This is a genomic window from Weissella bombi, from assembly GCF_900094835.1.
GTDB classification, from domain to species: Bacteria; Bacillota; Bacilli; order Lactobacillales; family Lactobacillaceae; genus Weissella; species Weissella bombi.
This window is the reverse complement of sequence record NZ_FMAO01000001.1, coordinates 230686-272044: the sequence shown is the minus strand read 5'-3', so window position 1 is coordinate 272044 and position 41359 is coordinate 230686. Positions and strand designations below refer to the sequence as shown.

The window sequence follows — 41359 nt, the reverse complement described above, 5'->3', positions numbered from 1 at the left end:
GCAGCAAATGTACTAGGAAATAAAAGTGAAGCAGTAAGTGCGGTACCAGTAGCAGCATCGAACAGTATTAATAATAGCGGTGTAAAAGAATCGGATGTCAGAAACAATTCAGAAATTAAACTGTCTTATCGTGATATTACAAAGAAATTAGCAACTGCAGATCAAAAATATACCAATGTAACGAAAGATAATTTCCTCGATTTTTTTGTTCTTAATAGAGATGCCAGTTATGATAAAGATTCTGGTATTGTAACTCTAACGCAAAATAAACCTAATCAAGTTGGTAATTTTACACTTAAAAATAAAATTAATGTAGATTATGATTTTACATTATCCGGATCTATTAATTTAGGAACTAATTCGCATGGGGCTGATGGTATCGGGATTGCTTTCCATAATGGTAAGACAAGTGATGTGGGTGTTTCTGGAGGTAATTTAGGAATAGCTGGTTTGAAAAATGCTGTTGGGTTTAAATTAGATCCATGGTATAACAAAAGAGCCGCACCAAATCCTAACGCAGCAACGGAGTCTAATCGTTTTGGCTGGGCTCAAGATCCTATTAATGCACCTTTTGGGGATTTTGTGACAACTTCATATAAAACACCTCAAGGTGGTAATCATAATGTTTGGTGGGCAGAAACGGAACAGCATGAAGGGCAAGATGGTTATCAAGTATTAGATCGTAGCATTTATGATGGTAGATTTCATGATTTTTCTATTTATTATACTGGTAGTTCTCACATAATGACTATCAAATTAAATCAAAATGGTAATGATTTAATTTGGGAAAAAAAGATTAATGTTAATGACTTAAATAATCAATTGGCTGCTTTTATGATGTCAGGTTCTACAGGTGCTGTAACTAATTTGCAGCAATTTAAAATTAAAGAATTTAATTACATAGCAGGTCAAACGGCACATGTCTATTATATTGATAAAACAACAGGTAGTGAATTATCTGCTGATGAAGTAACAGGACAATCTGGCAGTCCTATTGAATATTCAACAGCTAAACAAATAGCTAATTATGAAAATAAAGGTTATGTTTTAAACAGTGATGAATTTATACCAGGTTCAATGTTTGATAATGATATTAGTGTTGACCAAAACTATAATGTTTATTTCGTGCATGGTGTAACGCCAGTTAATCCGGATCAGCCACAAGAACCAGGAACGCCGATTAATCCAAATGATCCAGATGGGCCAAAATGGCCAACGGGGACAGATGCCGCATCCTTACAGGCTGAAGTAGATCAAACAATTCATTATCAATACGCTGATGGCACAACGGCAGCTGCAAATAAAACAGATAGTGTTCACTTTATTCATCAAATTGAAGTGGATAAAGTCACGGGGGCAATAGTTAAGGATGATGGTTGGCAAGCAGTTAATAGCGATGATACTTTCGATAGTAAGGAATCACCAGTAATTACGGGTTACACACCAAATCAAGCACAGAGTGAAGTAGTAAGCGGTCTAGTACATGATAGTCCTAATAATGAGCAAACGATTATCTATACAGCTAATCCAGAAAAAGCGCAGGTGACGTATTTTGATGACACAACAGGTCAGATATTAAGTGAAACAGACTTGACGGGACAATATGGTGGTACGGATAACTATCGGACAAGCGGACAAATCAATGCTTACGAAAAGCAAGGATATCAGTTAATTAGTGATGACTATCCAACAAATGGTGTCGTGTATGATCAAGATGGTGTGGTAAAACAATATAACGTGCACTTCGTGCATGGTGTAACGCCAGTTAATCCGGATCAGCCACAAGAACCAGGAACGCCGATTAATCCAAATAGACCAAATAAATTAAAAGTAACAAAAGTTCCAGAAAATCTATCGCCAACAGAAAGTAAGATATTACCTCACGATAAAAGTCCGAAAATAATAGCAGCAGTTAAAGATTCTGACCAGTTAGAACTTCCACAAACAGGTATAAAGGATAGACAAGATAATACCAAGAAAAAAAATATATCATTTTTAACAGTGTTAAGTATATTATTAGGTTTATTAGGCTTTGGTAAAAAGAAAAATTTTGATGATAGAAATAATTAAAATTTTAAATTGGTAATTGAGGAAATCCCCGAAAGTTAAAGCAAAAAATTTAACTTTCGGGGTATTTTTATGAATAAAATTTCAAAACAAACGAAGCGCAAAGAAATCTATGACTATTTACACGGCATTTGTAGTATAAAGAAAATTTGTCATAAATATCATGTTGATAATAAGGAATTTCGAATGATCTTAGCTACCTATTGTACACATGGTACAGATGCCTTATTTAATCTACCAACTGTTACACCAGAATTTCGTGTTTAAGTTGCCTGATGGGCAATAAGAAATAATGCAACAATAACGGAAGTAGCAGCACATTTTGGCTGTACAGGTATTAAACAAATCGTGCATTGGAAGCAAATCTATTCACAACGGGGTCCAATGGCTTATTGGCTATACAAAAAGGAAGACTAACTAATATGCCTAGAAATCCTAAGAAGCAACTTAATGAATCTGACAATCGTTTACGACTCGAGGCACTAATTCAGATTAGTTGATATATTGAAAGTATTACCAATTTCTGAAGCAACTTATCATTATTGGAAACGACGTTTCAATCGGGCAGATAAAATCAAGCACTGAGAACAGTTATTCAGACTATCTGACAAGATAATCCATATTATGGTGTTCGTCGCGTTTATCTAATTTTAAGGAATACGGATCAGTTTTAAAAAGAATAGTCATAAGAAAGTACAACGTTTAATGCATGAAATGCACCTGGAAGGTGACGGATACCGTCGTGTATCACGGCGACATGGTTCATTAAAAGGGTCCCCAAAGGAAAGCGTGTGAAAAAGTGCTTGCATCGTAAATTTAAAATGGATTGTCAAATCAAAAGTTAGTTAGTGATGTCACTAAATTCAAGGTACCTGGTATAGGTGAAAATGTTTATTTAGAACCAATTACGGAATTGATGAAAAACGACTTCAGATTTTTAAGCCTTAATGTAGTATAATTTGCGAGTCATATCAAGTTATAGTCAAAAATGGCGTGATTTATGTCATTCAATGCTTTACTAGTTTTATTTTTGATGTTTCGTTAGCATATATTTTTAAATATAAATAGCTTATAATCACTCAAAATAATGAATAAAAAGATTTTGTAAGTGGAATAAGCGTTAGAAGAATGTGAGTAATAGGTGATTTATATTAAATAATAGCTTAGTAGTTGAAAATTTTTTTAGCTAAATAAGGGGAAATTTATGGTAGTATAAATTTGGTATAATTATGGATAATTTATACGTACTATGAAAAATAAAGGAAATGTAAAATGCCAGTATTTATTTCTAAAATTATAAATGATCGTACTTTATGGGTGACATCATTTATATTGGTGATTATGCTTTTTTTTGGATCAGTGCAATTGCAGGACATTGACTTTCAAACAATTGGTGCATTATTATCATTGATGATTTTAATAGGCTTATTTGAAAAAGAAGGATTGTTAAAATATATTGCCATAATCATTATAAAAAAATGTCAAACGACACGGCAAGTACGGCTAACAGTTTTTTTACTAGTATTTTTTGGGGCAATGCTTTTAACAAATGATGTTGCTATTCTAACGTTTATTCCAATATTTGTGGTTATTGCTCAGAAAATAAATATAAAACCCGTATTACCAATTATTTTATTAACGGTATTTGCTAACCTTGGCAGTTCGGTCACACCGTTTGGTAACCCACAAAATATTTTTCTGGCAAATTATTATCATTTGGGTGCTACACAATTTTTAAAGATGTCATTACCTTTAGGATTGATTAGTTTAATTTGTTTACTTTTAAGTGGCTACTTCTTTAAATCGGATCCATTGGAAGATTTAACTCTAACGGTGCCTGATATTCGTGTTAAGCAAACGACTTTGTTGTTAATTGGTAGTGTTATTGTACTAGCAGGTTTGCTACATTTATTACCAATTATTGTATCGTTGATTACTAGTATCATATTAACGTGTATTATTAATTATAAAAATTTTGCAACTGTCGATTACGGCATTATTATTTTGTTTATTGAATTGTTCTTAATAGTTGGTGGCTTGGGTAGAATCCCGATGGTTGTCTCATTGTTTAAAAAATTGACGATGACAGATATGGGGTCGTTTACGTCAGGTGTTGTTTTAAGCCAAATTATCAGTAATGTACCGGCTGCTGTATTGTTAAGTGCCTTTACTAATCATATGTACGCCATTTATTTAGGTGTATCCGTTGGTGGTTTAGGGACAATAATTGCTTCGTTGGCGAATTTGTTAGCTTGGCGTCAGTATCAGCAGCAGACAGATCACCAGTCATTGGCGTTCCCACTTAAGTTAATGGCTGTTAACTTAATTTTCCTGGTGATTTTTGTTTTGTTTGGTGTCGGATTATTAATGATTGCCCATTAACTAAAAAATATCCTCCGCAAATTATATGCGGGGGATATTTTTTTAGTTATTTTCTATTTAGCCGTTCGTTACAATAAAGCGTGATTGCTTGTGGCTAGGTGTAATGATTTCATCCACAATTGCCTTTGCCATTGTGTCACCAGTTGTTTGTGAGTTACCATCTTTATCGAATAACATATCATCTTCACCATAAAGAATGTTATCAGCGAGTTCGCCGGGAACGAATAGTTGACCAGGTGACATACCAACCCAGTTGACGTTCTTAACATCTTTAAGGAAGTTAAATTCGTATAATTGGTTCTCTGGGATAGCTTGCCATGATGCATTAGCAGGATCTGCCTTAATGTCGTCATAAGCATAGTGACGGTCATCACCAGTCCCAGCAAATGTACTACCAGCTCCTAAGATAAATATAACACGTGGTGCATCAGTTTCACGTAATTCAGCAACTAGGTGAGCTGCCAAGTCAGTGTGAAGATATGCTTGTTGTGGTGCCGTCGCAAAAGCGTTTACGATAACATCAAATTGTTGTAGGTCAGCCTTTGTTAGATCAAAAGCGTCCTTCTCAATTACTGCGATATCTGAACCAAGCGTCTCTTTAGCTTTGTCTGCGCTACGAACAATAGCTGTAACATCCAAACCAGCAGCGGTTGCAGCTTTGAAAGTTGCTGAACCAGCCATACCTGTTGCACCAATAATACCAACTTTAGTCATAAAAATACCTCCTGTGGGTGTTTAATTTATTTAATTACATTTTATAAGTAAATCAATAAAAAAGCAATCTTCTGAAAAAATATTAGGCAAACCATATTTAAAGGGCTAAAATGGTATATATGTAGCTAACAATTGTATTTCAAAGTTCCATAATGGCGAACAAATACGTAAAAATTAAAGAATAAGTGAGAAAAATATGCGAGCATATTTCAATTTAGATGCGCAAGAGTTTCCAGTAACAGTTGAGCATATTGGCGCAGAGTGGCATCAAGATCAAATTATTAGATACCAAGGCTTTCCACATTTTCATTGGTTACAAACGCAACGTGGTGCTGGTAATTTTTGGGTAGGCAATCAGCACTTTGTTTTACAGCCAGGTGCAGGTATTTTGGTATCACCAGGTGTACCACACAGGTATGAACCATTAAATAAAAATGAAGATTGGCAAGTTGTTTTTGTCACGTTTCAAGGCAAATTTGCAGAAGATTTTAATCAGCAAATGATGAATCGAGAGTATGTTTATATCGCACCGGAAAGAGGGGCAATATTTACGCAACAAGTTGAAGAAATCATCAAAAACTTAGATACAGAATCGGTTGATAAAGAATGGGTGTCAGCGTTGTCGTATTATTTACTACTTTCACTTGGGCATGAAGAGGCACATCAGGTTAATATTAATCATCCAGATTTTAAACAATATGTGAAGCCTGCAATGGACTATATGAATGATAATTTCACAGGTCATTTAACGATTACGGCAGTTGCTAGGTATGTAAATGTGACGCCACAATATTTAGACAGATTATTTCAAAAAATACTTAATTTAAGTCCAAAAGAATATTTACTCCAAATTAGAATTAATCATGCCAAAAAGTTACTTGTGTCACAAAAACACCTACGAGTTGTTGCAGTAGCTAGTGAGAGTGGTTTTCGTGATGCGGCATATTTTAGTCGTGTATTTAAAAGAAAGACAGGGGTGACACCGTTGAATTTTAGAAAATGGCAAACGTGATAGTTTATAAAAAAAGGGCTAATAGTCATCGAAAGTTTCGTTTTATCCTTTTTTTTGGTTAAAATTGCCCAAATATAAACTTGGAAGCGCTTTATCATTATTAATGTAAGAAATGCACGTTTATGTGCTTGGAGGAATTTTTTTATGAAACAGACAAAACAGTACTTGTCTTATGCGGCAGGAGCTTTTGGTCATGATGCATTTTACGCAACATTGAGTACATACTTTATGATGTTTGTAACAAGTCAATTATTCAATACGTCAAATGCGGGATTTAACGACAAAATGATTGGCTGGGTAACAGGTTTGATTGTTACACTTCGAATTGTTGAAATTATTTTTGATCCGGTTATCGGTGGAATCGTGGATAATACGCGTACCCGTTGGGGTAAGTTTAAACCATGGTTGGTAGTTGCAGGTTTGGTTAGTTCAGTGCTATTAATAGCAATCTTTACTGACTTTGGTGGTTTAAATGTTAGCCATCCGGTATTGTACATTGTCCTATTCGGAATTGTATTTATTACTTTGGATGCTTTTTATTCATTTAAAGACGTCGCTTTCTGGTCAATGTTACCGGCTTTGTCATTGGATAGCCGTAAGCGTGAGAAGTTTGGAACAATTGCACGTTTTGGTTCAACATTAGGACAACAAGGTGTACAAATTGTTGTTATTCCATTAGTAACATTCTTCTCATTGGCTTTTGTGGGTTCACATGCTGAAACAAAAACTGGTTGGTTCTGGTTTGCGGTTGTTATTGCTGTTATTGCTTACCTTGGTGCTTTGTTGACTGTTTGGGGAACGAAAGAAGAAGATAACATTGTTCGTCAAAACACAGAAAAAGCTGGTATTAAGGAAATCTTTACGGCCGTTGCCAAGAATGATCAATTAATGTGGCAAGCTTTGTCATATTTCTTGTTTGCATTAGCATATGTTTCAACAAACTCAATGTTATTGTATTACTTCAAGTACGTTATGGGTGCAGGTGATAAGTTCTACTTAGTTGGTATTTTTACCGCTATTGAAGGAATTGTTGCGGTGGCAATTTTCCCAACACTTTCAAAGTTCTTTTCACGTCGTACAATTTTCTTATCAGGATCAATTATTATGCTAATTGGTTACGCATTATTCCTGGTTGCGTCAAATAGTTTGCCATTAGTATTAGTTGCTATTACTTTGTTCTTCTCACCATATCCAATTTTGTTCTTGGTTGTTTTGATGACCATCACGGATTCAGTTGAATATGGACAGTGGAAGCTAGGTATTCGTAACGAATCAGTTACTTTGTCACTACGTCCCTTGATTGATAAGTTAGCCGGAGCCTTTGCAAATGGTATCGTTGGTATCGCTGCTGTTGCTGCTGGTATGACTGGTGCAGCTAAGCCCGAAGATATTACAGCTTCTGGTATGCAATCATTTAACTTATTTATGTTCTACATTCCAATTGTTTTGATTGTTATTTCAGTTATTATATACTGGTTTAAAGTAACTTTAACTGAAAAGAAACATGCTCAAATTGTCGTTGAGCTTGAACAACGTTTACATGAAGAAGAGGCGCATAAAAATTAATTAATAAATTTAGGAGTTTAAGATTATGACACTTACAAAAGAATTAGGCGAATCATTCCAACGTCGTTTTGGACACCCAGCAGAACATTTCTTCTTTTCACCAGGCCGTGTTAATTTGATTGGTGAGCACACTGACTATAATGGTGGTCATGTATTTCCAGCTGCAATTAGTGTTGGAACGTATGCCGCTGTTTCTTTACGTGATGATGATGAAATCCATGCATTCTCAGCTAACTTTAAAGACGCTGGGGTAGTAACTTTCGCAAAGGATGATTTAGATTTACGTGCATACGATAGTTGGGTTAAGTATGTTCGTGGTGTTATTAGTGAATTAGGTAAGTTAGGACATGAAGTACCTCGCGGCTTTAATTTGGCAATTGTTGGTGATATGCCTACTGCTTCTGGTTTGTCTTCATCAGCCTCATTAGAGTTGCTAATTGGTGTGATGTTAAACGATTTGTTTGATTATGGTATGGATACATTATCATTAGTAAAGCTTGGTCAAGCAGTTGAAAATGATTACTTAGGTCTTCAAACAGGAATCATGGATCAATTCGCCATTGCTTTTGGTCAAGAAAAGCAAGCTATTTTCTTAGATACAAATTCTATGGAATATGAGATGGTACCAGCGGACTTTGGTGACTACGATCTTGTTATTATGACGACTAATAAAAAGCGTGAACTCGTTGATTCAAAGTACAATGAACGTCGTGCTGAAACGCAAAAAGCCTTGGAAGAATTACAAGCTGTTACTGATATTAAAGCATTGGGTGAGTTAACTTCTGAAGAGTTTGAAAAGATTGTTGATCATATTAGCAGTCCAGTAAATCAGCGTCGTGCACGTCATGCTGTTACTGAAAATGAGCGAACAGTCTTGGCTAAGGCTGCTTTGTCAGATCACGATATGGTTCGTTTTGGTGAATTATTGACATCATCACACAATTCATTGCGTGATGATTATGAAGTGACTGGTATTGAATTAGATACATTGGTTGATGCTGCTTTGGCACAACCTGGTGTATTAGGTGCTCGTATGACCGGTGCTGGTTTTGGTGGTAGTGCTTTGGCATTAGTAGCAAAATCAGAATCAGAAAACTTTGTTGCAGCAGTTGATAAAATCTATAATGAAAAAATTGGTTACCAAGCATCATTCTTGGTTGCTGACATTGTAGATGGTACTCATGCCTTGTAGGAGGCTCAATAGTATATGAAGTCATTGAATGAAGAACAGAGCCAAGTAGTTGTAGACTTTGTTGCATGGGGCTTAGCCATGCATGCTTATTCTGAAAGAGAATTAGTATATCGGACTAATTTAGTGTTGGCACAAATTGGTGCTAATAGTTTGGTACAAGGTTTAGTTGGTAATACAGATACTAATTTAAGTGACCTTACTGATAAGTTGGTTGCTATCCAAGATGTTTCATTTGAAATGGGTTGGCAAAAAGATATTAATCGAACGCAATTATTAAATATTGTGACACCAACTCCGGATGTACTAGCTGATGAATTTGAGCGTTTGTATGCTGTTGATCCAGAACAGGCAGTTAAGTATTATTACTTTATTAGTGAATCCGTTGAAAACGTAAAAGTTAAAGATATTGCTCGTAATATTGCATTTACTCATAACTCAAAATATGGTGATATTGAAATTACGATTAACTTATCAAAACCTGAAAAAACAACAGCTGAGATTAAAGCAGCAGCTAGTGCACCTAAGTCAAGTTATCCGCCAACAGCCTTGGATTATACGAATGAAGGTTATCTAGGAACTGTAACGGCAGCGCCAAGACTAACACATCGCTTTATTCGTGATGATTTTAGTGGTGAGACTTGGGGTTGGCATTATTCACCATATGCATATTTTGAAGAACATGCTATCTTTGTTAATTTCAAACGACAAGCAATGGAGATGGGACAGCGTACGTTTACACGCTTAATGCAAATCGTCACACGTTACCCAATGTATATGGTTGGCTCAAATGCTGATTTACCAATTGTTGGTGGTTCAATTTTGTCACAGGAACATTATCAGGGAGGACGTCATGAATTCCCAATGATGAAGGCAGATGTTAAACAAACGGTGCAATTGCCTGAATATGAAGATGTGACCGTTTCTGTTTTGAATTGGCCGATGACGGCATTTAAGATTTCTTCAGAGTATGCTGCAGAAGTTGTTGCCGCTGCAGAATTCTTGCGCCGCACTTGGGAAAATTATTCTGATGAATCATTGATGATTCATGCTACAAGCGCTGAGGGTGATCGTCAACATACGGTAACACCAATTGCGCAATTTAAAGATGGGCAATATGAGTTGTACTTAGTATTGCGTGATAACGGTACTTCTTCAGAGTATCCAATGGGTATTTTCCATCCCCATGCTGATGTTCAACATATCAAACAAGAAAACATTGGTTTGATTGAGGTTATGGGGCTAGCGATTTTGCCAGCGCGTTTATTAAACGAATTGGAAAAAGTAGAAGACTACTTAGTAGATCGTGCGCCACTTGAAGAAGTAGCTGAGAGCCATCGTGATTGGGCACAAACAATTAAGAATACTCGTCAAGCAAGTCCAGCTAATGTTCATGAAATGGTTCATGAAGAAGTTGGTAAGGTGTTTGTTCATGTTCTTGAAGATGCGGGTGTTTATAAGTCTGATGAAGCAGGTCAAGCAGGATTGAATCGTTTTATCGACTATCTAACTAGCGCTAAGTAATTTTACAACATATAAATTTATGAATAAGCAGCTCGTGAAACTGACTAAAGAGTCAGATTTTCACGAGCTGTTTTATTTCACAATGACACTTTATAGCTGTAATATTTATTGCATAGAGTGGGGTTAAAGGAGGTAATATGTTTAAAAATGATGAAAAACAAAGGTTATTAAATTTTTTAGCAAAGCATCCGATGATGAACGAACAGGAAAAATCAATTATCACTAGTACAGTCAATCAGATGACTAATCAAAATCAAGACATAGAAATATTATCCTTGATCAAAACATTGCGTCAGTTATCAAGCAAGCACGGTTTATCAGATGATGGTCGCACGTTACTTACAAAATTACACCGTCGTCAATGGATTTGGGGTGTAATTGGTGTGTTGCCCTTCTTTTAATATAAAATATGAATTTGAGGGTTACTCTTATTTTTTTGAACAAAACAAGTTAAAATAAAGATATGAGACAACGAGATGAAAACAAAATAACAGCATTATCAAATGCTGCTTTAGATTTAGTCGCAGAACAAGGTATTGTTAATTTAAGTATTAATAAGATGGCAAAACGTGCCGGCGTTTCAGTTGCAACGGCTTATGTTTATTATGATAATAAAGCTGACCTATTAGGAAAGTTATTCCAACAAGTTCAAAATTTATTAATCAACGATATGATTATGCCAGATGAAGGCTTATCACTTGAAGAACAATTTGCACAAGTGTTGCAGCAGTACGCAGACCGTTTTAGAAATAATGTTAGGGAGGTTGAATTTTTAGCAGCAATGCTAGCTAATCCGCAATTTTTGCCAGCAGAATTACAAAATAGTGGGTCATTATTAAATAGTGAATTACTATCAATAATCACGCAGGCTTATCGGCAGAATAAGTTAGTGACAGGTAGTGTTGATTTAATTGTGGCACAGACAATTCAACCGATGCAGTGGTTATTACAATCACGTATCCAAAATCAATTAACGGTTTCGGATGAAGAAGTGGCTGATTTCATTATGATGGCAAAACGTGCTATTTTTAAGTAAATAATAATAAATTTAAGTTAAAGTGTATGCATTGTTAGTATTTTTCTTATATACTAGACGTAGTTGTTGATATAAGAGATAACAACACATTGAGAATTTTCGAACAGTTCCACGGGAGGAAGAAACAAAATGGCAGCATATGATTATGATGTATTATATATCGGTAGTGGACATGGTACTTTTGATGGTGCCGCTCCACTAGCAGCTAAAGGAAAGAAAGTAGCTGTTGTTGAACAAGACTTAATTGGTGGTACTTGCCCTAATCGCGGCTGCAACGCTAAAATTGTCTTAGACTCACCAGTTGCTTTGAAGCGTCATTTAGAAGAAGTACATGGAATTATTACTGGGGATGTTGATATTAACTGGGCAGCTAACCAAGAACACAAGCATGAAGTAATTGCTGGTTTGCCAGATTTTATTCAAGGTTTGTTGGATTCATCTAATGTCGATATTTTGTTTGGACGTGGCACATTAGTAGATAACCACACTGTTAAGGTAAACGGTGAGGAAAAGACTGCTGAAAATATTGTAATTTCAACTGGTTTGCAATCAAACCGTTTGGATATTCCTGGATCTGATTTAGCTCATGATTCAGAAGAATTTATGAATTTGAGTGAAATGCCTGCACGAGTAACTGTTATTGGTGCTGGTTATATTGCAATGGAATTTGCTACAATGGCTAGCGCTGCTGGTTCAGAAGTAACTGTTATTACGCACGGTGATCAAGCATTGCGTGCATACCACCAACCATATGTTGAATTGGTTATCAGTGACTTAGAATCAAAGGGTGTTAAGTTTGTTCGTGGCGTAGAAGTTGAAGCCATTGTTGGTGGTGCTAACGGACTTGTTGTACGTGGTGCTGATTTGAACATTGATACTGATTGGGTGTTGGATGCTACAGGTCGTAACCCTAATGTAGCTGACTTAGGTTTGGAAGAAGTTGGCGTTAAGTTTAACGAGAATGGTATTGAAGTTGATGATCACTTGCGCACATCAGTTGAGAATATCTACGCATCTGGTGATGTTATTGACAAGAAGGAACCAAAGTTGACACCAACTGCTATCTTTGAGTCAACGTACTTGATGCATACTTTTGCTGGTGAAACAACCGATGCAATTGACTATCCAGTTATCCCATCAGTTGTCTTTACATCACCACGTATTGCCAAGGCAGGTATTACAGTTGCAGAAGCACAAGCTAACCCAGATAAGTATACAGTAGTTGAGAACGATTTGTCTGGTGACTGGTACCGTCAAGTTGATAAGGAAACTATTGGTAAGAATACCTTGATTTTTGATCAAGATCACAAGTTAGTTGGGGCAACTGAAGTTTCAAATAAGGCTGAAGACGTTATCAACGCATTACTACCAGCTATGGAGTTCAAGTTTGGTCCTGCTGAACTGGAGCGTATGGTTTACTTGTTCCCATCAATTGCATCACAAGCTTGGGGTCAATTGTAAAATTTAAACCGTATTTATTAACAGAATTATTTAATAATGAAGCAACTAAATTCTTTACGAGTTTGGTTGCTTTTTTGTGAGAACAACTTTATTTTTAATATCTTAAATATTTACTTTTGCATATAACGAATATAATATGCGACTGTTTTTAATCTTGTTTTTGTCAAATTTGGTTGATTTTAGTCGCCGGTGGTGCTAGCTTTAAAGTTGGTAGGTTACAAATATCAAATGAATGGAAATTATTTGACTAAAATATGTTAAATAGCTAAATTTATTTGTTGCTATTAAGAGAGGGTATTTAATTATGGGAAAGAATAAGAAACCTTTTTATCAAAAAATTTGGGTATGGGTGGTATTAGTTGTAGTAGTAGGTGGTGTTGGCTATGGTAGCTATGCATTCATGGATCATAATACAACCAGTCATGCAGTAAACAAGCAATCCAAAACACCTGCAAAACAAAAATCTGAATCTACGGATAATAAGGAGTCATCAAAAGAGCAAAAAAAGGTTTCTAAAAATAAAGAGACTGATACAACTAAAAATCAACAGGACGTAGCATCATTATCTACTGTTGATAAGGAAGCACTTGCTTTATTGGGGTTACCGGACAAGTTTGTTTCTGATTATGGTGCTTTAAATGCGGATACAATCTTATCTGGTAAGTCAGAAGTAACAAGCAATGCAATTTATCAAAATCCAGATGCTAATAATGGAACAAAATTAACATCCGTAGAGTTTTCGGGTGTTAAGATTGAATCTGATGGTCCTAAAAATATTGTTAAATTAAATAATCTAGCAAATACCGTGGATAATATCTCGTATATTCAAGGATATTTTGTCATTGATGGTGATACGATTACGTATAAAAATCAAGGTACTCGAGTAAGTGGTGCGCAACAATTAGGGACACAAAGTTTGAAAGCTTTATTTAAGCAATATAAAAATGATCCTAAGTTTGAAAATATCAAAAAGCTAATTACGGATAATACGGTTGATAGTATTCATAATGGTTCAGATAGCGAAACAGTAGCGACAGATGATAGTGCTAAAGCGATGAATGTTGAACAAATGAAACAAGGTGATTTTAGTTCAATTGCGGGCACATGGCAAAGGCCTGATGGTGAAACTATGTCAATAAACGCTGACGGTACGTTAACAACTTCTGATTCATCAGTAACTAAAAAAATTGATACTAGTCATGCAACAGATGATAATGGTAGTACGAAATTTTCAGTGAAAGAGTATCCTGATACATCGGTGACGGGTGGCGCAATGTTTGTTGTTATGTCAGCTAATACCGCTTTTGAAGGAATCACGCCTAAGGCAGAGGACTCTATTCTTATGGGGCAAAATAACATGGATGAATTAGTTTACACACGAGTTAAGTAAAAAATTGATTTGATGAAAAATACGCCGAAAGTTGGAATTTTGGCGTATTTTTTGTGGTTCAGATTGAATGGACATTGATTTTATTGGTAGATAGTGATAATTTAAATATCAGTGGTTCGTAACCATCCCACTCAAAAAAACTAGGAGTAGAAAACATGAATTCTAAAAGTTCTCAAGTTAGTTCAGCTAGAAATATTGCGATTACAGGTGTGATTGCTGCTTTGTACGTTGTTGCAACGGTTGCATTGCCATTTGCATCATACGGGCCGGTTCAATTACGATTTTCTGAAGCGTTCAATCATTTAGCCGTATTTAATAAACGCTATATATTAGCAATCACTGTAGGTGTCTTTATTGCTAATATTTGGTCACCATATGGTATTGTTGATATGATTGTTGGTACTTTACAAACATTTTTGATGTTATCAATTTCTTATATATTGGCTAAAAGAGTTAAAAGCGTGATTACCCGTTTAGCCATCAGTACGGTGGTTGATTCGTTGATGATGTGGATCATTGCTGCAGAGTTGTATTACATGGCAAAAGTACCATTTTGGGCAACTTATGCTTGGACGGCTTTGGGTGAATTTGTGGCACTAATTATTGGTGCAATCATTGTTTACATTATTAGTCGAACAATTAACTTAGAAAAATAGTTAAAACTAAGGTAGAGTAGCTTTGGTTAAATTAAAACACGTCAGAAAAAATTTTTCTGACGTGTTTTTGTATACGTTTAATTACTGTTCATTTCTAAAATGGCATCGAATACTGATTGTGGTAATTCAATGTTGCTCTTTTTAAGACCTTGACGGCGCATTTGTTGTTGCTTTTTAGATACTTTAGTACCAGACGCTTGAGCTTTACGCAATGGTGGTACATCGGCACGCGCAACGGCACGTCCTTCGATAATTGCTTGAACAGGCATTGCTTGCAGTTTACGTGGAATCAAATCTTTTAGTTTATCAACTAATTCGATTCCCATACGTGTTGCTTTTAAACGATGCGTAACAAATGTTAAAGCATCAATTTTGGCATAATCAATGGCAATATCAATACGTACTAAATCAGAAAATTGATATTTATCAAAGGTAGTCGAAAGGGTTGCAAACCCGTGTGATACGGACTTTAATTCATTAAAGAAATCATAAGCAATTTCAGAAATTGGCATGCGATAGGTTACTAACAACATGGCACCAATTGTTTCCAAATCAACTAATTCACCACGACGACTTTCAGCTAAGCGCATGACATCATTCAACATTTCATTTGGCATGGTCATTTTGGCTAACATATAAGGCTCTTGTACTTCAATGATTTGGCCATAATCAGGGAATTGCGTTGGGTTTTCGACATAGATTGGCTCATCTTCATTTTTAACCGTTACACGATAAGTAGAATTAGGCATGGTTGTTAAAACGTCTAACCCAAATTCTTGTTGTAAACGTTCACGAATAATTTGTAGATGGAAAATACCTAAAAAGCCACCACGGAATCCCATCCCCAGAGCTTCAGATTGCTCAGGTTCATATTTAAAGGCGGCATCGTTTAATGCTAACTTTTCAATACCAACTTTTAAATCTTTAAATTCACTGCCACGTGGATATAGACCAGCATAAACCATTGGTTCAACATCTTGGTAACCTGGTAAAGCTTGGGCAACTGGATGTTTGGCAAGGGTAATAGTATCACCAACTTTAACAGCCTCTGGATCTTTAATACCAGTCACGATAAAACCAACGTCACCGGCTTTAAGTTCTTTAACTGGTGTCATTAATGGGGCAAAAACACCCATTTCTTTAATACCAGACTTAACTTGATTTGCCATGAACAAGATTTGATCGTTATTTTTTAATGTACCGTCAACTAAGCGGGCTTGGACGATAACGCCTTTATAAGGGTCAAATTTTGAATCAAATACTAATGCTTGTAAATCGGCTTGTTCATCACCAGTTGGCGCTGGAATTTGATCACGAATTGCAGTTAGAACATCCGAAACATTTAAACCACTTTTAGCTGAAATTTTTAAAATACGGTCGGGTGTAAATGATTCATCTAAATCACCTAATTGTGTGATGGTATTTTCAACTTCGGCAGCTGCCGTATCAATTTTATTAACAATTGGAATAATTACCAAGTTAGCTTCTTTAGCCAATCGATAATTGGCAACGGTTTGTGCTTGTACACCTTTGGTTGCATCAACTAATAGTAGGACACCGTCAGTTGCTGACAAACTACGTGAAACTTCATAATTAAAATCAACGTGACCAGGGGTGTCGATTAAATTGTATTGATATTCATCACCGTGCTCATCGATGTAGTAATTACGAACAGTACGTGATTTAACAGTGACACCGTGTGCTTTTTCAACGCTCAAATCATCTAGTAATTGATCTTGAGCTTCGCGTTCAGAAATCGTGTTAGTCATTTCCATAATACGGTCAGCTAGGGTTGATTTACCATGATCAATATGAGCGACAATCGCAAAATTGCGAATATATTTTTGACGTGTAGACATTTTAACTCCTTAAATGTGTTGTGCTCATATTATACCATTTTCACGAAATGACAATGATTAGCATTTTATTGTTAGTTAATATCCGAATTATTTGTAGACAAAATTGCTTAAAATAGTTGTTGTTTGTTAAAAAACGAATAAAAAATATAAACAATGATAAAAAGTTTGCTTTATTTTGATTGATAAACATGTTACCATGTGTTCATAGGAGTTGTTGTTGATATTTTTTAGCCTACTGATGGGGAGGAAAAGAACAATGGATTTCGCAACTGGTGAAATGGGACCTAGTCGTTTGCATTATAGTTTTGAAAAATCTAATGTTGCTAATGTTATTGTCGAGGGGACAAAGACTGATAGACGACCACAAATTAATGATAAGTTGATTGAACACTTTCATGATTTATGTGAACGCCATCCAACATGGACTTTTGGTCAAATTGCTAGTGGTTTACATGTGGATGCAGCGACGTTACGACAAATTGAAGTTGTAACAAATAGTCGTTTGCGTTCAGCTAAAGTACGTTAAATTTAAGTTATTTAATAATTAATATTTATAAATTGCATTTTTTAAAAACCGCCAATTTATCTAATCGGTAAATTGGCGGTTTTTTTATTTTTAATGATAAACCCTTTTACACTAGTTTGGTAAGCGGTTACAATGTAAATAAGAATAAAAGTCATTATTATTGATAACTTCGGAGGGATATATGGTAAAAGCAAGCATCATATTTGATGAAGAACAGCGAGTATTTCATCTAAGAAATAAACAAATTTCTTATGTAATGGGGATTTCAGAAGGCGAAATATTGACGCATTTATATTTTGGACGACGGATTTCAGGGTATCATGGATTAAGAAAATATCCACGTTATGAGCGTGGGCTATCACCTAATTTGGCAGGTACACCGGGGCAAGTTGACCGGATGTATTCAAAGGATGTACTACCACAAGAATTTGCTGGTAATCAAACAGGTGATTTCCGAAGCCCAGCCATTGTTATCAAGGCTGCAAATGGGGCAATGGCAACCGATTTTCGCTATGATTCATATGAAATTTTGACTGGTAAGCCGGAGCTAGATGGATTACCACAAACATATGTTAAGGATGATAGTGAAGCAAAGACATTAGCGATTACGCTTAAAGATAAGACATTACAAGCTCGGGTTATTTTATACTATACAATTTATGCTGAAAGAGCAGTTATTACACGGTCGACACAGGTAATTAATGATAGTGAAGATACTTTTAATATTGAAAAAGTGGCATCGCTACAATTAGACATGCCAAAACAAGATATGGATGTTATTTCGTTCCCTGGATCACAATTCCATGAACGTCAAGTAGAACGTCAAGCACTTCGACAAGGCATTACGGAATTTGGCAGTCGTCGTGGCGCTAGTTCACATCATATGAATCCGTTTGTCATCGCCGCTGATCCAAGTACAACTGAACAAAGTGGTGAAGCTTACGGTATTCAATTGGTTTATTCTGGTAACCATCAATTTACTTTTGAAAAAGATTATATTGATCAGGTCCGTTTGGTAACGGGAATTAATGAAGATGGTTTTAGTTGGCAGTTACAACCTAGTGATAAATTCCAATCACCTGAAGCAATTTTGGTTTATTCTAATGCTGGGTTAAATGGTATGTCACAAACTTACCATCATCTATTGCGAGAACGTGTTGCTCGTGGTCAATATCAGTATCAAGATCGACCAATTGTTATTAACAATTGGGAGGCAACTTATTTTGATTTTAATGCTAAAAAGATTGAAGGCATCCTAGATGAAGCAGCACCGTTGGGCATCGAAATGTTTGTGCTCGATGATGGTTGGTTTGGTCAGCGTGATGATGACAAACGTTCATTAGGGGATTGGTACGAATATACGAGTAAATTAGCAGATGGTGGCGGTTTACGTGGACTAGCTGAAAAGGTGCATGCTAAGAATATGCAATTTGGACTTTGGTTTGAACCTGAAATGATCTCAGAAAATTCAGATTTATATCGCCAACACCCAGATTATGCTTTGCAAATCCCTAATCGACCAATGTCATTGTCTAGAGATCAGTATGTTTTGGACTTTTCACGACCAGAAGTGGTTGAAAATATTTATCAACAAATGACCGCAATTCTTGATCGTGTACCGATTGACTATATTAAGTGGGATATGAATCGTCACATGACGGAAGTCTATTCAGCAGTTTTGTCACCCGAACAGCAAGGCGAAGTTGCACATCGGTATATTCTAGGTGTTTATAGTTTGGTTGACCGTTTGACGACACGCTACCCAGAAATTTTGATGGAAGGTTGCTCAAGTGGTGGTGGTCGTTTTGACGCTGGTATGTTGTACTACTTCCCACAAACGTGGACATCTGATAGTACCGATGCGGCTGAAAGAATTAAGATTCAATATGGCACAACATTTGGTTATCCAGTATCAAATATGACAGCGCATGTGGCGGCAGTACCTAATCCACAGACTCAACGTGGTATGTCACTAAAAACACGCGGCGATGTGGCTAGTTCAGGTGTTTTTGGTTATGAATTAAACGTTCAAGAGCTTACTGAAGCAGAAAAAGAGTTAGTGAAAGAACAGGTTGCTTTCTACAAGGAACATCGTCACTTGATTCAGTTTGGTGATTTTTACCGTCTTAAGAGTCCATTTACGGGTAATGAGGCTGCATGGGAATTTGTTAGTCCTGATGGTAGTGATGTTTTGGTTTATCATTTTAGAATGTTGGCTTCAGGTCAACAACCTTTCACCATTACAAAATTGACGCACTTGATTCCTGATGGTATCTATGTTGATCAGGAAACGGGTGAACGATTTACAGGGGATGAGTTAATGTATGTTGGACGTTATGATGATCCAACCCAGGATGGTGACTATGTTTCACAGGTCCGCAGTTACTATTTAGAGTAAATAACAAAAAATTTTAAATGTTCAAAAAAATTTCCGCTTTTTCTTGTGTGGATGACGTATACTTAACGTGTATTGAATAGTATTTTTTGGGAGGAACAATTAAAAATGCTTAATGCAAAATTAGCACAAGATGTTTGGAAAGATCCTGGTAATAATGTTTCATTTATTGTGTTGCGCTTAAATCAGCAAGATTTGAATGATGAGCAGGAACATGTTGCAACATTTGCTGATATGTCACAAGCAATTATTCGATCAATGCGGATTCGTAATCCACAGTCAGCTTTACAAGTAGCTATCGGTTTTAGTAATCACGCATGGGAATATCTATTTCCCAATGCAAATAAACCGCATGAGTTAGAAACTTATCAAACTTTAACTGGGACTGAATATAGTATGCCAGCTAGTGAAGGTGATATTTTCTTGCATGTTCGGGCTAACGAAGAAGCAGTTGTTTATGAGATTGTCCGACAGTTTATGAAGTTGCTCGCACCTATAACAACGGTAATCGATGAAACAAAAGGATTCCGTTACTTGGAAGGGCGCGCAATTATTGGCTTTATCGATGGTACCGAAGCACCGGCTTTAGAAGATGCAGCTGATTACGCAATTATTGGGGATGAAGATCCAGATTTTGCGAATGGTTCTTATGCTTTTGCTCAAAAGTGGCAGCATGATATGGCTTTTTGGGAAAAGTTAACAGTTGAAACGCAAGAAAAAGCGGTTGGTCGTCATAAATATGATGATATGGAATTAGACGACGATGACAAGATGGTTAACGCCCATAATGTTGCTTCAAAACTTGAAATAGATGGTGAAGAGAAAAAGATTGTGCGGATGAATGTCCCATTTTCAGCCCCAGCTATGGATTATACTGGCACGTATTTCATTGGCTATTCACGCTATTGGGAAGTAACCAAGTTAATGTTACAACAAATGTTAGATCAGTCTGACTTTTTATTGACATTTTCAACTATTTTGAGCGGTCAGTTATTTTTTATTCCATCACGAGATACGTTAGCTGACATTGCTGATGGCAAATTTTTTGAATAATAAAATTAATTAAAAAAATCGGTTTGCACAAATGTAGGTTAATCTACCTAATGTGCAAACCGATTTTTTATGATTTTTAACGTAACTTATCTTGTTTTTTGTCTACGGCAGTATTATGTTCTGAAAAATCAACAGAAACACTACCATTAGCACCGCCGTTGGTATTATGCCAAACAGCATTTGTTTGTGTTTTACCATCAATTTTGGCTATAGTTAAGACAGCCGGTTTACCGTACTTTTTTGTTAAATCGGCCAATGCATCGCCATCGTGTTCCTCAGATTTAGAATCTTCTAAGTTTACAGCGTTATAGGCGGTCATGGTCCATTTTTTGGCAAGATTAATTGTCTTGGAATCTAGTAATGTTTTAGAAGTTAGACGGGCCGTTGCTGTACTTTTTTCTTGGCTCATGAAAGTAAGCGTTACACCAGTGTAATCACCGGCGACATTGTTCCATGAGACGACAGTTAATGTGTGATTACCAGATTTTGTTTTATTTTTTTTGTTAGGACGACCATATTTAGAAACGACTTGTTCGTATGTAGCACCGTTTTTGCCATCTTGATTAAAATCACCAATTTTTAGGTTATCAAATGATTTTTTAGTCCATTTATCTGAACTAATATTACTTTGTGTTGTGGTTGAGCTATTTTGAAAATGGGTTGATACAACGACAATTAAAATAATTGCAATGATACCAAGCACCACGGTTGTAATTTTCTTTTTCATGATATGCAATCTTTCTATATTTTTTTAATATTCTCAACTAAGTATATCATTAAAATAAACTTGGTACTTTGGTGGTTTAAATATTTTATGATGTGGTTATTAAGCGAGTGTTTATGTATAATTTGAATATGAGTTAAATATCATTATTGGAGGTATTTGTAACTATGTCTGTTATAAAAGATACGAGTTATTTACCAGTATTTATTTTAGGCATTTTAACCATTGTTTTTGTGGGGATGTTAGTGATTAGTTTACGACAAAATAAATTTCGTCTACTAAATGGAATTTTAGCTAATTTCTCGATTCTATTTGGTGGGGTAACTGTGTTATTAACCGTAGAATTACTTAATATTCGGTGGTTATCAACGTTAATCTACATTATACTAACGATCATTTTAATACCATTAGCCATTATATATTCTTTGTTGGGGGTATTATTATTGTGGAATGCCTTCACAGTATGGCGTCGTGAGAGTCACACGTTGGGGAATATGCTAACCTTGGTTATCGGTTTGTTAGTTGTTTTTGTTTTGCCAATTATGCGTACAATTGATAGTCATTTGTTGAGCAATCAAGCGGTTGGATTGTACATTACACTAGTTGAACCAGTTATTTTATATCTTGTTTTCTGGTTCTTAGCATTTATCACGTCATTTATTTTAACGCGTTTATACCGACCAAAGTATAATAAGGATTATATTATCGTGTTAGGGGCGGGATTGCTAAATGGCAAGGACGTTTCACCGCTCTTAGCTTCACGTATTCAGGTAGCCTTGAATTTTGCTCAAAAACAGGCCGATAAGAAACAAGCTTATCCTTGGCTCATCTTTTCTGGTGGTCAAGGTGGAGATGAATTACTGCCTGAAGGTGAGGCAATGGCGAGTTATGCGAAAGAGCATGGGGCTAATCCAGAACGAGTTTTAATTGAAAATAAGTCAAAAACTACTTACGAAAACATGCTATTTTCTAAGAAGTTATTGTTGGAAAATGATATTGATTTGACGAATGGCTTATTTGCAACAAGTGACTATCATACATTTAGAGCTGCTGGGTATGCTCGATTAGTTGGTCTAATGATTGATGGTTTGGGAGCGAAAACTAGTCGTTTTTTCATCCCCAATGCATTTATTAGAGAATATATTGCACTATTAGCTAATCATAAAAAGTTCCATATCATCTGCTTAACAGCTATTTTATTAATATCAATTATTAGCTTCGTGGTTGGTAATGGTATTTTCTTATAATTTTAATTTTGAGCAACAGTTTTGTTATAATTAGAAAACTGTTGTTTTTTTATATCAAAAGTGTGTGATATGACTTAAGTTAAGCGCATACATGTTATAATTGACCGTGAATGTTAATAGATAAATTATGGGGGATGAATTATGAAGATTGTTGTTTTAGATGGATTAGCATTAAATCCTGGTGACATTGATTGGCATGTTTTGGATCATTTAGGTGAAGTGGTTGTTTATGATAAAACACCATACGATGATCAAGAAGAAATTATTAACCGTTTAGCTGGTGCAGAGGTTACTTTAGTTAATAAAGTACCGATGACTAAAGAAATTATGGATGCACTACCTGATTTGAAGGTGATTGCAGAGAGCGCAACGGGTTATGACAACGTGGATGTGGACGCTGCTAAAGAGAAGGGCATTGAAGTTATGAATGTGCCAACTTATGGTACCGACGCCGTTGCACAATTTACATTTGCTTTGATTCTAGCGGTTACGAGTCGTGTTAAGCAACATGATGATTTGGTTCATGAGGGAGCATGGCAAAAAGCAGGTCGTTTTTCATTTTGGGATTCACCACTAATCGAATTAAAGGATAAGACACTTGGTTTAGTTGGATTTGGTAAAATTGCACAAGCAGTTGCTAAGATGGCATTAGCTTTCAATATGAAGGTTATTTTCTATAACCACCGTCCTAAGGAAGTGTTTGATGATGCCATTAAACAAGTTGACTTAGAAACAATTTATGCAGAGTCAGATTTTATTAGTTTGCACATTCCTTACACAGCTGAAATGTCAGAATTTATTAATACGGATGTCTTACATAAGATGAAAGATACGGCTGTTTTAATTAATACTGCTCGTGGAAAGTTAATTAATGAAGCTGATTTAACGTCTGCATTAAATGATGGCGAAATTGCTTATGCTGCTTTGGATGTCGCATCACAAGAGCCAATCAATAATGATAATCCACTGTTAACAGCGAAAAATTGTTATTTAACACCACATATTGCGTGGGCACCTCAAGAAACCCGTGAACGATTGTTAAATATTGTCGTAAATAACATTGAAAGTTACTTGTCAGGAAAACCAGTTAACGTTGTAAATGGCTAATAATGATAAATTTCACAATTAAGTAATACGATAGGGGCAAATGATTTTATTTTTCCTTGACCATTAATTGTGAAAGATAGTACAATTAGGGGTTATTAGATTGTTAAATAAATATGCCCATTTTATGAATAAAAGTGGTATATTAGAAATATAATGTACATTAGGAGGTAGGTTAAGTTTATGTCGACGATTAAAGATTTAACGGCAATTGTTGGTAGTCACCATATTGTGACTTCAGCTGCTAAGTCATTGCGGTATCGTAAAGGGTACCGTTCAGGTCAAGGGGATGCCCTAGCGGTAGTTATGCCAGGTACCCTTTTGGAAATGTGGCAAGTATTGAAGGTGTTGCACCGTGATAATATTGTCATTCTTATGCAAGCTTCAAACACTAGTTTGACTGAAGGATCAACACCTACAGGAGAAGGTTATGATCGTGATGTTGTTATTGTTAAGGGAAGCCGTATCAAGGATCTACAATTGATCAACCAAGGTAAGCAAATTCTTGCGTTCCCTGGAACAACATTGGCAAACTTGGAAAAGACTTTGAAGCCTTTGAATCGTGAGCCACACTCAGTTATTGGATCATCAACTCTTGGTGCTTCAGTTATTGGTGGAATTAACAACAATTCAGGTGGTGCTTTGATTCAACGTGGACCAGCATATACTGAATTGGCTTTGTATGCTCGTATTGATGAAAATGACGAACTACACTTGGTTAACCACTTGGGAATTGATCTTGGTAATACACCAGAAGAAATTTTGGATAACCTTGCTAACCGTCGCTTTGATCTAAATAATGTTCCTAACTCAGAAGAACGTGTTGGTCACAACCGTAATTATGAGGAACGTGTGCGTGACGTTGATTCTGATATGCCAACGCGTTACAATGCCGACCCTAAGGGATTGTACGAAGCATCAGGTGCTGCTGGTAAGGTTGCAACATTTGCTGTTCGTTTGGATACTTATCCTTCAGAAGGTGAATTACAAGTGTTCTACATTGGAACAAATTCACCAGCTGTTTTGGAAAAGATGCGTCGTCACATTTTGGCTAACTTTAAAAACCTACCTGTTTCAGGTGAGTACATGCACAAAGAGGCATATGACTTAGCTAAGATTTACGGTAAGGATTCTTTGATGGTTATTGACAAGGTTGGAACTGATATCTTGCCAACAATGTTTGGTATGAAGGCTTCAGCAGAGCGTATTTTGGGTCACATCCCAACGTTTAAGCCATACTTCCCAGACCGTTTCTTGCAACGTGCAGGACACTTGTTCCCTAACCAGTTGCCAAAGCGTATGGAGGACTATGCTAACCGTTTCCAACACTATCTACAATTGAAGATGTCTGGTGAAGGTATTGCCGAAGCTCGTGCATACTTGACTGACTTCTTTAAGGAAGAAGAAGGTGAATTCTTCGAAGCTAATGCTGACGAGACAAACAAGGCTTCATTGCACCGTTATGTAACGGCTTCAGTGCCAATCCGTTACCAAGAATTGCACCAAGACAAGATTGATATCTTGCCAATTGATGTGGCTCTTCGTCGTAATGATGATGACTGGTTTGAAACACTACCAAAGGAAATTGACGATAAGATTGAATACAAACTATACTATGGTCACTTCCTAGATCACGTTATGCACCAAGACTACATTTTGAAGCCAGGTGTTGATGCTCATGAGCTAAAGCAAGAGATGTTGAAGTTGTTCGACAAGCGTGGTGCTATTTACCCTGCTGAGCACAACGTTGGTCACTTGTATGATGCTGCACCATCATTGATTGAACACTACAAGAAGAACGATCCAACTAACAGTTTCAACCCTGGAATTGGTAAGACTTCTATGCGTAAGTGGTGGGAAGAATACTAATCAATCAGTATTAACCGATTAAAATAGTTGTTCATTATTTATAGTAAAATATTTAAGTTGAATAGCTGTTTAAAAGCCGCCGAATTTTTAATGAATTCGGCGGCTTTTAATGTATTGTTTAGGTAATATTAAAACCACATTATGAATAAGTACAAGTATGCCTGAGTATGGTAGTATTAGGGTAATTCGTTTTTAATATTGATTTAAGGAGTTAGAGTATGAAAACTAGAAATATGCTCCAAGGTGTGGTAGTGATAATTTTAGTCGTGGCAGCGATTTACAGCTTATTACCGGAACAACATCGAGCACAACAACAACTTACTCTAGATAATGACAAAATTGTATACCATGGTGGTGTTTTTAAAGACAAATTTAATGGTGTAGGTACAATTAAATTTAAAAATAAAGATCATTATCGTGGTCATTTTGTTGATGGTAAATTTGATGGGCAAGGAAAATTTACCTCTCATGAAAATTGGCAATATCAAGGGCAATTTAAGAATAATTTACCAGATGGTAAGGGTGTGCTAACAACAGATAAGCATAAATATCAGGTTACCTTTAAAAAGGGGGAATTAACCAATGCGCATTAAATGGTTTAGTTTTATCAGAATTGCTGGTTTGCTTTCAGTTTTGACGTATCATTTTTTCCAAAATAGTTATCCCGGTGGTTTTATTGGGGTTGATATTTTCTTTACTTTTTCAGGATTTTTAATCACCGCTTTAATGATTGATGAATTTGCAAAAACACGTCATTTTAAATTAATCAAATTCTATCAACGAAGATTTAATCGTATTGTTCCGCCATTATTATTAGCAATTTTAGTTGTTATGCCGTTTACATATTTAGTGAGTCCTGACTATGTAACAGGTATTGGTAAGCAAATTGCGGCAGCAATGGGTTTTACTACCAATTATTTTGAAATTGCAACTGGTGGTAGTTACGAAAGTAAGTTTATTCCGCATTTATTTGTGCATACATGGTCGTTAGCAGTTGAAATGCATTTCTACATATTGTGGGGATTAATTGTAGCTTGTGTTGTACGATGGATGCATAAATCGAATGGTGATAAAAAAGGAATGGTTGTTTCTTTTAGGGCAATTATTGCCTCAATATCATTAGTATTTGCTCTTGTGAGTGTTATATTAATGGGGTTACGCAGTTTTAATTTAACAGATTATTCGGCCGTTTATTTTTCTAGTTTGACACACTGCTTCCCATTTTTTGTTGGTGCAGTAACGGCTTCATTTACAGGAATTGCAACTGTTCCTAAGCGTTTCCAACAGGCCTTAAGTCGTGCTAGATTCTTGCCAACAATTGTTAGTTTAGTTGTTGCTTTTGTATTTTTAGTCATGTTGGGCTTTGTGATGCATTTTGATAGTCAAGAAACATACTTGGGTGGTATCTTGTTGGCTAGCTTGATAACAGCATTTGCAATTGTAAAAGCTAGAACTTTACATAATTTAACACCGAATATTAACGAGCCTAAATGGGCAACTTTTATTGCTGATATTAGTTACAGTATGTATCTATATCACTGGCCATTATTTGTCATTTTTTCACAACGCATGAATACAATTAGTGCGGTGATAATGACGATTATCATTGGTGTACCTTTTTCAGCCTTATCATATTATATTATTGAGCCACTTTTGGCCGGTAAGCAACCACGCGATATTAAGAATACAGCATTATTAAAACCAATTAAAACAGGGTTAACTGCAGGCGGTGTCATATTATTGGTGATAGCGGTTGTTGTTGTTAAGACTGCCCCTAATTTAACGCAATTGGATCAAAAGTTATGGATTAGTAGTTTATATCAAGCTAGGGATAATATGACAACGAGCAAAACAGTTATTCAGGCAGATATTAAACAACAACAAGCAGCAAAAGATAAACATAAGCAGTCGGCAACAATTCCGAAGGGTGTTTCGATTATTGGTGATAGTGTGACAGCTGGTACGCGAGATTACTTGCAGAAAAATGTTGCTGATAGCACAGTTGATGCAGCTGGTGAACGTACTATGCAACTAGCCTATGATGTAATGATGCGGGCACAAGCAAATCATTTGTTGCGTGAAAATGTTGTACTAAGTATTGGTACAAATGCATTGGCAGGTACTAATGAACAATTAGAAAAACTAATTTATGATTTAAAGCCAGGACATCGTCTTATTTTGGTTACACCATATGATGGGCGTGCTGATGAGACTTGGAATTCATCTAAACTAGCGAAATTTGAGCGTACGTTACCGCAAAAGTATAATTTTATAACGATTGCTGACTGGCAAAATATGGCCCGGAAGCACCCAGAAGTCTTTGAAGGTACGGATGGGGTTCATTTTGCTGGTCGCCATGAAGGTGATGTTATTTATGCACAAACGGTTAATGATGGTTTGAAGGAAGCAGCAAAAACACCAGTAAAAAAGTAGAAAGGATAGGTAAGTAATGAAGAGACGGATTGCGGTATTGTCAGATATTCATGGTAACTTAACGGCCCTAAATGCGGTTGCAGATGATATGATGCAACAGGAAATTAGTGATTGTTGGTTTTTAGGTGATTTGGTAATGCCAGGACCGGCAACGAATGTGTTATTTGATAAACTTAAACAATTAAACACATCTGTATATATTCGTGGTAATTGGGATGATTGTTTTTTAAGAGTTAAAGATCATATCGTTGGTAATCATTTAGATGATCCATCAGATGTGTATATTGGGATGTTGGGTCAATATGTAGCAAAATATATGAACCAATCAAATGAGCAGTCTTTGCGATCATTTCCAATTCATATGATCAAAAATATTAATGGTTTATCAATTAATTTATCGCATAACTTAAATGATTTAAATTCTGGACCTGCTTTATTAGCAGAAGCTGATACAGATCATTTTGATGCCTTGTTTTTAGATAATCATATTGATATTGCTATTTATGGACATGTACATCATCAAATGCTGCGATACAGTAGTCATGATCAACTCATTATTAATCCTGGTTCGATAGGACAACCATTTTTTAAGCATGCAACATTAAATCAGGATCGACGTGCACAATACGCTATTTTAGAAATTGATGATCAAGGCTTAGCAAACGTGACTTTTAGAAAAATTGCGTATGATTTAAGTGAAGAATTAGCACGAGCAAAAGAAGCGGGTGTACCATACACTAATTTGTATCAAGAAATTTTATTTGATGGTGTTGCCCATACACACGATGATGAATTATTGGCTAAAGTAAATCAAAAATTTAATTATGTGAGTCAATTACAGCAATTAATCACACAGTCATAAAATAGTAGGGATAAAAAGCTATGATACAATAAATAATAATAATACAGAAGAATTGAAGAAGGTTTTAAAATGGCAGAATATAACGATGGTTTATTAACAAATCATATGCAAATTCCGTGGGGAGAATTGGCGAATAAAGAATCTCATTTATTAGCAATTAATGCGTCTTTGCGAGAAAAAACGATGATTGTCGGGCGGACAGGGTTAATCATGCTTTCGTGTGGGACTGGTGCTTGGCGTGTTCGAGCTACCATGAATGCCATTTCGCGAGTCTTAAATATTTATTGTTCAGCAGATATTGGATTAACGTCTATTTCGTACACCTGTTTTGATGATGATAATAGCTATACGGAGTCGTTATCGTTAAAGTCAACGGGTGTTAATACCGATAAATTAACAGATATGGAACATTTTGTTCAGATGTTTGAAGATGAAGGGGCATTATTAGAAGTTAAAACAATTCATCAACGATTAGATGAAATTAATAGTAAAAAAGGTAATTATAGGCCTGTTCTATTAGGCCTAGCAGCAGCGTTGGCATGCTGTTCCTTCGTGTTTTTACTAGGTGGTGGTCCAATCGAGATGCTATGTACTTTTTTTGGTGCAGGATTGGGTAATTATACTCGCGCTAAGATGAATGGTAAGCAGTTAACCTTATTTGCAGGGCTAGCAATGGGGGTCGCAGTTGCTTGTTTAACATATTTAGTTGTTTCTCGTAGTTTGGAAGTTTTATTTAATATTAATGTTGCGCATGAGGCTGGGTACATTGGTGCTATGCTTTTTGCCATCCCCGGCTTCCCGTTCATTACTAGTGGGTTAGACATAGCAAAAACGGATATGCGCTCAGGTATGGAGCGCCTTGTTCATGCATTATCAATTATTATCATTGCAACATTAGTCGGCTGGTTGGTTGCATTAGTTAGTGATTTAAAGCCCGACAGCTTTTTGCCAGTTGGTTTGTCACCATTGGTCGTTTGTCTATTACGTATTCCGGCTAGTTTTTGTGGTGTATTTGGCTTTTCGGTTATGTTTAATAGTCCCGTTAAAATGGCTGCAACGGCTGGCCTAATTGGGTCAATCGCCAATACATTACGATTAGAACTTGTTGATTTAACATCTTTACCAGCGCCAGCAGCTGCGTTTATTGGTGCATTAACCGCCGGTATTTTGGCATCGCTGTTCCATAAGAGAATGGGTTATCCACGTATTTCGTTGACGGTGCCAGCAATTGTTATTATGGTACCTGGTTTGTACATGTATAGAGCAATGTATTATCTTGGTATTGGTCATGTTGCAGTGGGTGGACAATGGCTTATTTCAGCAATGATGATTGTCTTATTCTTGCCATTAGGACTGATTGTTGCCCGAATGATCATGGATTCTGATTGGCGTCATGAGCGATAATTAGTCGAAAGGGTTGTATTCTTTCGCAATACAGTTAAGGGGCATCAAGCTATCATTTTAAATGATGGTTTGATGCCCCTTTTATTAATATAAAATTATTTATTTACTAGTTTTTAGGTTACTGTACTTTAACAACAACATCCCCTAAATAATGGCTGAAAGATGCTCGCCAGGTACCAGCAGTTAAGTGCTCTGGTAATAGGAATGTACCACTTGAAACGTGTTGTCCAGCAACTAATTGACGGTTTTGGCTCGCTAATTTAGCAACTAACCATTGTAATGATAGTAGTGGGTTGCCTAATACTTCAGTAGCATTACCAGTTTTAATTTCTTCGTCGTTGTGATACAAAACGGTTGCAACCGCAGCTAACTCATCAGGATTCTTAAAATAGTCCGCAGTTTCAACTTGCTGACCGTAAACAACATAACCACCAACGGCAGCATCAGCAATAACTAAATATTTTGAAAGGCCGGGGAACCAGTCACTAAAGCGTGAATCAGGAACCTCAATAGCCGGTGCAATTAAAGTTTTATTCATTAAATCGGTTAAAGAATCATCAGGTGATAAGTCTTCTTTAGCAGTAAACATGAGTTCAACCTCTGCTAAGGGATCAAGTGTTTGTTCGGAAGTTAATGTTACAGGGCTCTGCTGAAAGTGACTAATAACTTGTGCACCATAAAGAGGTGAATCTGAATCAAACATTTTCTGCGTTTCTTCACTAGTTAAAGAAATCTTGTAGCCACCAATTGACTCAGCTTTTAAAGCCATCAAAGCTTGTTGGACATCATATGCGTCTTTTTCGTTGTCTAATTGATTCGCATAATTGTCTTGTAGCAATGGCTGTTGGTTTGTGTAGGCGTCGTATAAAATTTTCGCAAAATCTTGATTAGTCATAACAAGTACCTCTTTTTAATACGATTAAATAGTTTAGTTAAAATAAAATGAAGATTTGCCTCATTCTTTTTTAATTATTATAACACTTTCAGACGTTTAGTTATGTTATCTAGATGATTAATTAATAAAAAAGCACAGAACTTTTTTGTTCTGTGCTTGTATGAATTATAAGTCTGGAAGACTTTTGTCTCATTCGCTTGTGTTAACGTCGCCATAGATAATTGGTTAATTTATTACTTACAACCGGATTATCCGTGTGAAGACGACTGTGTTGACCGATGTCACCATTAACAACAAATTCTTGATATGATTTAGCGTTATTTGCAACTAAGTAACGGAGTGATTTTACAGATTGAACAGTAACTAGACCGTCTGATTGCGTGCCGTCTTTTAAGTTACCATAAATATTTAACACGCGTGTATCCCTCGGAAAGTCATTTCGGTACCGTAATAAAGCTTGGTATTCGTCGTGAATAACTTTAGGACGACCATCTTCTTGTAATTGGTTGCCATGGGGCTTATCAGTCCAAAGTTTTGCTAGTTTACCAGTAGTAGGCTGATTACGGTGTCCTTTATTTAAAATACCGTTATAAGGTCCAGCAAGTAGGGCCATTTTATTAATTTGTGGTAATCGTGGATTAGCACCCCAGTGCATACTATAATAAGCCCAAGCGTATGCTCCCATTGAATGACCAACGGCGTTAAATTCAGTAATGTTGTACTTGTTTTGTAAGTATTTTACGATGCGGTATAATCCTTGCGCATAACGCACTTCACCAACACGATTATTGTCAAATTGGACTAGAATAATTGGATTGTTATCTTGACCTGTTAGATGTCCTTGAACCTTTAATTGATTATGACGATCAATGTGAATGATCATTTCTTCTGTAACGATTTGCTGTTCAGCAGGCGTCTTAATTAGTGCTTGTTCGGCACGTAAACTACTTGCCCAACCATGCATGAAAATAGTTGGGGTGCTTGACATACGGTAGTTTTTAACAATTTGATTCGTTTGGTGATAAAGGTAAACAATACCCGTTAAACTAATTAACATTAAACTAGCTAAGACAGGGACACCAATTTTAATATACTGTTGATGATGGTCACTTATATGTTGTTGCCATTTTTGATAGTATGTGGTTCCCTTTATTTTTTGTAGAATTACGGCTAATAGAATAGGGACAGTTAGTCCGATAATAATTCTAAAATACCAATTATCGGTAAAAGCTGAAAGTGTCGTAATGTCAAACGCTGCACGGTGATAAAACATAATTGTATCAGTGTGTTTACCAACAAAAGTTAGGGGGATAATGTTACCAATATGTTCAATCGCTTCACAAATAATGAAAACAATCAAACCTAGGATTGGTGGAATAAGTAAAGCCTGTAGACCATTTTGAATATTGGATGATTTCAACCAAAGTACAAAATCTAATTTATCTTGTGCATATAGATAGATTAAAACAATGAAAAATATCGTGGCAACGATAGCATAAGTCACTTTATAAGACCACTTGATTTTGGGAAATACTTTAAAAATATAATGTCCTAATAGCATCCAAAAAGTGGCAAGCAATGAAATTTGTGCATTCCATGGGAAATCGGTGTTACCAAAGAAAGTAATGTCTTGTAGTGCAACACCAAGCATGAATAAACCAATAGCGATTAAGAATTGCCACCAAATGGATTTTGTAATTGATAGCAGAATAGTTGTCATGAAGATAGCTAGCATATAAGTTGTTAGATACCAAAAGACACTCAAGTAGTTATTTAAAGTACTACCACCGTAAATTAATCTCCCAAAATAAGCGAGTGTATAGTCCCAAGATTGCTGTCTAAAAAAATGGCTTAAGATAATTAAAATTGATCCATTTAATAGATAGGCGATTAGTAGTGGTTTGATTTTATGGCCTAATAGATAGCGCCAACCAGTTACATTAAAATTAATCTTTTTTAGGAAAAAACCACCAATCATGAAGAATAATGGCATGTGCCACCAATAAATGGCATTATAGGCAATATCAAGCCCTTTACCGGAAACGTCATTGATAGCATGACCAGTGACGACGGCAATAATACCGAAACATTTTGCATAGTCAACCCAAAGAACTCTGTTGTTACTTTTTTGTTTAGCTTCTGAGGTCATAAAAAGTTGTTTAGCTTCTCCTTTATTTATTATTGCTAAGAAATATAAGTTATCTAACCAAAATAACGCTTTTTTCCAAAAAAAGCTTAAATTAACACGAATATTGACAAAATTTTATAAAAAATACTATATTTTATGCGAAAATATTGGATATTATGTGCTTAAGTAGCGTACGCTTGGTGTGGTATGAATATAATAAACATATAAATATTTAGAATAAATGAATTAGCGAAGGAGCAGGTGAAATGGTCAAATTAATATTAATGCGCCATGGTGAAAGTACGGCTAATATGCAAAATACTTTTACAGGTTGGACAGATGCTACCTTAACGGATAAAGGGCGACAACAGGCGCAGGCAGCAGGAATCGCTTTGGAACAAACAGCAATTCAAATTGATGACGTTCATACATCGATGTTAAAGCGAACTATTATGACAGCTTTAATTGTTTGTGACATTTTAAATATTAATTGGGTGCCCATCTTTAAAACATGGCGGTTAAATGAACGTCATTATGGTGCTTTAGCTGGTTTGGATAAAGATCAGGCACGGCAAAAATATGGTGTTGAACAAGTTGAAAGTTGGCGTCGCGGCTTTACCGATGTACCACCAAAGTTAGCAAAGCAAGAGCATCAGCCAGCTTACGATCGTATTGGTGTCGCAATCCCATTAGCAGAGAGTCTTGAAATGACACAACAGCGCTTGTTGCCATACTGGCAGGAGGCAATTGCACCGAAGTTACAAGATGGTCGTAATGAGTTTATCGTTGCCCATGGTAGTAGTTTACGAGTTTTGATTAAGTATCTAGAACAAGTGCCAGATGATCAGCTGGATCAAATAGATATTCCGAATGGCAAGCCAATTATTTATACACTTGATGAGCAGTTACAAATTGTTGATAAAAAGGTATTAGATTAATTAATGTGAGCATTTTCTAATAAACTTATTGACTTTTCATTTAACGGCATTTACAATATAAGCAACGAAGACGAGGTAAGTAATCAATCCGAAGTTGTTTAGAGAGTTGCGGTTAGGTGGAATGCAATCAATGGGGATGATGAAAATGGCCTTAGAGTGATCGAAATGGCGAGTTTATGATGATAAGTTATTTCCGGGTGCGCCCGTTATTGCGCTAGAGTATTACCGTTTTTAAACGCGTACTTAATTGAGTGTTCAGTTATTAATGAACAGAACTCGGGTGGTAACACGATAATTAGTCGTCCCGTTGTATTACATACATAGTGTGATACAACGGGACTTTTTTATTTGCTATTTTTAATGATAATTGGAGGAGATATAGTTATGAGAAATGGAACGAAATTTGGGGTTGTTGCTGCAACGGCGCTTTTGCTGACTTCAGCAGGGTTGCCTATTGTAACTGCTAGTGCTGATACGAAAAAGACAGTTACAGTTGGTGTGGTTGGTGATACTTCGCGTGAGTTATGGGAACGTATTGGTAAACGGACACAAAAAGAGTACGGTATTAAAATTAAGCTAAAAGAATTTAATGACTATGTTAAACCAAATCAAGCACTGGCGGATGGTAGTTTAGACTTGAATGCCTTTCAAACAAAAATATTCTTTGATGATCAGAATAAAAAATTGGGGAATAAATTAAAGTCAATTGGTAAGACAGTGATTGTACCAATGCGGATGTATTCATTAAAGCTTGATAAAGTTAGTGATATTAAACAAGGTGCCAGCATTGTTGTGCCTAACGATGCAACTAATGAAGCACGTGCACTAGATGTTTTGGTACAGGCTAAGCTAATTAAGTACAATAAAAAAGTAACGGATCCAACGGTTAAGGATATTACTGTAAATCCGAAAAAATTAGATATTAAAGAGGTCGATGCCGGGCAAGCAGTTTCTGCACTGCAAACTGCGGATGCTGGTGTTATCAATGGAAACTTCGCGCATGATGCGCATTTGAAAGACAAGGATATTCTTGTTGAACAAAATCTAAAGAAAAATGCAGCACCATACATTAATTTGATTGCAGCACCAAAAGATAAAGCCAATAAAAAAATCTATAAACAAATTGTAAAAACTTATCAAACAAAGCAAACTAAGGCGGATATTAAAGAGTTATTTGATAATTCACAGTATGCAGCTTGGAATCTAAAATAATGGTTTGAACCTCGTGTTAACGGCACGAGGTTTTTATTATTTATGGGATATTAATAGCAGATTAAAAGTGTAATATTTGACTTAAGTGACAACTTCATGTTTATAATAAGGTTGTCAGTTTTTAAGTTACAGATATGAATTGTAAAAATCGAACAAGTTAAGGAGGAGAGATGACGATGTTTGTTTTAGCAAATTTATTCACTAAAATCCCCCTAGACTCATGGGTTAATGATGGTGTTGACTGGCTAACGAAGCACTTAAGTAGTTTCTTTGATGCTATTCAGAGTGGTGGTAATGCTGTCATGAATACTACGACGGATATATTAACAGCAATTCCGGTATGGTTATTCATTATTGGTATGACCTTAATAGTGGTTGTATTGTCCCATAAAAAATGGGGATTCCCCTTATTTACATTAATTGGGTTACTAATCATTGAAAATCAAGGTCTATGGTCTGATTTGATGAATACTTTCACACTTGTTATCATGGCAAGTTTAATCTCAGTTATTATTGGTGTACCGTTGGGAATTTGGATGGCCAAAAATGAGACGGTTAATAAAATTATTCAACCGATTTTAGACTTTATGCAGACGATGCCAGCCTTTGTCTATTTGATACCGGCAGTTGCGTTCTTTGGTATCGGTGTTGTACCAGGGGTATTTGCCTCAGTTATCTTTGCTTTACCACCAACAGTACGTATGTCGTGCTTAGGAATTAAGCAAGTGCCAACGGACCTAAAGGAAGCAGCTGAGTCGTTTGGTTCAACTGGACGTCAACAATTGTTTAAATTAGAGCTACCTTTAGCTAAAGGAACTATTTTTTCTGGTATTAATCAGACGTTGATGCTTGCACTATCAATGGTTGTGGTGGCTTCAATGATTGGAGCTCCTGGTCTTGGTCGTGGTATTCTATCAGCTGTTCAAGATGCTGATGTTGGTAAGGGATTTGTTAATGGAATTTCATTAGTAGTTTTGGCTATTATCATGGATCGATTAACACAAAAAATTAATCAAACACCTAAGCAAAAAGCAGAAACGCCTAAGCATCATTGGAAGGGCTGGACCGTACTGGCGTCAGTCATTATTATGGCAGGAACTGGTATTGTAACAACGATTACTTCAGCTAGTTCGCAAAAAGAAACCATTAAGATTGCTTATGTGCAATGGGATTCTGAGGTTGCCTCAAGTAACGTATTAGCACAAGCATTACGTCAACATGGTTATGATGTGGAGATGACATCATTAGATAATGCGATTGTTTGGCAATCAGTTGCGAACGGCGAAGCGGATGTTTCTGTTTCATCTTGGTTACCAACTACCCATGCGGCACAATACAAGAAGTATAAAGACCAATTGGATTTGTTAGGACCTAATTTGAAGGGTGCAACAAACGGATTGACCGTACCAACGTATATGGATGTTAATAGTATCGAAGATTTGCAAAACCAAGCCGGTAAGCAAATTACGGGTATTGAACCTGGTGCTGGTATTTCTAAGCTAGCCAAGGATACTATTAAAGCATATGGATTAGATAAGAAGGGTTGGAAGCTTTCTGAATCGTCAACTGGTGCTATGACAGTTGCTTTGGATAAGGCAATCAAGGCTAAACAAGAAATTATTGTAACTGGTTGGCAGCCACATTGGATGTTCCAGAAATATGATTTGAAGTATTTGAAGGATCCTAAGAAGACGATGGGTAGTGAAGAATCAATTAACACCATTGTTCGTAAGGGATTGAAGGAAGATAAGCCAGATGCTTATAAGGCGCTAGATAAGTTCCATTGGACTAAGGAAGATATGTCTAGTGTTATGCTTGACATGGATGATGGTAAGTCACCTAAGCAAGCTGCTAATAAGTGGATTAAGAATCATCAATCACAAGTGAATAGTTGGTTTAAATAATTAGCATTTGCTTAAGATAAAAAGGCCTGGTAGTTACTGATTTAACAGTAGCTGCCAGGTCTTTTAGTTGTTTAAATTAATCAATTGAAATACGATGATTATTTGTTGTTTCAGATTTTGGTAGAGTTACTTGTAAAACACCATCTGATACTTTAGCGGTAATTTTATTAAAATCAACACCCGGTAAGTAGTAGCTACGTTGAATGTGTCCCGCAGAACGTTCTTGAGTTAATACGTTACCTTGATCATCTTTATCAGTTTTAGAAGCTTGTTTTGTAGCAGAAATCGTTAACGTATCACCCTGATAGCTTAAATTAATATCATCCTTATTAATTCCAGGAACATCAACTGATACTTCATAATGATTGTCTGAATCCACAACATCACTCTTTAACTGTTGAGCAAATGGTGTTAGATGATTAAAATCATTGAAGAAGTGATCCCAATCGTGAAACATACCATTGAATCGATTTGATAACTCATTTGCCATAATAATAACCTCCAAACTAGTTTAATCTTTATAAAAGTTAAGCATTAATAGTTTTAACCTAACCTTTATCTTTATTGTAGTAGCTAAATTTGAGATTTTCAAGAGTTATTTTGGATAATATAAATTAAAATAAAACATGTTACAATGGTAGTTGTTGATAAAGATTATTTAATCAATTTAGTTGATAATGCACAATATGGGGGGAACTTAATGACAATTAAGCTTGTTGCACTGGATGTAGATGATACACTGTTAAATTCACAGGGACATATTTTGGCAAGTACTAAATATGCATTACAAAATTTACTAGAAGAAGGTGTGAAGGTTGTTTTATGTTCAGGACGGCCGTTAAGAGGGATTCAACCGTTTTTAAACGAATTAGGTATTAGTGGTGCTGATCAATATGCGATTACATATAACGGTAGTGTTATTGAATCATTAGCTGGAGATATTTTGTTACAAAAAGGACTATCGAATGATGAATATCGGCACATCGATGCTTATGCAAATGAACAACATATTCAGTATTATGTATTAGACCAGGATGGGGAGGTCTATACAAGTAATCATGATGTGAGTCGGATTGCGGTTATTCAAGCTTGGGAAAATGATGCTGGTATTTTTATTAGAACACCAGACGAATTAGCAGATGATTTTACAATCGTTAAAGCTGCATTTGTTGGTGAAAAGGCAGCTTTGGATAAAGTTGAAGACGGTGTGCATGCTGCGTTTGCTGATAAAAATTATGTCGTTAGAGCCGCAGATAATTTTTTGGAAGTTATGCATCAGTCTGTCAATAAAGGTAATGGGTTAACACAACTAACTGGAAAATTAGGTATTTCCCCAGCAGAAGTCATGGTATTTGGTGATGAGAAAAATGACATTCCGATGTTTGATTTTGCTGGTCAGGCGGTTGCTATGGGAAACGGCTCAGCAGCAGCTAAAGCACATGCTGACTATGTGACTGATTCTAATGATGAAGATGGTATTGCTAATGCATTGCAAAAACTAGTGTTTAAAAAATAATATTGCGCAAAATAAAAAGGGCGTCAATCTACCAAGTTTGGTTAGATTAACGCCCTTTAACTATCTAATACGTTGAATTTGGTTGTAGAACGACTGCTTTGATAGGAGCAGGTTGCTCAGTTACTTTTGCTTCTTTCTTTTTTTGAATGTCATTTATGGTGTCATAATAACCGGCTAATGTTAAGTATATATATGGCATAACATAGAAACTAGCCAATCCCAAAGTAACACCGATTAGCAAAAACCACCAAAAGAAACTAAGATGCATTACGAAAAGTTCCCAACGATGACCTTTCATCAACTCACGCGATTTAGCAACTAACTTAAATCCTTTTGTTGAAGGATCATCTAAACCGACAAAGGGGATGAAAATGTACTTATACTGTTTCATCAGGTAAATAATAACAAAGACGGCAAATACGATAAAGCTGATGATAAAACTTACTACAAGGAATGTCGGTATGCTTATGTTGCTTAGAGCATACAGAGTCATTGTAATACTTGATAATCCGACACCTAAGTGACCAAAACTGATTAATAAGGCCCAACCAATTAAGAAAAGAAATGTCATCCAGATGCTTAACCAGATAGTCTTTTGCCATTTTTTTGTGAGATATGTTTTAAACCATGACTCTACAGGTTTGGCGGTAGTAGTTTCATCACGCATTTGCTTTAATGATTGATATTCGGCTACATAAATAGTGTATGCGGTGATAATTGCAAAGATAAGACTAAATAGTGCCTCAAACAACGCCTGACCAGTCGATGTCTCATTTTGCCCTGTAGTAACACTTGTCGTAGCATAAGAATAGATAAATATAATATAAATAACAATCATCCAAGGAGCAATTAAGCCGACGTTTCCCCATAAATCTCTGTGTAGAACATCCTTAGCGTGACGTTTAATTTTTTTACGTATTGCTTTACGGTCATATGTCTGATCCATAGTAATTACCTCCTCATGATATAAACCTTACTATATTAATAGGGTAACATAGGTAAAGTATGAATGCATTTAAGACGGTTTACATTTAAATTCAATATAAAACGACATTCAAATTACCATTTTATGGGTAGCTTGAATGCCGTTTAATTACTAATTAGCGTAATCACCAACTTCATAGACCATATCGTAGAACATGTTAGTAAGTTCTGGATTTTGGTGGTCAAAACTTGGTGCGTTAGTATCTAAATCCTTGATTTGGGCCATTTCGTCATCCGTTAAGGTGAAGTCAAAGACATCGATATTGTCAGCCATGTGTGCAGGGTTAACTGACTTTGCAACTGTTACAAATCCTTGTTGTGTAATCCAACGTAAGATAACTTGTGCGACTGACTTATGATGTGCATCACCGATACGTTGTAACGTTTCATTTTGGAAAATGTTGTCACGACCTTCAGCTAGAGGAGCCCAAGCTTCTAGTTGGACATCAAACTTAGGTAACCAATCCTGTGCTAATGTTTGTTGCATCAAAGGATTGAATTCAATTTGATTGATAACTGGTTTTGGCCAGTTGCGTAGCTCAACTTCACGCATAAATTCAACAAATTTTGCGGGATAGAAGTTTGAAATACCAATTGACTTAATTTTTCCAGCAGCTTGCGCGTCAACTAAAGCTTGGTATGATCCATAAACATCCCCATAAGGTTGGTGTAGTAAATAAAGGTCAATGTAATCAAGCCCAAGTTTATTTAGTGAGTCATCAATTGCAGCGGCCGTTTGTTCATAACCATATTCGTTATAAATAACTTTTGTCGTTACAAATAAGTCTTCGCGTGAAACTAAACCTCCACTAATTGCTTCGTTAATTCCAGCACCAGTTTCAGTTTCATTGAAGTAGGCACGGGCAGTATCAATTGAACGATAACCTGCTTTAATAGCATCCAAGACAGCTTGCTTGGTTTCTTCGGGTTTGATTTCGAAAACACCAAAACCAAGTTGTGGCATACGAGTACCATTATTTAATGTTGTATAATCCATGTGTGATAACCCTCTTTCTTTAAATGGTAACTTTAGTATAGTGGTAAATCACTATCATGTATAATAGTTATAATGGATATTTATTTATGCAAATGAAGTATACACATGGAACTACGTATTTTAAAGTATTTTGTCACAATTGCTACGGAAGGTACATTCTTAGGAGCCGCTGAAATTTTACATGTTTCGCAGTCAACACTTTCAAGGCAAATTCAAACCTTGGAAGAAGAGGTTGGAAAAACATTATTTGAAAGAAGTAAACAAGGGGTGACATTAACTGAAAGTGGTCGTTATTTACTTGATCGAGCTAAA

Annotated in this window: 34 protein-coding genes, 1 riboswitch and 1 other annotated feature (1 of these 36 cut by a window edge); of the genes, 26 read left to right on the top strand and 8 right to left on the bottom strand. The window is 36.1% G+C overall.

Annotated elements, in window-relative coordinates; translation table 11 throughout:
* Both GA0061074_RS01305 and GA0061074_RS01295 read left to right on the top strand, forming a co-directional pair.
* On the top strand, positions 1–2070 hold a 2070-nt coding region (locus GA0061074_RS01305; protein ID WP_425274158.1), incomplete at its 5' end, for a lectin-like domain-containing protein.
* 1269 nt (positions 2071–3339) lie between these two features.
* On the top strand, positions 3340–4449 hold the full coding sequence (locus GA0061074_RS01295; protein ID WP_092461302.1) for an SLC13 family permease: 1110 nt from the start codon (positions 3340–3342) through the stop codon (positions 4447–4449).
* A 57-nt stretch (positions 4450–4506) separates the two neighbouring features.
* On the opposite strand, the gene GA0061074_RS01290 is transcribed toward GA0061074_RS01295, so the two are convergent.
* Positions 4507–5163, bottom strand: coding sequence for an NAD(P)H-binding protein (locus GA0061074_RS01290; protein WP_092461301.1), 657 nt, complete (start codon positions 5161–5163; stop codon positions 4507–4509).
* 196 nt (positions 5164–5359) lie between these two features.
* On the opposite strand from GA0061074_RS01290, the gene GA0061074_RS01285 reads away from it, so the two are divergent.
* From GA0061074_RS01285 to GA0061074_RS01245, 9 genes are all read left to right on the top strand, one after another.
* Positions 5360–6175, top strand: coding sequence for an AraC family transcriptional regulator (locus tag GA0061074_RS01285; protein ID WP_092461300.1), 816 nt, complete (start codon positions 5360–5362; stop codon positions 6173–6175).
* 144 nt (positions 6176–6319) lie between these two features.
* Complete coding sequence (locus tag GA0061074_RS01280) at positions 6320–7741, top strand: glycoside-pentoside-hexuronide (GPH):cation symporter (protein WP_092461299.1); 1422 nt, start codon at positions 6320–6322, stop codon at positions 7739–7741.
* 25 nt (positions 7742–7766) lie between these two features.
* Positions 7767–8933 carry a galactokinase gene (locus GA0061074_RS01275; RefSeq protein ID WP_092461298.1) on the top strand — a complete coding sequence of 389 codons (1167 nt, stop codon included), beginning with the start codon at positions 7767–7769 and terminating at the stop codon, positions 8931–8933.
* A gap of 15 nt (positions 8934–8948) precedes the next feature.
* On the top strand, positions 8949–10454 hold the full coding sequence (locus tag GA0061074_RS01270; protein WP_092461297.1) for a UDP-glucose--hexose-1-phosphate uridylyltransferase: 1506 nt from the start codon (positions 8949–8951) through the stop codon (positions 10452–10454).
* Positions 10455–10591: 137 nt separating this feature from the next.
* The gene (locus GA0061074_RS01265; protein ID WP_092461296.1) at positions 10592–10855 is read left to right on the top strand and encodes a hypothetical protein; all 264 of its coding nucleotides are present in this window, start codon (positions 10592–10594) and stop codon (positions 10853–10855) included.
* Positions 10856–10917: 62 nt separating this feature from the next.
* Complete coding sequence (locus tag GA0061074_RS01260; RefSeq protein ID WP_092461295.1) at positions 10918–11490, top strand: TetR/AcrR family transcriptional regulator; 573 nt, start codon at positions 10918–10920, stop codon at positions 11488–11490.
* Positions 11491–11619: 129 nt separating this feature from the next.
* Positions 11620–12951, top strand: coding sequence for a dihydrolipoyl dehydrogenase family protein (locus tag GA0061074_RS01255; protein WP_092461294.1), 1332 nt, complete (start codon positions 11620–11622; stop codon positions 12949–12951).
* A 304-nt stretch (positions 12952–13255) separates the two neighbouring features.
* Entirely contained in the window at positions 13256–14341 is a 1086-nt protein-coding gene (locus tag GA0061074_RS01250) for a DUF6287 domain-containing protein (RefSeq protein WP_092461293.1), read from the top strand.
* Positions 14342–14446: 105 nt separating this feature from the next.
* Positions 14447–14491: riboswitch (PreQ1 riboswitch) on the top strand.
* 5 nt (positions 14492–14496) lie between these two features.
* Positions 14497–14997, top strand: coding sequence for a QueT transporter family protein (locus tag GA0061074_RS01245; RefSeq protein WP_092461292.1), 501 nt, complete (start codon positions 14497–14499; stop codon positions 14995–14997).
* A 77-nt stretch (positions 14998–15074) separates the two neighbouring features.
* On the opposite strand, the gene lepA is transcribed toward GA0061074_RS01245, so the two are convergent.
* Positions 15075–16856, bottom strand: coding sequence for a translation elongation factor 4 (gene lepA / locus GA0061074_RS01240; protein WP_092461291.1), 1782 nt, complete (start codon positions 16854–16856; stop codon positions 15075–15077).
* A 256-nt stretch (positions 16857–17112) separates the two neighbouring features.
* On the opposite strand from lepA, the gene GA0061074_RS01235 reads away from it, so the two are divergent.
* The 3 genes from GA0061074_RS01235 (at position 17113) to GA0061074_RS01225 (ending at position 20830) form a co-directional block, all read left to right on the top strand.
* A complete protein-coding gene (locus GA0061074_RS01235) occupies positions 17113–17382 on the top strand; it encodes a hypothetical protein (RefSeq protein WP_092461290.1) in 270 nt (89 codons plus the stop codon).
* Positions 17383–17563: 181 nt separating this feature from the next.
* Positions 17564–19780 carry an alpha-galactosidase gene (locus GA0061074_RS01230; protein ID WP_092461289.1) on the top strand — a complete coding sequence of 739 codons (2217 nt, stop codon included), beginning with the start codon at positions 17564–17566 and terminating at the stop codon, positions 19778–19780.
* Positions 19781–19885: 105 nt separating this feature from the next.
* Complete coding sequence (locus GA0061074_RS01225; RefSeq protein WP_092461288.1) at positions 19886–20830, top strand: Dyp-type peroxidase; 945 nt, start codon at positions 19886–19888, stop codon at positions 20828–20830.
* Positions 20831–20906: 76 nt separating this feature from the next.
* Here the strand turns inward: GA0061074_RS01225 and GA0061074_RS01220 are convergent, their stop codons facing one another.
* Positions 20907–21557, bottom strand: a complete 651-nt coding sequence (locus tag GA0061074_RS01220; RefSeq protein ID WP_092461287.1) for a DUF3862 domain-containing protein — start codon at positions 21555–21557, stop codon at positions 20907–20909.
* 164 nt (positions 21558–21721) lie between these two features.
* Between GA0061074_RS01220 and GA0061074_RS01215 the strand changes: the two genes are divergently transcribed.
* The 7 genes from GA0061074_RS01215 to GA0061074_RS01185 all read left to right on the top strand — a co-directional run bounded on the left by GA0061074_RS01215 (position 21722) and on the right by GA0061074_RS01185 (position 30473).
* Complete coding sequence (locus GA0061074_RS01215) at positions 21722–22801, top strand: YdcF family protein (RefSeq protein WP_092461286.1); 1080 nt, start codon at positions 21722–21724, stop codon at positions 22799–22801.
* A gap of 141 nt (positions 22802–22942) precedes the next feature.
* The gene (locus GA0061074_RS01210) at positions 22943–23908 is read left to right on the top strand and encodes a D-2-hydroxyacid dehydrogenase (protein ID WP_092461285.1); all 966 of its coding nucleotides are present in this window, start codon (positions 22943–22945) and stop codon (positions 23906–23908) included.
* Positions 23909–24088: 180 nt separating this feature from the next.
* Complete coding sequence (gene dld / locus GA0061074_RS01205) at positions 24089–25774, top strand: D-lactate dehydrogenase (RefSeq protein WP_092461284.1); 1686 nt, start codon at positions 24089–24091, stop codon at positions 25772–25774.
* 218 nt (positions 25775–25992) lie between these two features.
* The gene (locus GA0061074_RS01200) at positions 25993–26367 is read left to right on the top strand and encodes an MORN repeat-containing protein (RefSeq protein WP_092461283.1); all 375 of its coding nucleotides are present in this window, start codon (positions 25993–25995) and stop codon (positions 26365–26367) included.
* Positions 26357–28207 (top strand): acyltransferase family protein, encoded by a 1851-nt coding sequence (locus GA0061074_RS01195; protein ID WP_092461282.1) that lies wholly within the window; start codon positions 26357–26359, stop codon positions 28205–28207. Before GA0061074_RS01200 ends, GA0061074_RS01195 begins: the two co-directional genes overlap by 11 nt.
* Before the next feature lie 16 nt (positions 28208–28223).
* A complete protein-coding gene (locus GA0061074_RS01190) occupies positions 28224–29069 on the top strand; it encodes a metallophosphoesterase family protein (protein WP_092461281.1) in 846 nt (281 codons plus the stop codon).
* A 69-nt stretch (positions 29070–29138) separates the two neighbouring features.
* The gene (locus GA0061074_RS01185; RefSeq protein ID WP_092461280.1) at positions 29139–30473 is read left to right on the top strand and encodes a threonine/serine exporter family protein; all 1335 of its coding nucleotides are present in this window, start codon (positions 29139–29141) and stop codon (positions 30471–30473) included.
* A 118-nt stretch (positions 30474–30591) separates the two neighbouring features.
* On the opposite strand, the gene GA0061074_RS01180 is transcribed toward GA0061074_RS01185, so the two are convergent.
* Positions 30592–31368 (bottom strand): 2-keto-4-pentenoate hydratase, encoded by a 777-nt coding sequence (locus GA0061074_RS01180; protein WP_092461279.1) that lies wholly within the window; start codon positions 31366–31368, stop codon positions 30592–30594.
* Between the two features lie 202 nt (positions 31369–31570).
* A complete protein-coding gene (locus tag GA0061074_RS01175) occupies positions 31571–33517 on the bottom strand; it encodes an alpha/beta hydrolase (protein ID WP_092461278.1) in 1947 nt (648 codons plus the stop codon).
* Between the two features lie 245 nt (positions 33518–33762).
* Here GA0061074_RS01175 and GA0061074_RS01170 point away from each other — a divergent pair, with 245 nt between their 5' ends.
* From GA0061074_RS01170 to GA0061074_RS01160, 3 genes are all read left to right on the top strand, one after another.
* Positions 33763–34434, top strand: coding sequence for a 2,3-bisphosphoglycerate-dependent phosphoglycerate mutase (locus GA0061074_RS01170; RefSeq protein WP_092461277.1), 672 nt, complete (start codon positions 33763–33765; stop codon positions 34432–34434).
* A gap of 58 nt (positions 34435–34492) precedes the next feature.
* Positions 34493–34744: a binding site (T-box leader), on the top strand.
* Positions 34745–34818: 74 nt separating this feature from the next.
* Entirely contained in the window at positions 34819–35646 is an 828-nt protein-coding gene (locus GA0061074_RS01165) for a MetQ/NlpA family ABC transporter substrate-binding protein (RefSeq protein ID WP_092461276.1), read from the top strand.
* A gap of 170 nt (positions 35647–35816) precedes the next feature.
* On the top strand, positions 35817–37550 hold the full coding sequence (locus GA0061074_RS01160; protein WP_092461275.1) for an ABC transporter permease/substrate binding protein: 1734 nt from the start codon (positions 35817–35819) through the stop codon (positions 37548–37550).
* Between the two features lie 76 nt (positions 37551–37626).
* On the opposite strand, the gene GA0061074_RS01155 is transcribed toward GA0061074_RS01160, so the two are convergent.
* The gene (locus GA0061074_RS01155; protein WP_092461274.1) at positions 37627–38040 is read right to left on the bottom strand and encodes an Hsp20/alpha crystallin family protein; all 414 of its coding nucleotides are present in this window, start codon (positions 38038–38040) and stop codon (positions 37627–37629) included.
* A gap of 210 nt (positions 38041–38250) precedes the next feature.
* On the opposite strand from GA0061074_RS01155, the gene GA0061074_RS01150 reads away from it, so the two are divergent.
* Positions 38251–39066: a Cof-type HAD-IIB family hydrolase gene (locus GA0061074_RS01150; RefSeq protein ID WP_092461273.1), complete on the top strand. Its 816-nt coding sequence runs from the start codon at positions 38251–38253 to the stop codon at positions 39064–39066.
* Between the two features lie 64 nt (positions 39067–39130).
* Here the strand turns inward: GA0061074_RS01150 and GA0061074_RS01145 are convergent, their stop codons facing one another.
* Complete coding sequence (locus tag GA0061074_RS01145; RefSeq protein WP_092461272.1) at positions 39131–40012, bottom strand: DUF975 family protein; 882 nt, start codon at positions 40010–40012, stop codon at positions 39131–39133.
* A gap of 150 nt (positions 40013–40162) precedes the next feature.
* A complete protein-coding gene (locus GA0061074_RS01140; protein WP_092461271.1) occupies positions 40163–41047 on the bottom strand; it encodes an aldo/keto reductase in 885 nt (294 codons plus the stop codon).
* Between the two features lie 105 nt (positions 41048–41152).
* Here GA0061074_RS01140 and GA0061074_RS01135 point away from each other — a divergent pair, with 105 nt between their 5' ends.
* Positions 41153–41359, top strand: partial view of a LysR family transcriptional regulator gene (locus GA0061074_RS01135; RefSeq protein ID WP_092461270.1) — the beginning only. It continues 675 nt past the right edge of the window; the window shows 207 of its 882 coding nt (coding positions 1–207); it begins with the start codon at positions 41153–41155; its stop codon lies off the right edge, out of view.

Excerpts from the sequence above, each read along its gene's own strand:
- GA0061074_RS01295 (WP_092461302.1), top strand. The coding sequence starts at position 3,340 with ATGCCAGTATTTATTTCTAAAATTATAAATGATCGTACTTTATGGGTG.
- GA0061074_RS01290 (WP_092461301.1), bottom strand. The coding sequence starts at position 5,163 with ATGACTAAAGTTGGTATTATTGGTGCAACAGGTATGGCTGGTTCAGCA.
- GA0061074_RS01285 (WP_092461300.1), top strand. The coding sequence starts at position 5,360 with ATGCGAGCATATTTCAATTTAGATGCGCAAGAGTTTCCAGTAACAGTT.
- GA0061074_RS01280 (WP_092461299.1), top strand. The coding sequence starts at position 6,320 with ATGAAACAGACAAAACAGTACTTGTCTTATGCGGCAGGAGCTTTTGGT.
- GA0061074_RS01275 (WP_092461298.1), top strand. The coding sequence starts at position 7,767 with ATGACACTTACAAAAGAATTAGGCGAATCATTCCAACGTCGTTTTGGA.
- GA0061074_RS01270 (WP_092461297.1), top strand. The coding sequence starts at position 8,949 with ATGAAGTCATTGAATGAAGAACAGAGCCAAGTAGTTGTAGACTTTGTT.
- GA0061074_RS01265 (WP_092461296.1), top strand. The coding sequence starts at position 10,592 with ATGTTTAAAAATGATGAAAAACAAAGGTTATTAAATTTTTTAGCAAAG.
- GA0061074_RS01260 (WP_092461295.1), top strand. The coding sequence starts at position 10,918 with ATGAGACAACGAGATGAAAACAAAATAACAGCATTATCAAATGCTGCT.
- GA0061074_RS01255 (WP_092461294.1), top strand. The coding sequence starts at position 11,620 with ATGGCAGCATATGATTATGATGTATTATATATCGGTAGTGGACATGGT.
- GA0061074_RS01250 (WP_092461293.1), top strand. The coding sequence starts at position 13,256 with ATGGGAAAGAATAAGAAACCTTTTTATCAAAAAATTTGGGTATGGGTG.
- GA0061074_RS01245 (WP_092461292.1), top strand. The coding sequence starts at position 14,497 with ATGAATTCTAAAAGTTCTCAAGTTAGTTCAGCTAGAAATATTGCGATT.
- lepA (WP_092461291.1), bottom strand. The coding sequence starts at position 16,856 with ATGTCTACACGTCAAAAATATATTCGCAATTTTGCGATTGTCGCTCAT.
- GA0061074_RS01235 (WP_092461290.1), top strand. The coding sequence starts at position 17,113 with ATGGATTTCGCAACTGGTGAAATGGGACCTAGTCGTTTGCATTATAGT.
- GA0061074_RS01230 (WP_092461289.1), top strand. The coding sequence starts at position 17,564 with ATGGTAAAAGCAAGCATCATATTTGATGAAGAACAGCGAGTATTTCAT.
- GA0061074_RS01225 (WP_092461288.1), top strand. The coding sequence starts at position 19,886 with ATGCTTAATGCAAAATTAGCACAAGATGTTTGGAAAGATCCTGGTAAT.
- GA0061074_RS01220 (WP_092461287.1), bottom strand. The coding sequence starts at position 21,557 with ATGAAAAAGAAAATTACAACCGTGGTGCTTGGTATCATTGCAATTATT.
- GA0061074_RS01215 (WP_092461286.1), top strand. The coding sequence starts at position 21,722 with ATGTCTGTTATAAAAGATACGAGTTATTTACCAGTATTTATTTTAGGC.
- GA0061074_RS01210 (WP_092461285.1), top strand. The coding sequence starts at position 22,943 with ATGAAGATTGTTGTTTTAGATGGATTAGCATTAAATCCTGGTGACATT.
- dld (WP_092461284.1), top strand. The coding sequence starts at position 24,089 with ATGTCGACGATTAAAGATTTAACGGCAATTGTTGGTAGTCACCATATT.
- GA0061074_RS01200 (WP_092461283.1), top strand. The coding sequence starts at position 25,993 with ATGAAAACTAGAAATATGCTCCAAGGTGTGGTAGTGATAATTTTAGTC.
- GA0061074_RS01195 (WP_092461282.1), top strand. The coding sequence starts at position 26,357 with ATGCGCATTAAATGGTTTAGTTTTATCAGAATTGCTGGTTTGCTTTCA.
- GA0061074_RS01190 (WP_092461281.1), top strand. The coding sequence starts at position 28,224 with ATGAAGAGACGGATTGCGGTATTGTCAGATATTCATGGTAACTTAACG.
- GA0061074_RS01185 (WP_092461280.1), top strand. The coding sequence starts at position 29,139 with ATGGCAGAATATAACGATGGTTTATTAACAAATCATATGCAAATTCCG.
- GA0061074_RS01180 (WP_092461279.1), bottom strand. The coding sequence starts at position 31,368 with ATGACTAATCAAGATTTTGCGAAAATTTTATACGACGCCTACACAAAC.
- GA0061074_RS01175 (WP_092461278.1), bottom strand. The coding sequence starts at position 33,517 with ATGACCTCAGAAGCTAAACAAAAAAGTAACAACAGAGTTCTTTGGGTT.
- GA0061074_RS01170 (WP_092461277.1), top strand. The coding sequence starts at position 33,763 with ATGGTCAAATTAATATTAATGCGCCATGGTGAAAGTACGGCTAATATG.
- GA0061074_RS01165 (WP_092461276.1), top strand. The coding sequence starts at position 34,819 with ATGAGAAATGGAACGAAATTTGGGGTTGTTGCTGCAACGGCGCTTTTG.
- GA0061074_RS01160 (WP_092461275.1), top strand. The coding sequence starts at position 35,817 with ATGACGATGTTTGTTTTAGCAAATTTATTCACTAAAATCCCCCTAGAC.
- GA0061074_RS01155 (WP_092461274.1), bottom strand. The coding sequence starts at position 38,040 with ATGGCAAATGAGTTATCAAATCGATTCAATGGTATGTTTCACGATTGG.
- GA0061074_RS01150 (WP_092461273.1), top strand. The coding sequence starts at position 38,251 with ATGACAATTAAGCTTGTTGCACTGGATGTAGATGATACACTGTTAAAT.
- GA0061074_RS01145 (WP_092461272.1), bottom strand. The coding sequence starts at position 40,012 with ATGGATCAGACATATGACCGTAAAGCAATACGTAAAAAAATTAAACGT.
- GA0061074_RS01140 (WP_092461271.1), bottom strand. The coding sequence starts at position 41,047 with ATGGATTATACAACATTAAATAATGGTACTCGTATGCCACAACTTGGT.